The sequence below is a fragment of the uncultured Turicibacter sp. genome (assembly GCF_938044715.1).
GTDB classification, from domain to species: Bacteria; Bacillota_I; Bacilli_A; order MOL361; family Turicibacteraceae; genus Turicibacter; species Turicibacter sanguinis.
Map to the genome: position 1 here is coordinate 1 of NZ_CALIOS010000023.1, position 41749 is coordinate 41749.

Here is a 41749-nt window from a genome sequence, read left to right on the forward strand (position 1 = left end):
AAGCTCTAATAAGGATGATTGTTGAAGCTTTAAATGAAATTCGTTTAAAGTGGATTACTACTGAAAATATGAATGAAAAAATTTCTTTAGTACGACAAGCTAAAACCTTGCTGCCAGAAGGATTCTTACAAACAAAAATAATTGTTTTAACTTATGCAGAATTAAGAGCTATTTATCAACATTATTGCAAACACCAATCAACGTCTGAATGGGAGAAGGTGCTTACCTGGATAGAAACTCTTCCTTGTGCTGAAGACTTAATTATATTTGACGAATCGTCAACAAATAGAAACACTTGCTCCTGAAATAAAGGGAATGAAGCTTTTTAACCTAAGGCTCTGTTTTACAAAAATATTGATGTTTAAGAAAAAATAAAAGTCTCCCATGAGTGAGAGACTTTTATTTTAATTTATCTGCTAAAAATTGTGTGCATGTTATAATAGTTGAAATGGTTGTAGAAAACCCAAGAATTTGCAATGCATCTTCCCAAACAATTGTTGTTACCTGTGTGTTAGTTAATAATGATGCCCCAAAAAACAAAACAAAAGAAACTACTAATACAATGATTATCCAACTAATTACATAATGAACAATTGATTTATTTTCCTTCTCTTGCACAACTTATCACCTACCAATATTTTTAATATTAATCATATCATTATAGGGTGATTAATTCAACGTTATAAAAATGATATGATTAGCAATAGAACTCCGAAATTCATTTGATAAAGATAAATTAAAATACCGTTATATGGTATAATAGATATAATAAATTATAGTCACTAATAGAAACTTATGGGGGAGGATGGACTATGTTTGATCAAAAGGAACAAGAGTTTTATGCTGATGGAAAAAGAGTTTATAAAAAAATAGGGAAAACTATTTTATATACAATTTTAGTATTTATAGTTTTTGGTATTGGTTTAAATAATTTAATACAAACATTATTGCCTAATCTGAGCGTTGAGTCATCTAATACATGGAGTGTTATTTGTTGTTCTGTAGGGATCATCTTTACAATTTTTTATTGCACATTTACTCTATTAGAGAAACTGGAAAAATTAATAAGCAAAAGCTGTAGTAGATAATATTATTGTTAAATTGAATAGAACTACGTGAATAGAGGGAACCAGTGAGTATTGACAGTTTGCTCTTAATCTGATAAACTGGAGATACTTTCCCATCTTAGTCATGGGATTATCACCTCCAATTTGGAGGTTTTCTTAAAGTTATGTATATAAAAAATCCTACGGATACATTTATTCGTAGGATTTTTTTATGGTAAATAATAATCATTAATTATTATCAATAGTTTGTGTTACTTCTGTTGCGTCTAACTTTATTTGATAATTTTGTTTATCTCCATTTGTTTTAGTAATAGTCACTGCAATATAAAAATTATTTTTAATATTATCTTCAATATTAGTTGTGAATATTTTCTCACTTGTTACGCCTGGTACTATTAAGTTCTCTCTTGTCAACCCTTCATTCCTTTCAGTAATATCACCTGTTCCATAAGTGAATAAACTCTCTTTTCCTTTATCAGATAAAATGAAAAACTCCACTGAATAATTCAAAACATCTGATACGTCTTCCTGATTGTTTTGTAATTCGCCTCCATAAAGAATTTGCTGTGTTGGTGATAGAACGATTACTCCATTATCTAAACTAAGATTTTCATTTTCCCCTGTAAAAGAATAAACTACTGTTTGTTCCTCATTTTTCACTTCATGTTGTTCTTCATTTTGGAATTCAAGTTTCTCAATATCTTTTGCTGTACTACAGCCAACTAAAGATAACATCATTAATATCATTCCAATTTTTTGAATCATCCAACTCCCCCCCTTATATTATTTTTACAATTCAATTGTACTCAAAAAAAGGAGGGGGTAGAAGTGAAATGCAAATTAGTCTTCACATTTTTACAACACAGGTAAAGAATGATAGTTTCTTTTTCTTTGGGTCTGGTTTAAAAGAGTGTTGATATAAATAAAAATTTTCTAAAAGTAAAAGCGACCGTTATATTTTATCGGCCGCTTTTTGTTATGATGTCATTCTTTCATTAAATTATTCCCTCTTATATAAGTTGGTTGGACAATTAATTATGAGTCGTATTGTTGGGGGATGTAAATGCCGATGCAGGCTCCCTTTAAGAAAAAATAGAAACAAATCCTATAAAAAGTGCTACTATAAATAATAGGATACTACCTATTTTGTTCTTGTGATAACTTTCCCATGCAGTTACAACATTTACTATAGCTAACATAAAAAGCATAATAGGCATACTTTTACTATATCCCATGAATACTGATATTGCTGCAAGAATTACTAAAGCAGATAATAATAATTTTATATATTTCAATTGACTCCTCTCCCTTCACTCTGTTGCTAATCACATTATATATCTTTTACAAAAAATTAACAATTTATTGTTATACAGAATGTTCAGTTGAGGCGATTAGAACGAGACTTTCTGCTTTCGTATAATATTCGTCTAAGAATAACATTAATTGTGTAAAGGATATCTTAAATGTAGATTGTCAATAAACATAACAAACAAAATAAATTGACTAATAAAATAAATATTTGGTACAATTAGGAAAATTATATTTGAGGGGGGAACGATAATGAAGAAAATGATACTATTCATGGTAAGTGCATTTGTTTTAATCGGAACGGCAGAAAAGGGAAGTGATTTGCTAATTGAAAAACAATTAAACAATGTAGAAAACTATCTTGTACAAAAGGGTTATGAAGTTGATGGCGTATCTTTTGACGATAATACATTTCGTGTCGTAGTAAAAGTGAACAGTTATGAAGATGAAATTGTTACTGATGCTTCTAAGAAAAATGAGTTAATGTCTGAGATTCAAGAAGGATCTATTTATTTTAATAGCGCAATGACACTTTCATTTGTTATTTCTTAATATTAATTATCAAACAGGAAAAGCTTAGTTTTTAATGAGCTAAGCTTTTCTTTTTTATTTGATATAGAGAAAATTATGAAAATACCAACTATAGTTTAAAAAAGAAACGCTGTGTTTTAGCATCAGTTTTAGTTTTGGGATGCAAAAAGCTAAATTGCATTGTTTTTTACAATATAAAATACAAAGTTATTATCGTCTAAAAAAATTAGCATTTTAAACGTAAAAAAACAAACATTTTTAAATAGGCTCGTTTTAACTCCTTATTATTTAAACGACTGCATGATAAACGGGTCGTTTAAATGCTTTTAATCATCAATATTTATGTAAAACAGAGCCAATAAAAAAAGAGAAGTAATCTTAACTTAGATATTACTTCTTTTTCCATTTGATTATATTTTTATTTCACCTTTATCCCTTTAGTTGAAAGAAATTCTTCAAATCTTTCGGATGAACCCGTAGTGAATTTATCCTTATCAATTGCCAAAGCAAATTCTTTTTCATAAATTAATACAAATAGGTTCTTTGTTTTACGTACCGAAGTAATGCGATGATGAGGTAACTTAGCATCAAGATTATCTTTATTAATCAGCAGATCATTTTTATTAGCTTCAGAAAAATCGCCACTCAGTTCAAGATAATCTTCAAAAACAGTTATATTAATGATGGGGTCTTCATCACCAAATAGAACTTTTTGTTGCTTATAAGCTTTTGCCCCATTCGACCGATAAATGTGAATGGGAGTCATTAACATAACAGGTACTAAGAATAAACAAACCATAACCAGTATATAATCTTCAAACAAATAGCCGTATATTGCAAGGCATATGTATACAAATGTCGCAATAAAAAGCATAGGTCGAATAAAGGGGTTAAGCGTTACCTTGCAGACATCTACATTAACTAATTTATTTAATATAGTTTCATTTTCGAATAAAATCTTCATGTTTACCTCCTATTCCTCTCTAACACATTTTTTAGATATTCATATTATAACCTTTTTTTACCATATGCTCAATAATATATCTTTATAATAGGCTCTGTTTTAGATAAATGTTGATGCTTAAAAACATTGATACGACTTATTTTATTTTGAAACGATTGAACGATAATTAAAACAAAAGAGTCCGTTTTAAAGAAATATCAACACTCTTTTAAAACACAGCCAAAGATGAAAAGGAAATATTAAAGATTCAGAAAGCTTACGTTCAATCACAAGCAAGCTACTCCGTCATATCAAATGAGAAAATTCGTGACAGAACACCTACCTTTATCTGATAGCTAATTTTATTTAATAATCGTAATATATCCTTGTGATGAATATAATCATTGATTATATGGTAAAAAAAGGTTATAATAAAGCGAAGATTGACTAAGGATGAAAAAGGAGGGTACTAATTGGAAGTTTTATTCGAAAATCATGTTGCATTAACAAAAGAAGCTGCTATAGAGATAAGCAAAGTAGCAACCAGAAAACAAAGGTTTTTCTTGTTGTCGGTGTCGATTATATATTTTTTAATACCTATTATTGTCTTTATGTTATCTGGATTTGATGGCGGGCTGCTCGTTATGTGTGTAGTATTCGTAATAGCTTTTTTAATCTTGCGTAATCGAATACCTAAAAAAGTAGGAGCGCAATTATATAAACAACAACTCATCTTAAACAATAATGAGCCTCTAATTAAAACTACATCCGTTTTTGAGAATCACATGGAGCACTATTTAGGAAATGGTTCTCAATTAACCGTTTATTATGACCGTATTACTTCGATTAAAAAAACTGCTCATTTCATGGTGCTGATTTATGAAAAAGTGGTAATGGTTCCTATTGGCATATCTGGATTTACAAAAGGAACACATGAAGCATTTGAAGCATTTCTTTTGGAAAAAGGGGTAAAAGTGAAATAAAAATATAATCAAATAGAAAGAGAAGTAATCTGATATAGTACCTCTATAGTAGACAAAAAAATAAAAGCGACACGATCAATTACGATAAAATCGCTTTAGAGTCTACGATGGAGGTACTTTTCTTATGCAATCAAAAAAGATCAATCGCAACTTTACTTATTCACCAGAATTAAAACTTCAAGCTGTTAAACTTTATTTAAATGGTCAGTCTTGCTCATCTATTTGTGAACAGCTTAAAATTCAAGATTCAAACCGTATTTATGTTTGGACGAAAGCCTATCAAGCTAACGGTGAATCAGCTTTTATTGACGGACGAGGTAAGCAAGCAACAGGACGTCCTAAAACAAAATTTATGAGCCTCGAAGAAGAAGTGGAATATTTACGTGCTCAAAATTTATTACTAAAAAAGTCAATCGAGAGAAAAAGGGGGTGCTAACCAAGCAGGCTGAATTTGAATTTATTCGGGAATATTCAACAGAGTTTTCTTTGTCTATCTTATTTAAACTAACTTCTGTTTCACGAGCTGGATACTATAAGTGGAAGAAAAGTCACTCTAAGAATCAAGTTAATCGTGATGAAGAGCTTTACCGCTTGATGTTAGAGGTATTTAATGAATCAAAGGGAACCTATGGTGTTAAACGAATAAAACAAGCTTTACTTAATCAATATGGATGGATTGTGAATCATAAGTGCATTTGTCGTATCATGCACAAATACCACTTAGTTTGTGTGCTTCCTAAACCAAAGTTCAAACGTCGTCCGCAACCTCATGGAAATATTTCTAATGTTTTAAATCGTGAGTTTCACGCCACAAAACCACTTCAAAAATTATGCCTGGATATCACCTATATCAAAATTAAAGCGCCCTATCCTAAATGGGCTTATTTGTGTGCGGTGAAAGATTTATACAATCATGAAATTGTCGCTTATGATGTTAGTCCAACACAAAATATGATGCAAGTTTTTCGTGTCCTTAATCAACTATCAAAATTACCTTTAGCAGAACAAGCCATTTTACATACCGATCAAGGATTTCAATTTACAAATAAATATTACATGAAACGAGTGGCTGATATGGGGCTTATTCAGTCCATGTCTCGCCGAGGAAATTGTTGGGATAATGCCTGCATTGAAAACTTCTTCCGTCATCTAAAGGCAGAAATGCCTCACTTTGGGACATCTGAAACATTAGAAGAAGTGTCAATGACAATCACTGAATATATTCATTACTATAATCATAAACGAATTCAAACAAAATACGGCATGAGTCCAATTGAATTCAGACTACATGCCGTATAAATTCTCTTTTTATTAATTGTCTACTTGACAGGTACTACTCCAATTAACGCTTGTTTTTTTTATGTTTTTTTGATTGAGCCATTTATTTCAGTATAGATTATCAACATTTATCTAAAACAGAGCCAAAATAAAAAACAATGATTAAATTCATTGTTTTTTTATTTCTTGAGGAGATAATTTAGCTTTTCTATTCAATTGAATATTAATACTTAGTAATATTAATAAGACAAGAACAATCATAATTACTATCCTTATTATTTGAGAGTTTTCGAATTTTTTAAACTGAGCAAAAACAATAGGAAGAATAAAGGGAAGGTTAAGTGCTCTAATGTCTCTAGTACTAAATCTATTTTAAGATGAGCTCTCAGTTGATAAGCAATTACTTCATTCGTAGCGGCATCGAGAATTGTTGAAAGATAGGCTGTTTGAGTCTTTCCATATTGTAAGTAGGTAATGTCAGTTAGTAAAACGTTGCCTGGGTTATTAATTTTAAACTGGCGTTTGACACGATTAGGGTGGATGCGATCTTCTATTATTTTTCGATAAGGATTAGCACGACGTACAGAGCTTAATAGCCCATATTTACGCATGATACGATTGACTGATTCGTGATTGTATTGATAGTCTAAAGTCCGATGTAAAACCATGGTTAATTGGTGGACTCCTTTGTTTTTACGTCCTTTAAATGCAATCTCTTTCAGAATGCCATTAACACCTTCTTCCTCTTGAGAATGTGATGCTCTTGGAGAGCTAATTTTGCGCTCGCTGAAAAATAGTGATAATATCCCGATCTAGAAACACTGCAACTATCATATAAATGAGATAATAAATTTTTAAATGAATACTTCGTGATGATTTCATGAATCAATTTAAACTTTTGACTAGGACTTACTACTTGGTCATGATCCTCAGTTGCTTCAACTTTTTAATAATTTATCCCAGTTTTTGTAATTTCTAATTCAGCTGTTGTACGAATCAATTCTTCTTCGAGAGTCAAATCACGTTTTCTAGGACAACCGGATGATTAAGTACGATGTAAGAAATCCTTGCTTTTGATACGCAGCGCGTCAATTTCAGGTGTATATAATTTATTGCTTACTTTAAACTTCTCCAAACAACAATTCATAAATTAATTATAACAAAAAGCTTTATAGGGTACGTTTTAGAGCTGTCCAGTTCTTTTTTTAAATTCTGGATAGCTAAGGTAGGTTGTTTTAGGTAGTGATAAACTTAAATTGTCAAAAGGCAAGAACAGCCTTGATTCTTGCGAAAGTTACGATGATACTTTGAATCATTTACATATTTTTGCATCTTTCGCAACTTTATTTATGGTAGAAAGCGGGGGTTAGCTATGAATGATTACTAAGAGAACAAGGATATCGATAGGTTCGATAATTAGTTTTGAAAAGTCTTTCAAACAAATATTATTTTAATGAAGAGCTAAGAGTAAGTTCTTCATTAATGCTTATTCAAGGAGGGTATTGAAATGAAAATATCGAATTCGATGAAGGCAGCAGCTTATTGTCGATTTAGTAGTAGTAATCAACGAGAGGAATCCATTGACGCACAATTAAGAGCTATTTATAAATATATGGATGAACATGAGTATACTCCTGTTGGTGATTATATTGATATGGCATTGACAGGTACAAATACAGATCGTCCAAACTTCCAACGAATGATAGAAGATGCTAAGAAAGGTTTATTTGATGTGGTAATTGTTCATAAAATGGACCGTTTCTCGCGAAATGTTCGTGATACTTTGAATATTGAAAGTGAGTTAGCTTTATATGGAGTCAAGGTGATTAGTGTCATTGAACAGTTTTCAGATACACCAGAAGGTCAATTACAACAGATTATTCAATTGGGTGTTGGACAGTATTACTCTCAAAACTTAGCAAGGGAAGTGATGAAAGGATTAAAAGAGAATGCTTTTAAAGCTATTCACAATGGAGGAATAGCCCCCCTAGGTTATGATGTTGATCCTGAAACAAAGAAGTATATTATCAATGAACATGAAGCAAGTGGAATTAGAATTATGTTTGAAAAAATCATTCAAGGATGGAGTTATCGTGAACTGGCAGAGTATCTCAATTTATTAGGTTATCGGACTAAAATAGGAAATAAATTTAGTGCAACTTCATCCTTTTATGACTTACTTACAAATCCTAAGTACAAGGGCGAGTATGTATTTAATAGGAGCGTATCGAAACCAAAGCAAATCGGTATGAAGAGATCGCATCGTAAGAATAAGAATGAAGAAGAAATTATTCGTATTCCTAATGGAGTACCTGCTATTGTTGATGAAGAAACATTTGAATTAGTTCAAAAGTTATTGAAACAACGACGTCGATCTAAAGGGCAACATAAGGCAAAAGAAGTCTATTTGTTAACAGGATTAGTTGAATGTGCTGAATGTGGATCAGCCTATCACGGAAGTAGTAGGATAGGAGGAAGAAACAAAAGTAAATATGTGTCTTACCGTTGCAGTAAAAGAAAGAAACTTGAAAATCCTTGTAAATGTAAGGAGATAAATAAAACCCTATTAGATGAGTTTGTAGTTAATCAACTGTATACGACTTTACTAAATCCAACGAATCTTCAACAATTACATGAAGAAATAAATATAAAGTTAAAACAGAAATACGAGGATATGGATCAAGACTTACCACAATTACAGAAGCAGTTAGATGAAGTGAACCAAAAGATATCTAATCTTGTTCAAGCGATTGCAATGGGAGGGCTAGGTAGCCTAGATACTATCACCCAGGAAATACAACGATTAGAACATGATAAAGTTAAGCTAACAGAACTCGTTCAAGAAAACCAAGTTAAGAAAGAATCATTAACATTAACATTGGATCAACTGAAACAAGTCTTAGATGAATCAAAGGAATACATGTTATCCAAGCATGATGATATGGTGAAATATATTCTATCACGCTTTATTCATAAAATAATTGTAGGAAATGAGACCGTCATAGTTCATTACAACTATGGCGGTTTTTATTATGACTTTAAAAGTATTGTATTACTTGAATCGGTTACTTATCAAAGAGATGACATGTATATGAATTCAGCTTTAAAGGAGGTGATATAGATTGAATGAAGTTAATTAGAAAGGAGGGAAATCTATTCATAAGGAAATTATTTTATATGAACGGGTACAGGCAGAATATGATTGTTTTATAGAGGAGCTACTGGCATTGAATCAAGAACAACAAAGTTCTAGGATTCATGAGTTAAGGATCAAGACAGTAGTATTAGAGTTGATTGTTAATGAAATGTACACAGATAGTGAATTAGAGTATCTTCTGTTACAAGATGAACCATTAAGGGTACTGTATGAAATGTTTATAAAATTTATTTAAAAAAAGCAAGATCTACACGTTAGGGCGTAAATCTTGCTTTTTATTTATCTTCAAGTGTAATGATGTCTCGAATATCTTCAATATTTAAAGCATCAGCAATTTTCTCAATGTGACTAAAATTAATGTTTTGCCGTTTTTGATTGGCCAGTTCACTTAAAGCCGCATGACGAATATCTGTTAATCTCGATAATTCACGTAAGGATATGTCCTGTTGCTGGAGTAATTCATTAATTTTTACAATGACTTTTTTAGACATTTCTTGAAATACCTACCTTTAATGGAATTGACTACTTCAAGAAAAATATCATATAATGGAAAATAAAGTGGTACGCTAAAGCGTAACAAAGAGGGTGATGAATTTTTTAAAAATATATTAAATAAATATTAAACCGTCAAAAAATGTCGGAATTAGAAACTATAATAAATGGTAAGGTATTATTTAAACCTAGTTATACCATGAACAAGGAGAGAAAAGATGAGTGTAGTTTTATTTATTTTATCTTTAGTAGTAGGGTGGATTGTTTTTCAAAAGTATCGTTCAATGTTCGGAGTTATTTACTTCGGTCACAAAAGAATGTTTTTTGATTATGTTATTGCGTGTTTTATCGTTTATTTAATCTTAGCCTTATTATTTGCCTTATTAGTAGTGGTTTTAAAATCTTTACTGATTGGGGCAGTTATAGCAGGAATTGTATTTCTAGTTATTTTTATTTTAGAGAAATTATTAGGAGATAAAATGCCATTCGGCATCAAAGATAGAGCCGTTCATTTTGGATTAATAGGGGTCTGTATCCTATCTGCTATAGGTTACGGAGTTTATTTCTTCACTAATGACGATGAAGAGATTAACCAATCTGTTACTACGGAAGTGGAAACACAAGATTCTGGATCAGATATTATTACTATAGGTTCCAATAATTATTTTGATGAAGTTAAAGAATCAGATGAACAAGATACTAGTTTAGGGAAGTATACGGGGGTTGAATTTGTCACCCAGTACAATGACGTGACCGAGATTAATGTGATGACAGAAAATCGTTTATTAGTTAAAGTCGGAGATACCTATTCAATCTATGATGGGGATTTTAATGAACTCCAATCAGTAGGTGATATAGCAATTGAAGAGATGACGAATGAATATATTTTTTATTCACAACAATTATTTCAAGATGGTAGCTTTATAAAAGGTTATGGAATATTGAATCAAGATGGAGATGTGGTTGAAGCACCTGTACCGGGGAATGAATATTCAGAAATAAAAGCGAAGTATCAGACATTTACTCAAAATAGTTCTAATGGTGCTTCAAGTGTAGATACTTTATATGATCCCAATACAGGTCTAGTTGGATTACAACTAACTCATAAAAGTGAAGATGGGTATATAATCGAACAGGAACTGCTTGTTCAGCCGGTATATTCAGCGATTCAAATAAATAATTCAATACAACAAGAATATGCCTTTAAAAGTACAGATGGAAAATGGGGGATTCTAAATGCCAAAGGAGACATTATTTTAGAACCTAAGTATAGTTCCATTGAATACAACAGTGCCATTTGGGACTCTAGTGATCCATATTTCATTATTTATAATGATAAAGGAGAGAAGGGAATCTTCACTCATAACGGATGGTTATTTGAACCACAAATTCCATATGAAAATCAAATGCAAACTTTAAATGAATATGTAATGGTTGCGGATGGATTTAATACAACTGTTTATAATGAAGTAGGAGCAGTGGTTAAGAAATTAGATGGTGTGTACCAATTTACAGAAGTAAAACCTTTAGGAGAAGGAGCATTAGCCAACTTCTATGTCGTTTGTGATACCTTTGGGGAATGTGGAATTATGGACATGGAATTTGAATGGATATTTGAATCTGCTACAGGTAGCAATGTATACGTCTTAGAAAATGGAATTTTTGTTTCTATATCAAATTCAATTCATGAGAAAAAGCTTAGGTTTCTTAATGAAGATGGAAGTTTGATTGAAGAATTATCAATTGTGATTAGTCCATCTATTAGTGATGGATTCTTTGGCGTTAGCCAAGGAGGAGAGGTTTTTATTTTCGGAAATACAGTGTATAAATTCAAATTAAATCCTAATTATGAGGGGGATAGTAGATTAGTTAAGAAAGAAGAACCAGCTAATATGGCGATAGAAGAAGAATTTACATTTGATACTGCTATCGATTATGCGAAGAAGCAGTATGGTGAGGATGAGGATACAATCTACTCAATAGAGGATGGAATATTCTATGATGAAAATAATGGATTAGGCTATTGTGTGATTTCATTACATTCGAAATCAATGCAAGAAGCAGGAGGATCTGGGTTCTTATTACGAGTAACAGTTTATGAAGATGGAAGAGTAGTGGAGTAAAGGTAGTGTTTAAATGAAAAGAATTATAATATGTGTATTAATCATATTAATAGGCGTTGTAGGATGTGATGGGGCTACAACTACAACGACGGCTATCCAAGAAAAGTATGAAGTTAATGTTCAACTTAATCGAGAAGCTGCATGGGGTGGAGCTTTTTTAGATTATAACGTTTTTATTAATGATCAAAAGGTAGGACAGATTTCAAATTCAGATACAGTTAATTATCGAATGACTGTTCCAGAAGGAGAATATACGATTTATGTTAAATACGGCTTGCGTAGCAAGAAATTAAAGTTCTATGTGGATGAAAATAATACTTATTTTAAGTTTGCATGTAAAACAAAGAGCAGTTTAGGGATCGATCTTTGGGAAGATTATTCATATTAAATTAAATAGAAAAAAAGCTATAGGGAATATATCTTATAGCTTTTTTTCTATTATAAGGGTTAAATGCTAAAATATTGTATTTATTGTCGAAATAAATTACTATTATAAGTGAATTATCGTTAGATGAGAATTTGCTTTAGGGGTAAAACAGATTCTTTAGATAGGAAAGAGAAGTGAAGTATTATTTATGTATGATAAAAACACTAGGGTATTATATATGTTCCAACAATTATTACAAGATAATAAGCTTTATAAAGAGGAAATTCGAAAATTGTTTCAAATTGATAACAGAACATTTGAACGTGATATTGCAACATTACGAACATTCTTAAGTCAGCGTATAGACTATTCGCATCATCTAATGATTGAATATGATCATCAACAGAAATATTATTATTTATTAAATTACGAGTCTGCTCAATTATCTGCAAGGGAAGTTTTAACATTAATTAAACTCTTATTAGGTAATAGAGCTTTGTGCTTAGAAGAATTAGATCAAATAATCAAAAGTTTGACAACTCAATTAGTAGTAGATGAAAAGAAACTGGTAGAAACGTTTATTAAAAACGAAAGACATCATTACACACCACTAAAGCATGGTACTTCCTTAATGGATTCAATTTGGGATTTTAGTCAAGCCATTGATGAAACAAAGATGATTAAAATGAAGTATAAGAAAGCAAATAATACAATTGATATCTATACGGTGTATCCAGTTGGACTAGTATTTTCAGATTTTTATTTTTATGCAGTTAGTTATGTTAAGGATAAAGACATTCCTTATCCTATTTCATTTCGTTTAGATCGAATTCAGTCATATGAATTATTGAATGAAAAGTTTAAAATTCCTTATTCACAACGCTTTGAATCAGGGGATTTTAGAAATAAGATTAATATGATGTATCAAGGTGAACTGATTAAGTTTACTTTTAGATTTACAGGTCATTCTGTTGAAGCAGTACTAGATAAGTTCCCAGTATCAAGAGTCGTAGAAGAGGGAGATAGTTATTGTATTATTGAAGCTATCTCTTATGAACAAGGACTATTAATGTGGATATTGAGTCAAGGCGAATGGATCAAGCTTTTAACGCCTCATGATTTAGTCGAAAAAATGAAAATAAAGTTAGGTAAGATGATAGAGTTGTACTAATAATATCTTAAAATATCAATAAAAATAACTCCTCCGTCAATTTTTGTCGGATATTATAAATTATAATTAATGAGAATAGTAAAAATTACAATATTCATATATGATTAATTATTGCTTATTTCACAGAAATTATTTATTGATGGAGGATAGAGAATGAGTAGTGATGATTTAAAAAAAGAATTATTGGGACAAGTTATGAAAAATACCGGTGTAAGAGAGAAAGTTTGTATTAAGTATTTAGAAGATAATAATTATGACTTAGAAAAAACACTGAAGGAGATTCGTGAGAGAATCAATAATGGTTCTATAGAAGTTACGGGAAGTATTTCTTCGGGAATTGTATATGGAAATATAAGTAATGCGAGTAGTATATATGGAACAGATAAATTCAATACTCCTCGTGGGCATGGATTCGCTGCTGAATATGCTAATCATCTTCATGATAAAATTAAACATGGAGATTTTTTAGGGAAGGAGAAGGTTAAATTAGTTGGAGATGAGATTGATCCTAAAACAGGCCGAATTGTTAAAAATGGTGCTGATCGAGTAGTGGATGGGATTAAGATTCAAACTAAATATTGTGCAAGTGGTTCTAAATGTATTGCGGAATGTTTTGAAAATGGAAGTCTAAAATATCAAAACCTAGATGGAACACCTATGCAGATAGAAGTTCCATCTGATATGTATGATTCAGCAGTAAAAGCAATGGAAAATAGAATTAAAAATGGTGAAGTTCCTGGTGTAAATGATCCAACAAAAGCGAAGGATATTGTTAAAAAAGGAAGTTTTACTTATCAGCAGGCTAAAAATATTGCTAGATTTGGAACAGTAGAATCTATTACATTTGATGCAGTTAATGGTGCAATCATAGCGACGAGTGCCATGGGACTTAGTGCAACATTGACATTTGCAACAGCTATCTGGAATGGAGAAGACTTTGATATAGCGTTAAAAAATGCGTCATACGCTGGATTAAGAGTAGGTGGAACTACGTTTGTAACAGCAGTATTAGCAGGTCAATTATCAAAAGCCGGTCTAAATAGTGCTCTTGTAGGAAGTTCTGAGGCAGTTATATCGTTAATGGGACCAAAAGCTTCTGCAATGTTAGTTAATGCTTTTAGAAGTGGTGGAAATATCTATGGAGCAGCAGCAATGAAAAGTGCGGCTAAGATGTTAAGAGGAAATGCTATAACAGGTGCGGTTTCCGTGGTAGTGTTATCAAGCTTTGATGTTGCAAATATCTTTAGAGGAAGAATTTCAGGAGCACAATTATTTAAAAATGTTGCAAATACAGCACCTACAACACCACCTATTCCTGTTGTTGGAACAGCAATAGGTGGTGTTGTAGGTGCTGTAGGTGGTATATTAGGTTCTTTTGCGGGGGGAGCAGCAGCTGGAAAGGTTTCAGGAGCTGTGTTAGACGAATTTATTGAAGATGATGCTAACAAAATGGTTAAAGTTATAGAAGAAGCATTTACTCAACTAGCAGAAGACTATCTTTTAACTAAACAAGAAGCAGAAAAGATAGTAGATAAGTTAAAGGAAAAATTAACTGGGAAGACACTTAAAGATATGTTTGCAAGCTCACAAAGAATGAAATTTGCTAGAAATTTGATTGAACCAGTAGTAGAACAAGAAGTTAAGAAGAGAAAAAAAATAAAAATCCCTACAGATGTAGATATGTCTAGAGGATTACGAGTAGTATTAGAAGAATTATCAGATCAGGCAGGTTAATATAATAAAAACAGATTAATTGAAAATGATATAATTAATCTGTTGCTTAATTGTGCAAGGATTTAAGAAAATCTAGTTAATTAACATCTCAGTATAAAAAAACCATTATCTCAAATCAGATTTAATCTGAACTCAGATAATGGTTTTTGTTTTGTTCAATTTCCTGTAACAGTTGCGGACGTGGATATTATGGTGGAGATGGGGGGAGTCGAACCCCCGTCCGAAAACACCGACCACTTAACTTTCTACAAGCTTAGTCTCCTATTGAATTTAACGGGTGACTGGTTAGGCGACAGACCTGTCAGACCGCGAGTTTGATAATCTCTTCTAGGCTATTCAAACGGCACAGACTAGCGTATCCCACTAATAGTGAGCCTAAACATTCAACATGGGCGATTGAGTGAGTAGGCAGCTACGTTATATTAAGCAGCTAATTGTAAGTTTGTTTTTCCGGTTATTATAAACCTCGACCTTTTAACGTGGGCGAACACGGCTTGCTTATTAAGCTCAAATGCCCCCGTCGAATCCGTAACATCCCCAGGTTAATTTATCACTTAACTTACAGAATTAATTATACTCGATTTTTAAATCTTTCGCAAGTTTTCAATTAGATTAGTGAAATTCAAAACACTAATTATTGTGTGAAAACGACAAAAAAATATTCAGAATTTAAAAATAAAAAAATAAAAGCGTGTTTAAAATAAAAAAATCGGTTCATACTATACCTGTGATTTCTGTTATTAAATCCAAATCGAGGTGAAATATGCTGACAGTTATAACAAATTTAATTTTAACCGTAATATTCACTTTTTCATCGGTTAGAATGCCCGTTACTAATGAAAAGCAAAATATTCAAAGCTCAACAGTTATGACAACGATGGAAAATAAAACAGAAAACAGTACTTTAAAAACCGTATCAAATTCAAATGTTTTGCAAAAACAGGAGTCACAAACAGGAGAAACTCAAACTACTTCTAAACAATTAAATAAGTCAAATTCAGAAATGATTACTTCTGATGACATAAAAAAGCAAGTGGCCAATGAAAAATTATTTTCTGCATTATCAGAGGCAGTAGAGCAGTCTGAAAATGAGGTGCTTGTGAATGAGGAAGTGGAATCTGATGAGGGAACACAGCAGGTTGCTAAATTAAACTCAGGTGAAGAAAGTGATATTGCACCAATCGCAATGACACATGATTCAGAACCAGATGCAGGTATAGAAGAAACTGAATCAGTTTATAAAGATTATAGACAAACCTTTTACAGTGTTCAGTCTGGTGAAGTTAAAGTCGGTTATGGTTTATCTTATAATGATACAGAAATTCGTAATATTAATAATGTGATGCATTTTTATGATGATGAATACCAAGAATGGTTACCGATTGTTGCAGTAAATATTAATGAAGTATTAGAAGTCGGACTTAATGAACGTGGAGTTCCTAATTATTATGGAACTATCTTAGAAATCACTTATCCATCAGGTGATGCGCAAAAAGCAATCGTATTAGATGCCTGTGGCGCTTGTAGTCGAGATAATCGTATTGATTTATGGGTATATGAAAAAGACTATAATCATGATGTGAAAGGAATTGAGTATCGAGTTATAAGGGAAGGATTTAAAGATGAAGACGAGCAATGAAGTTGAAAATCTTGAAATTTTATTAATTCAAATGATAGAAGATCAAACCTTGAGTGAGGATGATTATAACCTCATTCATAAATATTTAGTCAAAGTTAAAAATGATTTGCAATAAAAAGGCATGAAGCGCGCTTCATGCCTTTTTATTTCAATAATTCATGTTTCGTTTGAGCAATAATGAAGTTTTTAAATGCCATTAGAGTTGGACTAATAGATTTATTCCGAACACTGGCTAAATAAATATAGCGAGTGGGATTAGGATTTGAAATCTTAATTACTTTTACATCGAATTGATTTAGTATAGTAACTCGAGGTAAAATCGCAATTCCATAATTAAAAGCGACTAATCCAGCAACCACGCTATCTTCTTCGACTTCACAAATGATATTTGGTTTTGTATTTGATTTTAAGAATAAATCATCAATCGTATGTCGAAGTTCGGTTTCTTTATTAAAAGATATAAATGGATAGTCTACTGTATCTACTAAATCAATCTCATCTTGATGAGCAAGAGGGTGATTCTTTGGTACAATGAGAACCAACTCTTGTTCAGTAATGGGAACAAACTCAATGTCAGGTTCATTGTCAACATATGAACAAAGTATTAAGTCATACTTTTCATCTTTTAACCCTTGCAATAACTGATTGGATTCTCCTTGTGCGAAAGAAAAATGGACATTCTGATAATCATCTTGCTGTAAAAATTGATTGATGAGTGTTGGGACAAATAACCCTTCAAGTGTGCAAATAAATCCTAATTCAATGGAACCCTGTGTATTACTTGCTAGTTCACGTAGTTTCTTTTCCCCAAGTTCTAATTCATTTAACGCTGTTTCAACATAAGTTAAGAAAAATCGTCCGTATTTGGTGAGGCGAACGTTACGTCCCTGTTTTTCAAATAAATAAACTCCTAATTCTTTCTCAAGTGATGAAATAGCATGACTCAAACTTGGTTGAGTAATTGATAGTTGTTCAGCAGCCTGTGTATAATGCTCAAGTTTAGCTAAAACTCGAAAATATTGTAGATGGTTCAAGTTCATGAATCTTCACCTCTTAATAATAGATTAAAATGCCTATATTATATCATATTTAGAGTTATTCTATCTTCAAACAGAATTATTTTTTTGCTTAGCAGTCTCAGTCTGTTTTAAATTTATATGTGTTAGATAGGGATAATAAAGGACAGAATTAAGGAAATTCCTTTATTTATTTTCTTAGTATTTGAAATCTAGCTTCTACTTCAGAGTCTGAATTTTTTATTTTCATTGATAAAATCTATGCATGACTTAGTGCTTCCAACCTTTAATCTCCATAAAATATTCGGTAACGGTTTTAATACTTCAAAAAACTTAACAAAAATGAGTATAATGGATATAAAGGGGAGGAAAAATATGTTAACAATTTTGCTCATAATTATTTATATTGCTTTTATTAGTCTTGGTTTACCAGACGCCATTCTAGGTTCAGCATGGCCATTGATGCATACTGATTTAAATGTTCCTATTTCTTATGCCGGAATCGCGACCATGATTGTCAGTGGAGGAACCATTATCTCAAGTTTTTTCAGCGAAAAAATGATTCGAAAATTTGGAACAGGAAAAGTCACCACCATCAGTGTACTCTTAACAGCCACTGGCTTACTCGGGATTTATTTTGCGCCAAGCTTTATTTGGATCTGTCTTCTTGGAATTCCACTAGGAATCGGAGCTGGAGCAGTGGATGCTGCCTTAAATAACTTTGTCGCTCTTCATTATGAAGCGAAACACATGAACTGGCTTCACTGTTTTTGGGGAATTGGCGCGACCTCAGGACCATTCATCATGTCTTTATTTCTACTCAATCAAAATGGATGGCGAATCGGATACGCAACCATCGGAATCATTCAAGCGATACTCGTTATTTGTTTGTTTATTTCGTTACCATTATGGCGTCAATTTGAAACGACTCAGAAAGTGGAGGAGGAAGACGATAATGGTATCAAAATAAAATCATTATTGAAAATTCCAGGAGCAAAACCGACACTTATCGCCTTTTTCTGTTATTGTGCAGTGGAACTTACCACCGGATTATGGGCCAGTTCTTACTTAGTTGTAAACGATGGACTAGCTGTTGAATTGGCCGCTAAATGGGCTTCATTTTACTACTTAGGGATTACAGTCGGAAGATTCATTGCTGGATTTTTAACAATGAAATTAACGAATACACAAATGATCCGAATCGGACAAACAATTTGTATCATAGGAGCTATTCTTTTAGTCTTACCCATCACTAGTGTGTTTAAATTAATAGGACTCATCTTCATTGGATTAGGATGTGCACCAATTTATCCTGCAATGCTTCACGAAACGCCGAATCGATTTGGAAAAGAATTATCTCAGCGTTTAATGGGGATTCAAATGGCAACAGCCTATGTGGGAAGCACCTTAATTCCACCACTATTTGGCGCTCTATCAAAAGTTCTAGGATTACAAATGTTACCTTACTTTTTATTAATCTTCTTAATCATTATGCTGGTTTCTTCAGAGAAAGCAGCCTATAAAAAAACAAACTAAAACTGACAAAAGGAGCCAAACATTGGCTCCTTTAAATATGTTTAGGAAAAAAATAGATAAATTTTTTGAGTCTTATTTTAGAAATTTGCTTTTTAAAAAAATGATTGATGATAGTCAAAACTTTAGTTCCCAATTCTAGGCCTTTGCATATTTTATAGGTAAAGGAGGAAATAAGATGATCAGAAAAGAAATAGGTTTTTTAAAATTAGGAACAATCTTTTTACAAATTGTTTTTATGTTACTCTTAATCCCAGCCACTCAGTTATGGACGAGTCGATTACTTGGTGGTTTTATTATTAATTCATTTAGTTTAGTCGTTTTATTATTACTTCATGCTTATACATATCGTGAATGCAGTCGAAGTCGGATGCCGAAAATTGGGCATTTAGTAGGAATAATAGCTACTGCGATACAAGTTAGCTTCCCCCTATATCTTATCGCGACACTAATTTTAGGATTTGAATCTTATGTTGTCTTAGCCAATCGATTGCCTTGGAAATTAGATCAATTAAGTAAGCCGAAAAAAGTGAAATCAAATTAAGATGAGCTAATGTCCGACTTAGCTCTCTTTTTTTATCCTTAAGTGTCAGAAAAGGTCGTATGATAGTTGACGATATGAACACTTCATATGATAATTAACATAAGTACCTAAAATTGGGAGATACTTATGTAGGAGTAAGGAGGAAAGCATGATGTTTGATCATTCAAATTGTGGGATTGGGGCCATCGCTAATCTTGACGGAACTTATAGCCATGAAATTATTCAACAGGGGATGACCCTCTTAAAAGCACTCAGCCATCGCGGGGGAAAAGCGAAGGATGGGACAGGTGATGGATGTGGGATTTTAATGCAAATTCCCCATCATTATTATGAAAAAAAATATGACATCAAAGGTTCATTTGCCCTTATGATGACTTTCTTACCAAAAGATTTAGTTGAAAGAAAAAAAGCATTAGATATTATACATGATGCAATGAAATCAAATCATGTTGAGGTCATGAAAGAAATCGTGGTGCCTGTTGATTCAACTCTTTTAAAACCAAAGGCACGTGCAACAGAACCATTTATTATGCAATTTATTTTAGATTGTGAAGACCAAGTGACATTATATAAGGTGCGTCGTCGCATTGAGCAACAATGGAAGTTTGCTAATTTAGCTGATCGTACGTGTTATATATCATCATGCTCAGCAAAAACAGTTGTTTATAAGGGATTATTGACACCTGAAGAATTACCGAATTATTACTTAGATTTACAAGATGAAGCGTTCCATTCAAACTTCTGTATCGTACATCAACGTTTCTCAACCAATACCAATCCATCTTGGAATTTAGCACAGCCATTCCGATATTTAGCACACAACGGAGAAATCAATACGGTGTCAGGTAATATTGAATGGTCAAATTCACGCGTTGGACTTGCGACTCATAAAGACGTTTATCCAATTTGTAATGAGCGCCATTCAGACAGTGCAAATCTTGATCGAACGCTTGAGTCTTGGATTTATGAAGGATTTGACCTTGAAAATATCGTGACGCGTTTATTACCTAAAGCATACGAAAAAGATGCGGGTGTGAGTGAGGAACTTAAAGCGTATTATGAATATAGTAATTTAAAACAAGAACCATGGGATGGGCCAGCTGGGGTTATTATTTGTGATGGGCATAAATTAATTGCTACTCTTGACCGCAATGGATTACGTCCATTCCGCTACGTTCAAACAGACAAACAAGTCGTTTTAGCCTCAGAAATTGGGGTCCTAAATACACCGCTTGAAAACATCAAAATGGCAAGCCGAATTCAAGCAAGCGAGCTACTTTGTATCGATTTAGACAACCAAATCATCACAAAAGACGAAGAAGTCAAAGCTATGTTAGCCGCGCAACATCCATATCATGAGTGGTTGACAAAAAAAATAATCAAACCAGCTGCAAAGTATGACTTTAACGCAGAAGTAGCAGATTACACACAAAAATTTGCCTACACTAAAGCCGAATACATGCAAGAGTTAAAATCATTAGTGGAGACGGGAAAGGAAGCCATTGGATCTTTTCCATATACGGCACAGTTGAATATTTTAAAGTCTAGTCCACAACTATTCTTCGATTACTTCAAACAAAATTTTGCACAGGTAACCAACCCACCACTGGATTCAATCCGTGAAAAAAGAGTCTTCTCATTAAAGACTTCTTTAACACCGGTTGTCTCATTAAAAGATGAGCCATTAACTTACCCAGTGTATCAATTAGAATCACCTATTTTAATGCAAAATCAATATGAAACTTTACTAAAGGAAACCACATTCAAACACATTCACCTATCGTTAAAAATTGACACCACCTTACGTGATGCTGTTGCGAAGTTCAGACAAAGCGTCATTGAGGCAACAAATGAAGGTGTTCATATCATTATTTTAGACGATGAATGTGAAGGAAAAGTCATTCCATCTTTAATGGCGACAAGTATTGCGCATGAAGTATTAGTTAAAATGGGGAAACGTCTAGAAGTTCGACTCATCTTAAAATGTGGTGATGCCCGTTTACCGATTCATTTTGCAATGTTACTTGCTTATGGAGGTGACTTCATCTATCCATATTTCTGCTATCACGTCATTACAAAAAATGTAGAAGATAAAGAAACAGTGCTTAAAAATTATTTAAATGGATGTAAAGCCGCTTTATTAAAACAAATGGCTAAAATGGGAATCTCAACGATTTCTTCGTACCGTGGATCAAAAGTGTTTGAAGTTGTTGGTCTAAATGATGAGGTGACCTCTTTATTTACAAGTAAATCATCATTATTTGGTGGGAAATCCTACGAAGACATTGAAGCGGGATTACTAGGAGAAGGGCTAGATTTAGCAAAAGTCAATGAATATCAAAACATGGACTCAATCTTCATGAATCACGCATACTCAAAAAAATTCATCAAAGACATTAAAGCTGTCGTATCCGCTAATGATTATGATGGATTCAAACGCTTAACTGAAGAAGAAAGAAATCGCCAAATTAACCTTCGTGATTGCTTAAGCTTAAACAGAACTCAATCGATAGCAATCGAAGACGTTCAACCAGTCGAAGAGATTATTCGTCATTTTGTTGCATCAGCGATGTCATACGGTGCTTTATCTATTGAAGCTCATGAAACGATTGCCCGTGCTTTTAATGAACTTGGAGCATCTTCAAATAGCGGTGAAGGTGGGGAACTTGTTGAACGTTTTGGAACGATGACCGCTTCAAAAGTGAAGCAAGTTGCTTCAGGCCGTTTTGGTGTTACCTATGAGTATTTACGTAGCGCTGAAGAAATTCAAATCAAGATGGCACAAGGTGCAAAACCTGGAGAAGGTGGACATTTACCAAAATCAAAAGTTGATGAAAATATTGCCCGCGTTCGCTATGCCAAACAAGGTGTAGATTTAATTTCACCACCCCCTCACCACGATATTTATTCCATTGAAGATTTAGCGCAGTTAATTCATGATTTACAAACAACAAATCCATCTGCTCTGATCAGTGTTAAATTAGCATCACTTGCAAACGTTGGAACGATTGCAAATGGAGTGGTTAAAGCAGGAGCTGCTAAAGTGGTTATTTCAGGATTTAATGGAGGAACAGGTGCTTCACCAAAATCTTCACTAAAATACACGGGACTTCCTTGGGAATATGGGCTATATCAAGCGCACAAATCATTACTAGAAAATGATGTACGTCATGAAACGTTTATCCAAGTTGATGGACAAATTAAATCAGGGTATGACGTGGTCATGGGAGCAATCCTTGGAGCCGATGAATTCGGAATCGGAACCATGTGCCTTGTCATGGTAGACTGCATCGGATGTAAACAATGTCATACAGGTAAATGTCCCGCTGGAATTACCACTCAAGATGAAACATTGCGTGCTCGCCTCAAACAAGATCCGACGTTATTAAAAACTTATTTAACTTATGTGGCGCGCCAAACACGTGAAATTATGTCTTACCTTGGAGTGAAATCACTTGAAGAACTTCGTGGACGCACAGACCTTTTAGTTGTGCCAAATCATTTAAAATTAGATTGGTTACAACCATTGCCTGTGACTCAAGATATGAATGTGAGAAAACAGCAGATACCAGTGCCAAAGTTAGTGGCAAACGAAGTAAATACTATTGATTCTTCTTTAAGAACACTTGGGGTGCAACTCGTAAGTGATCAAATGCGTACATTTGAAACTTATGGTTATGCTGGACAAAGTTTTGGAGCCTTCATGAATGAAAGTGTTGAACTTATTCATACTGGATATGCCAATGACTATGTTGGTAAAGGATTAAGTGGCGGACGTATTACCGTTAAAGTTAATGAGACGATTCGCCAATTAGAAGAAGAAAACCCTGAATATATCAATCATCACTTAATTGCTGGAAATACGATTCTTTACGGTGCGACTTCAGGAACATGTTATCTTGAAGGGCGAGTTGGAGAACGTTTTGCCGTCCGTAACTCAGGTGCAACGGCAATCAATCACGGAATGGGAGTTCATGCCTGTGAATACATGACAGGTGGAGTTGTTATTTCCTTAGGAGATGTGGACGCGAATATTGGTGCCGGTATGACAGGTGGATTGTTATTCATTTATAAACCATCGGATCTCAACCTAAAACTTAATACGGCCTACGTCAATGTCTTTGAAATGAAAGAAGAACATCGACAAATTCTAAGTGCTGTGTTACAAGATTACGTTATCAAAACAAATAACACACTTGCCTCAAAAATTTTAGTTAACTTCGAAGAAGAGGCATTGAACTTTACACTCATTACATCATCAGATTACTATGAATTAGAACTATAACCAAAAGTGCTATCCTTGAGATAGCACTTTTTTAATACAATGATAAATAAATATTGTTAAAAAATGGTATAATCGTTTTAGTAGTAAGGGGAATAGGATGTTAAAGAAAAGGATAACCATGATTGCAATGAGGGGGAAAAATATAAGATGCGAGATATAAAGGGACATGATGTCTTGTAGGAGCTGATATTATGAAATTTAATAGCGCTTAAATGTGATGAATTAAAGGGGGGAATGAAATGTTAAAAAAAATCATGATCATGATGTTACTGTTCATCGTAGCAGGGTGTCAAAGACAAGAGAATCTACAGGAAACACCGATTCATACATCCATTCAATTATTTTCAACTTTAACAGGAAATTTAGTTCAAACAGACGACGAGTCTTATAAAGAATATGTTGAATTATTTCATGATCTATTCAAAGAAAAGGCAACGTATGAAAAGTTTCTAGGATTAAAAAATATGACAGGCTCAACAGGAGTGAGTTATTCAAACTTCGTCATGATGCAGTTAGATAATGGGGAAATGATACTTGTCTCCTTTGTTCCATGGCCAGAAGAAGACCGATATGAAATTTACGATATTTATCTTGTACCAGATTCAGTGAAGTATTATTTTGAAGATATTCAAAACTAAGCGCCAGCCATGATAAAATACTTGAAGAAGGGTTCACAGATGACGAGTAAAGCGTTTAGATATTCCATTGAAATTAAATAGGCCGCTAATGATTAGCGGCCTATTTAATTATTTGAGGTTCTGATTCGTTTATTAAAATTGATTACAATTTAAGAGAATCAGTCCATTTTCTTTGAGGTAAAAAAGGACTGATATTAAATGTCATTAATGTTTTTGTTCTTTTTTCTTAGTTGTCACTCCAGTTCCTGGAACAGGTTCACCTGCTTCATAAACTTTACCAGGTTGTTTAACTTTTTTTTCATTATATTTATGCATTTTTCCTGACATCATTTGTCACCTCCTTCATCGTTATGATTTACCAAAAAAATTAAAGTAATTCTCAATTATGACATAAAAAAGATAATTTTTTATTGAGGAAGCGTTCGATAAAATGCTATTAAAGTTAAATGGGTGACAATCTTGACACCTAGATTCTGCTTTACATTCATTGGGAATTTCTAGTATGATGGGAATGCGTAAAAGTTGTAGAAATCGCATGGAAAAATGTATAAATCCTAAATTTTATAGGCAAATTTGGAGAAATCCAAAGACGCAAAGCTAAAGGGGCTAAGGTCAATCGAGACTATGCTAGCCAGTTGCCGAAGAAAATCTATTCTTTGTTCGTCATAAATTGATTAAAACTAACATGATGTTGATTAGTTATGAACTTTTTGTGGTGCTTAAATTAGATGGTAACTACCCTTTAGGGTAGTTTTTTGTTTTCTTAGGCAGGAATAGTTTTCTTAGTCACATAAGAGGCGAATATTCCATTATTTTATTGAATAATCCTTAAAAATTTTCCAAGGGGGACGAAGTATGAAAAAACAACTATCAGCTATTTTAGCAGTATCATTGATAGCATCTAACTTTTCACCAATGATCGACATTTATGCTAGTGAATTAGCAAAAGAAACGGTAGTCGATTTAAATGAATCAAAAAGTATGCAAAGTGTTACAGCAACAATTACGCCATTTACCTTAACAAATTATCGTAACTTTGAATCGTATAATGAACAATTTAAAATAGCAACTAGTCAAATTAAATCGATTACGAATAACGGGGGACAGTATTCATCAAGTTCAATTGATAAAGCAATTGATGGAAATTTATCAACTCATTGGGAAACCGGAAAGCAGAATAATTCTTCCTTTAAAAATGAAGTTGTCTTTGAATTTGAAGAAGTTGAATCCATTAACCGTTTAATCTATGCGACTCGACAAGATTCAGCAAAAGGTAAAGGATTTCCAACTGAATTCGAAATTTATGGTTCTTTAAGTGGAAGCGATGAAGATTATCAATTATTAGTAACGGGAGAACATAAAACAACAGGAGATCTTTTAGAATTTAAATTTCCAACGATGACAGTAAAAAAAATTAAATTTGTTTTTAAAGAAGCTAATCAAAATTGGGCGAGTGCTTCAGAATTTTGGTTCTATAAAGAAGATGCTATTCTTGAACAAATGAATGAAATGTTTACGAATGAATCAAAAAATGAATTAAGTTCCCATGTTGATACACTTGAAAAATTAAATGAATTCGAAGCCACAGTGATGAATCATCCTTTATACGATGAGTATAAAGAAGATTTTAATAATGCACGAGTTTTACTTGAGAGTATGGAAGTTGTTTATATGAATGCGATTGTATCTAAATTCACTTCATTAGCGGATGAACGATTAGAGGCATATGACGAGTTATATAAAATTCCTTCTGAAAAAATTACAAGTATTACAACAAATGGTGGGCAATACGCATCGAATGATATTACTAAAGCAATTGATGGTAACTTCAATACTAACTGGCATTCAGGAAAACAAAATACATCAACTCATACAAATGAAGTGATTGTGACCTTGGATGAATTAACAACAGTTAACCGAATCATGTATACCAATAATCGTTCACGCGGTTTTGCTCAAGAATTTGAAATTTATATTTCAAAAACTAGCCAGGGAGAAACGTTTGAAAAGGTAACCAGTGGACAAATGTCAATTGATACGAATCATACGATGGAAATATTATTTAATCCAACAGAAGCACGTCGAATTAAATTTGTGTTTACTAAGGGATATGAAGATTGGGCAGTTGCCTCTGAGTTTGGAATTTATAAACAAGATAGCTTATCAGAAATGATGAATCGATTATTCGTTGATCCTTCAATGAGTGAAATCACTCCTGAATTTGGAACTCTTGGTGCACTTAATTCCTTGATCGAATTATCAAAAAATCATCCATTTGCGGACGAATATCTTGAAAAATTAAATTTAGCAAAAGAATTAATAGAATTTGGTGTTATTCAATCCGGAACATCAAACGTGTCAAAGTTTACACCTTTCTATACGGATTATATCAATCAGTATGATGAGCAATTTCGTGTAAACATTTCTAATATTAGTAATAATGGTGGAAGTTATGGTGGAGCAGCAATAAATTATGCGATTGATGAAGATGTAACAACTCACTGGGAGACAGGAACCCCTAATAGTGAAACATTTAAGAATGAAGTCGTATTAACTTTAGATAAAGCAACCGAAATCGATCGTTTAACCTATAAGGCGAGAACAATTAATAAAGGATTTCCAACCAAGTTTAGTATTTATATTTCACCGGTCGGATCAGGGGATAATTTCCAAAAAGTTTCAGAAGGTGGTTATACTGTTACAAATGATATGTTAGAAATCAAGTTTGATTCGACCAAAGCAAAACGTATTAAATTTGTCTTTGAAGAGGCTTATCAAGATAGACCATCTATTGGAGATATTCGCGTTTACAAAGAAGATACTGTCTTAAATCAAATGAAAAACTTATTTACGGATGGATTAATGGATACCGTATCTGAAGCGTATAATACGATTGAAAAATTAGCAGTGTTAGAAGCAGAGGTTGAAGGACATCCGTTAGCAACTGTTTACTTAGAAGAGATTCAAATTGCAAAAGATATTTTGAACGGGGAGTTACAAACTATTAAAACAGTTGTTGCCGAACAGCATGGGGATCGTAATGCTCACGCCAGTCAAAATTTAAAATTTGGATTCGGGGATAACTTCCAATCAACAGGAATTGTTGCTTTAGCAGGTAAAGAAATTACAGTTTATGTGGATGCAGAGCCTGGACAACCGCTACCACAATTAGTTTTTTCACAGCAAGAAGGAAGTTTTGCAAATTGGGGAAGAACAGTTAGCTTACATATTGGGAAAAATGTTATTACAGTACCGACAGTTTCACAAAATGATGGATGGTATAATCATAGTGTGACCCCTGGTGGTGCCGTTTATATTTTAAATCCATATACAGAGGAACAACAATCTAAAGCTCCTATTATCCGATTCGCTGAGGGGGTTGAAAAATTCCCAATGATGGATGCTAATACAAATGAACAAGAATTTTTAGACTTACTAAAAGATTATAAAACTCGTCTAGATGCAGATAAGGCCGCTAATCCAGATGTAATGGATCGTCAAATGATTGATGTCGTTGAAGTTGTTTCTGATCACCTAGTATTCACTGGGACAGCAACGGGGGCTTATACAGCGTATATCGAGCAAGAATTTGGCCCAATGAATACCGTTAATATGTACAATGATCATATGGACATGGTATTTGATTACTTAGGGTTAGACGGAAGTAGCCTGCAACATGATGTGAAGTATACACGTGAAAATATCCGTTTAGCACAACCATTTGGATATATGTATGCAGCAGGAAATCATATCGGTGTTCAAAGCGATGTGATGGTTTCAATGCTAACGAGCATTGGTGGATGGGGTGTTGACCATGAAATGGGGCACCGTTTAGATATTGGCGTTCGAACAATTGGAGAAGTGACGAATAACATGATTCCTCAGTTCTCATCATATTATTACAATAAACCAAATAAACGAATTCCATTTGAAAGCCACGTTTATAAAAATGTAATTGCAACAGATAATAACGCCTATTATGCAGGTGGATATTTTGAACAATTAGCAGTATTTTGGCAACTTGAAATGATCTATCCAGGTTATTGGGGGAAATTAAATAGCCTGTATCGTGAAAATAATGTCGTGTTAGATTCGAGTAATACAGCTAATGATAAATTAAATCAATTAGCTAAATATTCTAGTATTGCTTTAGAGTTGGACTTAACGGAACATTTTGAACGCCATGGATTCTTCGTGTCAGATGAAACAAAAGAATTCACTAGACAATATGAAAAACCAAATGTGAAGACTTGGTACGCTAATTATGATTACATCGAATACGAGGGAACGGGATTTGATGATAATGTCACCACAGCACTCAATCTATCGACATTATCAGATCAAATTAAACTCACATTCCATGTTAATCAAAGTGCCTCAAATGATGTCATGGGATATGAAATCTTTAAAAGTGGCGAATTAATCGGATTTACCTCAACTAATAGCTTTATTGATACCGAGGCCGTTATTGGCGAACAAGTTGAGTATACGGTTGTTGCTTATGATAAAACATTACACACAGCAACCCCTGTTAGCATTCAATCGCTATCACCATCGCTTCATGTACAGCAAGAGACATATACCATTAAACTTCACGAATCATTCAATCCAATGGACTTAGTGAAGGCAACAAACTATCTTGGAGAGGATATGACGGATTCAATTGTTGTCAGTGGAGCCGTTAATACGGAAGAAAAAGGAACTTACTCAGTTGAGTATACAGTCGAAGATCACGGAGTAACTGCAACTAAAACGATTCTTGTAATCGTTGTAAGTGACTATGATTACTTATCAGATTTACAGTGGTCAGACTCTAAGTTAGGTTATGGAACAATTCGTAAAACAGATATTAAAGGTCGTGTGAATGGAGACATTAAAAACTTTGAAAATGGACTTCGAATTCATGCAACATCTAGTGTTACCTATGATTTATCAGACTTAGACTATGACTATTTTGAAGCCTTAGTCGGTGTGGATATGACCATCGTTGAACAAACCAATTCAAGTATTAAATTTGTGATTAAAGCCGATGGAGAAGTTGTAGCGACAACGAATACATTACGTCATGCTGATAATATGGTGGCGATTAAAGTTCCAGTTCAAGGTGTAAATGAATTAGTAATTGAAGTCAATGATGCCGGAAATGGAAATACAAGTGATCATGGGGTGATTGCTCATCCTATTTTAACAACAAACAATGCTAAACCAAGCTTAACGGTGATGGATCAAACCTATTACTTAGGAGAAGCGGTTGATTTTAGGGCAGGATTAAATGCCACTGACGCAGAAGATGGAGATTTAACAGAGGAAATTGAAATCATTTCAAATAACTTTGAAGAAAATAAAGTGGGACGCTTTGAAGTGACTTACCGAGTTAGTGACAGCGATGGTAATAAGGTGGAAAAAACGGCTTATGTTGTTGTGTATGAAGATTTTACAGTAATAAAATCAAAATACGGTCAATTTAGTCAATTAGCAGCGTATAACGAAATGTTTAAAATTCCAGTCGCATCAGTTTCTAATAATGCCGGACATTATGGAAGTAGTGTGATTGCAAATGCAATAACATCAGATTTAAATGCGCATTGGGAAACAAATTCACCAAACAGTCCAACCTTTAAAAATGAAGTCGTGTTCGATTTAGGAACAAATTCGGATGTCGCAACGATGACGTATGCGGGGCGTCGTGGTGGAAAAGGATTTGCAACAAAATTTGAAGTTTATGTTTCAAGTGAAGCAACAGGAAATGACTTTATCTATGCCGGAGCAGGAACCTATACAGGAAATACCAATGATGTCATTCAATTCACTTTAAATCGTCAAGACGTTCGTCGTGTCAAATTTGTCTTCGTTGAAGCGAATCAAGGGTGGGCATCAATAGGAAATGTTTCATTCTATAAACAAGATGAGATTGCGACAAAACTTCAAACTCAATTATTTACAGATGAAACACAAACAGAAGTGGCTGAAGCTTATAATACGTTTGAAAAGCTAAATGCTTTCAAAGAAGAAATTCAAGCAAGTTATCCAGCCTATGAACTATTTGAAGCCCACTTTGTCAAAGCAGAACAAGTGTTACAAGCGAAACTTCCTGTTTTAACTGTTGAAAAAGATATAGCGGTTAAAGTTGGGGAAACATTAGAAAATATAGCAGGTATTTATCAAGCCATCGATCAAGAAGATGGTGATATAACACCGTCTGTCATCGTGAGTGGATTAGAAGGCATCAACTTTAATCAACCAGGAGTGTATAGCATTCATTATAAAGTTGCAGACTCTGATGGTAATACAGTTGAAAAAACGCGCCATATTTCGGTTGTCAACTTAGAAGACTTCGACTACTTAACAGATTATGATTGGACTTCAGCTAAACAAAGCTATGGAAGTACAAAAAAAGATCAATCGGCAAGCTCAAATACATTACGCTTAACAAACGAAGATGGAACGGTTGCAACTTACGAACGAGGAATTGGAGCCCACTCAACGGCAACAATTATGTATGACTTAAGTGACAAAAACTACGATATTTTCTCAGCATATGTCGGGGTAGATCGTGCCATGCATGGAAGTGTTGGAAGTGTACAATTTGAAGTCTTTGTTGATAATGAATTAGCCTTTGATAGTGGGGTCATGAATTCACGTGATGCTAAAAAATATGTTGAAGTTAGCATCGCTGGAGCAAAACAACTTAAACTAGTCGTTAAAGATGGTGGAAATGGTGATGGATCAGATCACGCCACTTGGGGAGATACAAAACTACATTTTGCCAACAGTGAAAGTGTGGGAATTGATCGAACACAACTCGATGATTTACTAACAAGCATCAGTGAGTTAAATGCAAACCATTATACAGAAGCATCTTGGAGTGAATTAATCTCGGTTGTCACAAGGGTTAATGAACAATTAGCAGCGGGTTATACGCAAGAAATTATCAATGAATTAACAAATCAATTGGCACAAGCTTTAGAACAATTAATTGTGGCAACAAATTACGAATTATTAATTGAGTTAGTAGAGCAGGCGAACCTGATTGATTTAGAAGGTTATACAGAAGAAAGTATTGCCCTTTTACAAACGACTATTAATCAAGCAATGGAGATGCTTAAGGCGAATGATAGTCAACAAGCAGACGTCGATCAAATGATTGAAAAACTGCAATCCGCAATAAATGGATTAGAAGAAATAATCGATTTAACTCAAGTTATTGAGTTTGAAGATTCAATTTTAAAATCAGCTATCATTAGCCAATTAAATTTAGCAACAACAGAGATTACACTAGGGGATTTATTAAAATTAACTGAATTAAATGTGAGCTCTTCTCGTATTTCTAGCCTAAAAGGATTAGAGTATGCAAACAATCTAGAGACATTAGATATTTCATATAATGAAATTAAAGATTTGTCTCCATTATCTTCATTAACAAAATTGGTAAATGTTAAAATAGAATACCAAATCATCGAGGGTGGAATGTTAACCCCGCAAGATGGAAAAATTCAATTTAAATTCGATGTGATTAATCGAAAAGGTGAAAACCTATTGCCAATTTTATCTTTAAGAAATAATCGAACCTTCGAGGAGACGACACTTGAAACGATGATTGATGAGAATGGATTTATTACCATTGATGTTAACACATTAGAATCTGGTGTTTATACACTTTATGTTGGCTTCATTGATCACTTTGATGATTTACAACTTCAAGTTCTTTATATGTTCGAAAAGTAAAATCTAACAAATAACAAAAAAGAATCCAACTATTGGATTCTTTTTTGTTATCACTAAAGTAAATTGGATGAAATAAAAAGACAATTTAGATTTTATTTATCTTCGATTAAATGGTAAAATTGGTTTAATATTTTACGTTAGAAAAGAGGAATCACATGTTTGCACATCTAAAAAACAATAAAAAACTCCTATACAGCATCATGGCCTTTACCGTTGGATTAGCTTTGATTCTTGCCTTCAATCTCATTCAAAATCTTCAATTGATCATCGCAGCTATCAAAGAATTCATGGCTGTCATCACCCCTGTTATCATTGCATTTGCGATTGCCTACATCTTATGGAAACCAACCGTATTCGTCGAAAAAAATCTCCAAAAAATGACTAAAAAACTTATGAAAAGGGACCTTTCATCAGGTGCTTCACGAGGAATCAGTCTTTTAATTGTTGTCTCTCTCGTTGTAATGCTAATTTTATTATTATTTAATACGATTATTCCGCCTATTATCACCAACCTAAAACTACTAGTCGACTCAATTCCAGCTCTGCATCAGACCTTCAACAAATATATAGATGACATTAGTCCATATATTCAATCTTTTATAACAGAAGAACAAATTAATGAAATCACACGTGCCATTACCAACTTATTAAACTATATCGCAACCCAAATCCTTCAATTTGGAACCGGCATGATTACAAATATGACAGGATTTATTATTAGTGTCTTAACAACCATTATCCTATCCATTTACTTCCTTAAAGATAAAGAAACACTAACAAGATCAGTCTACAAAGCCGGACAAACCTTACTCACACCAAATGGACTCAAAAGAAGCCAACAATTCCTAAAAGATTTAGATGCCGTCTTTGGTGGCTTCTTAATTGCCCAGCTTATTGCTGCCATTTTGGCAGGGATCTTCTCATCCCTTATTTTAATTGCCATCGGTCATCCCTTTGCACTACTCGTTGGACTCGTTACCGGTGTTGCTAACGTTATTCCCTATGTTGGACCAATACTTGGTGCCGTACTAGGAGGTCTTCTTGGGCTCTTCTCAAGCCTTAAGATGGCCATATTATCTCTCGTCTTACTAACTATCTACCAACAACTTGATGCCAACGTCATCCAACCTAAACTTCTAAGCAATAGCGTTGGACTCAACCCAGTCTGGGTTCTTATCGCCATCTTAATAGGTGGACACTATCTTGGAATGCTTGGAATGATCGTTTCGATTCCATCAGCCGCCCTTTTTCAAATTTATATGACACGTCGCTATAACCGCCTAAAAGCGGCCAATCGAATCTAAAAAAAGAGGATGTATCCCTAATGGATACATCTTTTTTATTAAATTGATAAAAACAAGCATCTTCCAACTAAAAAAACAAATACTTTACAAAAATCGATAAATACTAAGCATTAGGAGGTGAAGTATCTTGTTTATTCCAAAAAAAGTTTACATCGAAAAAGAAGCATTAGACTATAAACTAGGAAAAGAATTGCAAAGACAGTTCTTAGAACATGGAGTTCCAGTTGAAATATTAGAAAATAATCGGGTCAATTTTTTAAGGGGGAAAACTCCACAAGAAAAATACGAAACCGGAAAACGAGTTCTCGTCGTTGGTGTCAGACGAACACTCGAATTCCAATCATGTAAACCATCTGCTCACTATCAACTTCCACTCGTTACCGGATGCATTGGAAAATGTGAGTACTGCTATTTAAATACTAATCTAAAAGATAAGCCATTTACTCGTATTTATGTCAATGAAGAAGATATTCTCAAAAAAGCTAAACGCTATATCCAAACTGGGAAGTTTAACCCAACTATTTTTGAAGGATCTGCAACCTCAGACCCTGTTCCAGTCGAACCTTATACCCATGCTTTAGAAAGAGCCATCGAATTCTTTGCCAAAGAACCAAATGCCAGATTCCGATTCGTCACCAAATTTACCGACATCGATAACTTGCTCTTCCTAAAACATAATGGCCACACCGAAATGAGATTCTCAATTAACACGGATACGGTAATCGAAAGCTTTGAACACTCTACACCGCGTGCAAAACAAAGAATTGAAGCTGCTAGAAAAGCCATTAAAGCCGGATATCCAGTCGGTTTCTTAATCGCACCCGTTTTTATCTATCCGCACTGGAAAGAAGACTACTTAATGCTCATCAAGATGCTAAAAGACTATCTCCCAAAAGAAGAACTAAAAACCCCCATCACTTTTGAAATCATCTCCCATCGCTACACCCCAACAGCCAAAAACCACATCATGCAAATTTTTGAAGAAACGAAACTACCAATGGATGATGAAAAAAGAACCTATAAATACGGACAATTTGGATATGGAAAATACGTCTATTCAAAAGAAACCATGGCTGAAATCAAAGAACTCTTCGAATTCGGACTTAGCCATCTAGAAATTCCTTACGAAATCAAATACATCATTTAACAATAAAAGAGACTATCTCGCTTGAGTAGTCTCTTTTACTTATTTACTTTACCTTGAATGAAATTCATCTTGAACGCTTCATCTACATAATCACTTGACTTGTGATGAGTCGCTTCCTTCGTCACGCCGACCCATTTCATATATGCCCATTGAACGAGTAGGAGAGGGATTGCAACCATTGAAATCGCCAGAAGAAAATACATAGAAATTCCTCCTTCATCATTTGGCTTAAAGATATTATAGTATGATTATCTTCCAGCGTATATTCAAAAGATTCGACAAAAAAAGCGATCTCATAAGAGACCGCCACTTTTATTTGATACCCGTATTATTAATAATTTTCTGATTATAAGTTGCAACCGTACTAGATGGTTGATAGTCAGACATTTCATAGACAATATCATGCCATTCAATAACATTGTCGCTTAATGTACGAGGAACTAAATAATAAAGACCATCATTTAAAATTCCACCATAACTTAACTCCGTACTTGGAAGTTGTAATTGTTCAACATCTGTAACGCCACTCATTAAGAATTGAGTTCCAAGAGAAATAATCTCATTTGTTGTTAAATTTGTTTGAATATATGGTAAGAAATCATCCACTAAACCGAGTAGTTTAACTTTATTATAACTCATTAACTTTTGCATCGTTAACGTAATGACATGTCGTTGACGCTCCATACGTTCATAATCTCCGTTACCCACCTTACGGATACGCATATACGCAACAGCTTGACGACCATTTAATGTCTGCACTCCAGTTCCATCAATTAAGTCTGCTGGCTCACCACTAACTTCAACATTCATTTCTGCAATGACACGATTTAATTCAGTCAACTCATAATCTTGGATATCAACCTCAATCCCGCCTAATTTATTGATAATATGCTCAACGGCATTAAAGTTAACCGTCACATACTTTTGAATATCTAGGTCAAAGTTTTGATTAATCGCCTGAACAGCAAGAGTTGCCCCACCATAAGCATAAGCATGTGTTAATTTTTCAAAACCATGTTGTTCATTAATATAAGCATAAGTATCGCGAACTAATGATGTAATATAAGCTTTATTTGTTTTGTTATTAAAGGATAAAACCATCATCGCATCCGAACGCGTATTTTCATAAGCATCCTCGCGTGAATCCACTCCAAATAATGCGATATTAGTTACCCCAGAACCTTTTTTGTTACTTAAAACCTCTTCAGAAATTGTTAAGTCATTTAGTTGTTGACGATCAAGCTTCGATAACATAAAATGTGCCCCGACATAACCGGCCCCAGCTAAAATTAATAATACTAATACCATTATAAGAAAGCTTTTTAAACAACCGTACTTCTTAGCACGAGCATCTTTTGCCTTACCCATTTTCTTCACCTAGTTTCTATAGTTTATATAAGTAGTCTCAGAATAACTACATAATTTTATAATAGACGACAGTAGAATACAATTAATAGTATATTAATTTTTACAAAATTTATATAAGTAGATCCTAACTTTAACTAAAAATCTATTAACAGGTCATTGGTAACTAAAACTGAATTATGTTACAATGAATGAAAATAAAAGTTGAAAAATGGAGCGGATCATATGTCTACAATTGAATTATTAGCACCAGTGGGTCACCGCGAAGGATTACTAGCCGCCGTTTCAAATGGTGCAGATGCCATCTATGTGGGAGGATCTGCATTTGGCGCGAGGAAAGAAGCAGCCTTTTCAAACGAAGAACTAATTGAAACAATCAAATACAGTCACCTACATGGTGTCAAAGTTTACGTTACTGTGAATACGACAATTTTTGATGCAGAACTCGAAGCCTTACAAGAATATATTCACTTTTTATACCTAAACGACGTTGATGCGATCATCGTTCAAGATATCGGAGTCGCTCATCTAGTCAAAGAACTATATCCAGACTTCGAATTACACTTCAGTACCCAAATGACACTTCATAATACAAAAGGAGTAGAATTTGCAAAATCATTCGGAGCAGACCGAGTTGTCGTTGCCCGTGAAAATACACTAGAAGAAATCAAAGCGATGAAACAAGCCGTTGATATCGATTTAGAAGTCTTCGTACACGGTGCCCTTTGTGTTTGTTACTCAGGACAATGTTTAATGAGTAGTATGATAGGAGCACGCAGTGGAAATCGTGGTGCCTGTGCCCAAACATGTCGTCTGCCATACGAACTAGTAGACCTTAAAAGTGGTGAAACACTGGATTCAAACGTTGGAGACTTCATCTTAAGCCCACGCGATTTAAAAACAGTTGACCATATTGGAGAACTAATTGAAGCGGGAGTAACCTCATTTAAAATTGAAGGTCGCCTCAAAAAGCCAGAATATGTTGCAACAGTTGTCAAAGCCTACCGAGAGGCGATTGACCAATACCTAGAAAACAAAAAAGTCAAACTATCAAAACAAACCCATGCCGACATGGACCAAATCTTCAGTCGCGGATTCACAAAAGGATTCCTGTTTGGTGAAAAAGGTCTCAACTGGATGAGTGCTGACCGTCCAAACCATAAAGGAATCAAAATTGGAGAAGTGGCAAACGTCAAAGGAAAACGCGTAACCCTCAAACTCACGTCAGCCTTAGAAGTAGGAGATGGACTACGATTCGTCGGACAAAAAGATCAAGGACTTCAAGTACAAAAAATGTTTGTTAAAGGCCAAGACGTCAAACTTGCCAATCCAGGTCTCGTTGATTTAGACTGCCCATTCCCTGTAACTAAAGGCATGCCAGTCTACAAAACGACATCCGTTTCCCTAGCAAAACGTGTGGAAGTCACTGAGAAAACAGTTCCTAAAATCGACATCTATGGAGAAGTTAGTGCTAAACTTGGAGAACCACTGCGTATCATGGTTTGGGATGACGCTTCAAACATGGTAACCGTTGAAACGGAAGAACTTTTCGAAGCTGCAAGTAACACCCCGCTTTCAAAAGAACGACTCAAACAACAGCTTGAAAAAACAGGTAGCACGCCATTTAAGTTTGGTTACTTGAGCGTGAATATGGATGAATCTGTGACCATGCCGATTTCTGTGATTAATAAAATCCGTCGCGAGGTGCTTGGGCAACTAGAATTAAAACGTAGTCGCCACTTTGAAACACGTGAAAAAACACACGTCACTCTCACGAATCCACAACCTGCAAAACATTCAGAAACGACAACACTTAGCGTTAGTGTAAGAAACCTAAAACAGTTAAAAACAATCCTTGAACGCCAAGACATCGAAACCATTTATTATAAAGAAATTAAAACATTAAAAAAGGCAGTGGAATTAGCACAACAATACAATAAAACCATCATTCCGCAACTTCCACGCATCATTAACGATGAAGAAATTAAAGAAACAGTTGAGATTCTGGAATCATTACCATTACAAACCGTTATGTTAGGTGAATACGGAATGCTAGAGGCACTAAAGGATTCAGGATACAACCTAATGAGTGATTTTGCTTTCAATAATAATAATGTGCAAAGTATCGAAGCTTTAAAACAATTGGGAATCACTCAAACGACTTTATCTTATGAAATCAACCAAAAACAAATACGTACACTGTTAAAATACGCCTCTTTACCAGTAGAAGCAATAGTCTTTGCACGAATTCCGATGATGATTACTAAACATTGTCCTGTGAAGCTTTTAAACCAGCCAAACCAAGAATTCTGTCGCTTATGTCTAACCACACCATTTGGGCTACGCGATCGCAAAAACAAAATTCTTCCACTGCTTCGCACAGGAAACTGTATCACAGAAATTTTTAATTCACAGCACTTAATCCTCATCGAATTCTTACAAGAGCTTCAAAAAATGGGAGTCTCTAAATTCCGTTTAGAATTCACAAATGAAACAGAAGCAGAAATGCATCAGGCGATTACTGCTTATCAAACAGCCTTACAAACAAAGAATATTGATGTTGACTGGCTAGAACAGTATAAACAAACACAAGATTATACAAAAGGACACTACCATCGAGGAGTAGAATAATATACAAAAAAACAGCATGATTTTTATGCTGTTTTTTTGTATATTATAAAGAATTTAATGCCAAAATAATAATTATAAGAAAAAGTATAGAATGAGGTTGTTTTAGATGATGGAAGTTTTAGCTTCAATATTGTTAGCAGCATTTTTTTATGTTGTCATCTTAGTTTGCTATAAAATAATGGGTAAAAGAGAACTAAACCAACTAGGTGCGGTCGATGTTGTTATTAATATCTTAATTGCTAATATAGCAGCTTCGGGTATCGTTGAAGAATCTTTTTGGGTTGATTCCTTTGGCGGCGTTGTCATGATTGTAACACTCCAAGTTCTAATGTCAAAAATTCAGTTACATAAAACAAAGGTACGTGACATTGTAGATGGAGAACCCTCACTTATTATAAAAAACGGTAGAATCGATTACTCTGAGCTTGGGAAAATACGCATTGATTTAGATGACTTTATCATGCTACTTCGCACTCAAGGTGTAGTTAATCCAGAAGATGTTCAGTATGCCATTATTGAAAAGAATGGTAAACTCATTGTGTTTGAAAAAAAATTACCAACAAAAGTTTTCCCTCTTCCCCTTATTGTATCAGGCTCAATTAAAGAAAAAGCCCTTCAAAGTTTTGGACAATCAAAACAATGGTTAAAAGATACATTGCGTAAACATGAAGTAACCAATCTAAATGAAATTGATTATTTATTTTATGAAGAACATAAGTTTATCATTTATACTCGTCAGGGAATGAATAAAATAAAAATCAATGAGCTATAAAAAAAGTGCAGTGATATTCACTGCACTTTTAAGCTTCTTTATCAGAAATGTCATCAAATAATGAAACACGATCTCCATTTGATAAAGCATTTAACATATTTTGTTTTGCCATTGGATAATCACGATACAATTTCTTTAACAACTGTTTAACATCCTCGCGCTTCGTATGCTTATCCATAGGACAAGTACTCGGCACAATCGGAACATGACGATTTGCCGCAGAAATAATATCATCCTCATAACAATAAACTAATGGACGAATAAAAGTAACATCAGTACGATCTAAATACATTTTTGGCTTAAATGTTGCCATGTATCCATTATACATCGTATTCATCACTAATGTTTCAACTGCATCATCAGCATGATGCGCCATTGAAATCTTATTACATCCAAGTTCAACACCTTTCTTAATTAAAATAGCTTTCTTGAACTTAGAACATAAAGAACATGGAATTTTTCCATTTTCGTCTGCATTTAATTGTAATATCTCATAAACTTGTGTATCTACTAAATGATATTCAATACCGTGTTCTTTACAGAATTCGACAACAGGATTGAAATCCATTCCTGGAAATCCAAGCTTTAATGTAATTCCTACTAATTCAAACTTCACAGGAGCAAATTTTTGATATAAATGAAGAGCATATAATAATGCCATACTATCTTTTCCACCACTAACACCGACAGCGACTCTGTCACCTTCTTGTATTAATGAAAAGTCTTGATCTGCTTTACGAATGCATCCTAGTACTTTTTTCATACGGGCTCACCAACCTTTTTAGCATACTCGGATGTCATTATATCGAATAAAAAATAAAAATACAATCATTTAAGCTCTAACATTTACATGACAATCGTCCGTTATTGGTAATAATATGATAAAATAGAAATATTAACAATTAAAAAGGGAGAATAATAATGAATAAAAAAATAATTATGGGTATTATCATTTTCATTCTTTTATTAACCCCCGTTGGATACTTCATTACGAAAACGGGATGGTATGAAAACTATCGACAGGCTCAATTCTTAGCAGCTGTTATTAATAATACTAAGAATCTGGAAACGTATCATGTTAGTTTGAATGTTAATTACGATATATTAGGATATCAAATGGAATTAAGCAGTGAAGGAGATGTTTCACAATCTGATTCAACGGTGTCGCATCTTAATTATTTGATTAGAATGAATGGCTATGGGGTTTCACCAATGACGGTTGAATTAGAGCAATATGCACAATGGTCGGCCCAGAATAAAATTTTATATATGAATTTAAATAGAGGGCAATGGTTTAAAGAAATAGATCCAACTTCAGATAAATATTATCAATATTTTGTTGATTTTAATAATCTTGATTATTTAAATCAAATTTATAAAGAAACAGTGAAAAATGAAAATGCAAATGATTTTGTGATATTAGAAGATAATAATGAACAACAAGTTATTTCAGTTTATGTTGATTTTTTTAAGGCTGATCAAATGATTCAAATTCTAATTGGGGAATTATTAAATGTATCACCTGATATTGATATTAACGCTATTTATCAATTAGCACCAAAGGTAAATTATATTTTTACAATCGATAAAGAAACAGAACGAGTTTTAGAGTATGAGCTATCTTATAAAGATGGAATTCAAGAAATCATTAAGCAACTTCAAACAGCATATTCTTCTTTTTTTGCAACAATCAGTGAAGATCGATTAGCAACTATGTATTTTGATTTGAAAGTTAAAATTAGTGACGGAAATAAAGGAAATAAAATTGAAATTCCATCTAATGTGGTTAATTCAGCTATATCAGTTTCAGATATAAGATAATCAATTTAAACTGCCGACTTAATAATCGGTAGTTTTTTTTATAAAAAAAACGTAAATGAATGTATTAATTTGTCGAAACGACACATATTAAGATTGTCAGGAGGTGAATGACATGCCAAATCAAACAAATAAATTAGTAGTACCTGGAGCACAAGCTGCAATTGATAACATGAAA

35 protein-coding genes, 1 other RNA gene, 1 pseudogene and 1 riboswitch are annotated in these 41749 nt (G+C 33.6%); of the genes and pseudogenes, 25 read left to right on the forward strand and 12 right to left on the reverse strand.

The window, feature by feature from the left end:
• On the forward strand, positions 1-305 hold a 305-nt coding region (locus tag QWC74_RS02255), incomplete at its 5' end, for a hypothetical protein (RefSeq protein WP_288993879.1).
• Positions 306-399: 94 nt separating this feature from the next.
• Here QWC74_RS02255 and QWC74_RS02260 read toward each other — a convergent pair.
• A complete protein-coding gene (locus QWC74_RS02260; RefSeq protein ID WP_155222920.1) occupies positions 400-618 on the reverse strand; it encodes a hypothetical protein in 219 nt (72 codons plus the stop codon).
• Positions 619-812: 194 nt separating this feature from the next.
• Here QWC74_RS02260 and QWC74_RS02265 point away from each other — a divergent pair, with 194 nt between their 5' ends.
• Complete coding sequence (locus tag QWC74_RS02265) at positions 813-1088, forward strand: hypothetical protein (protein ID WP_155222919.1); 276 nt, start codon at positions 813-815, stop codon at positions 1086-1088.
• Between the two features lie 207 nt (positions 1089-1295).
• Here QWC74_RS02265 and QWC74_RS02270 read toward each other — a convergent pair whose 3' ends face one another.
• Together QWC74_RS02270 and QWC74_RS02275 are read right to left on the reverse strand one after the other, a co-directional pair.
• Positions 1296-1832, reverse strand: coding sequence for a hypothetical protein (locus QWC74_RS02270; RefSeq protein WP_155222918.1), 537 nt, complete (start codon positions 1830-1832; stop codon positions 1296-1298).
• Positions 1833-2149: 317 nt separating this feature from the next.
• Positions 2150-2362, reverse strand: a complete 213-nt coding sequence (locus QWC74_RS02275; protein WP_155222917.1) for a hypothetical protein — start codon at positions 2360-2362, stop codon at positions 2150-2152.
• Between the two features lie 265 nt (positions 2363-2627).
• Here QWC74_RS02275 and QWC74_RS02280 point away from each other — a divergent pair, with 265 nt between their 5' ends.
• A complete protein-coding gene (locus tag QWC74_RS02280; protein WP_155222916.1) occupies positions 2628-2927 on the forward strand; it encodes a hypothetical protein in 300 nt (99 codons plus the stop codon).
• A gap of 397 nt (positions 2928-3324) precedes the next feature.
• On the opposite strand, the gene QWC74_RS02285 is transcribed toward QWC74_RS02280, so the two are convergent.
• Positions 3325-3870, reverse strand: coding sequence for a YcxB family protein (locus QWC74_RS02285; protein WP_155222915.1), 546 nt, complete (start codon positions 3868-3870; stop codon positions 3325-3327).
• A 221-nt stretch (positions 3871-4091) separates the two neighbouring features.
• On the opposite strand from QWC74_RS02285, the pseudogene QWC74_RS02290 reads away from it, so the two are divergent.
• The 4 genes and pseudogenes from QWC74_RS02290 to QWC74_RS02305 form a co-directional block, all read left to right on the forward strand.
• Positions 4092-4202, forward strand: a pseudogene (locus QWC74_RS02290) (IS1595 family transposase); the annotation flags it as partial.
• A 120-nt stretch (positions 4203-4322) separates the two neighbouring features.
• Positions 4323-4832, forward strand: a complete 510-nt coding sequence (locus tag QWC74_RS02295) for a hypothetical protein (RefSeq protein WP_155222914.1) — start codon at positions 4323-4325, stop codon at positions 4830-4832.
• A gap of 124 nt (positions 4833-4956) precedes the next feature.
• Positions 4957-5268 (forward strand): helix-turn-helix domain-containing protein, encoded by a 312-nt coding sequence (locus QWC74_RS02300; RefSeq protein WP_155222913.1) that lies wholly within the window; start codon positions 4957-4959, stop codon positions 5266-5268.
• Entirely contained in the window at positions 5262-6131 is an 870-nt protein-coding gene (locus QWC74_RS02305) for an IS3 family transposase (protein WP_155222912.1), read from the forward strand. The genes QWC74_RS02300 and QWC74_RS02305 overlap by 7 nt, the downstream gene beginning before the upstream one ends.
• Positions 6132-6385: 254 nt before the next feature.
• On the opposite strand, the gene QWC74_RS02310 is transcribed toward QWC74_RS02305, so the two are convergent.
• Entirely contained in the window at positions 6386-6922 is a 537-nt protein-coding gene (locus QWC74_RS02310) for an IS3 family transposase (protein ID WP_195932398.1), read from the reverse strand.
• 695 nt (positions 6923-7617) lie between these two features.
• On the opposite strand from QWC74_RS02310, the gene QWC74_RS02315 reads away from it, so the two are divergent.
• Together QWC74_RS02315 and QWC74_RS14775 are read left to right on the forward strand one after the other, a co-directional pair.
• Positions 7618-9231 (forward strand): recombinase family protein, encoded by a 1614-nt coding sequence (locus tag QWC74_RS02315; RefSeq protein WP_155222910.1) that lies wholly within the window; start codon positions 7618-7620, stop codon positions 9229-9231.
• 49 nt (positions 9232-9280) lie between these two features.
• A complete protein-coding gene (locus QWC74_RS14775; protein WP_353888893.1) occupies positions 9281-9502 on the forward strand; it encodes a DUF3848 domain-containing protein in 222 nt (73 codons plus the stop codon).
• A gap of 40 nt (positions 9503-9542) precedes the next feature.
• Here QWC74_RS14775 and QWC74_RS02320 read toward each other — a convergent pair whose 3' ends face one another.
• On the reverse strand, positions 9543-9758 hold the full coding sequence (locus QWC74_RS02320) for a helix-turn-helix transcriptional regulator (RefSeq protein WP_155222909.1): 216 nt from the start codon (positions 9756-9758) through the stop codon (positions 9543-9545).
• A gap of 219 nt (positions 9759-9977) precedes the next feature.
• Between QWC74_RS02320 and QWC74_RS02325 the strand changes: the two genes are divergently transcribed.
• The 4 genes from QWC74_RS02325 (at position 9978) to QWC74_RS02340 (ending at position 15154) form a co-directional block, all read left to right on the forward strand.
• On the forward strand, positions 9978-11882 hold the full coding sequence (locus QWC74_RS02325; RefSeq protein ID WP_155222908.1) for a hypothetical protein: 1905 nt from the start codon (positions 9978-9980) through the stop codon (positions 11880-11882).
• 13 nt (positions 11883-11895) lie between these two features.
• Complete coding sequence (locus tag QWC74_RS02330; protein WP_155222907.1) at positions 11896-12270, forward strand: hypothetical protein; 375 nt, start codon at positions 11896-11898, stop codon at positions 12268-12270.
• A gap of 217 nt (positions 12271-12487) precedes the next feature.
• Positions 12488-13420: a YafY family protein gene (locus QWC74_RS02335; protein WP_195932331.1), complete on the forward strand. Its 933-nt coding sequence runs from the start codon at positions 12488-12490 to the stop codon at positions 13418-13420.
• A 153-nt stretch (positions 13421-13573) separates the two neighbouring features.
• A complete protein-coding gene (locus QWC74_RS02340) occupies positions 13574-15154 on the forward strand; it encodes a hypothetical protein (protein ID WP_288993885.1) in 1581 nt (526 codons plus the stop codon).
• Positions 15155-15344: 190 nt separating this feature from the next.
• On the opposite strand, the gene ssrA is transcribed toward QWC74_RS02340, so the two are convergent.
• Positions 15345-15693: a transfer-messenger RNA gene (gene ssrA, locus QWC74_RS02345) on the reverse strand.
• A gap of 224 nt (positions 15694-15917) precedes the next feature.
• Here ssrA and QWC74_RS02350 point away from each other — a divergent pair.
• Entirely contained in the window at positions 15918-16793 is an 876-nt protein-coding gene (locus QWC74_RS02350) for a hypothetical protein (RefSeq protein ID WP_229059776.1), read from the forward strand.
• On the forward strand, positions 16777-16908 hold the full coding sequence (locus QWC74_RS02355) for a hypothetical protein (protein WP_009607026.1): 132 nt from the start codon (positions 16777-16779) through the stop codon (positions 16906-16908). Before QWC74_RS02350 ends, QWC74_RS02355 begins: the two co-directional genes overlap by 17 nt.
• Before the next feature lie 28 nt (positions 16909-16936).
• Here the strand turns inward: QWC74_RS02355 and QWC74_RS02360 are convergent, their stop codons facing one another.
• Positions 16937-17833 (reverse strand): LysR family transcriptional regulator, encoded by an 897-nt coding sequence (locus QWC74_RS02360; RefSeq protein ID WP_006784114.1) that lies wholly within the window; start codon positions 17831-17833, stop codon positions 16937-16939.
• A gap of 351 nt (positions 17834-18184) precedes the next feature.
• On the opposite strand from QWC74_RS02360, the gene QWC74_RS02365 reads away from it, so the two are divergent.
• From QWC74_RS02365 to QWC74_RS02380, 4 genes are all read left to right on the forward strand, one after another.
• Entirely contained in the window at positions 18185-19345 is a 1161-nt protein-coding gene (locus QWC74_RS02365; RefSeq protein ID WP_006784113.1) for a sugar MFS transporter, read from the forward strand.
• Positions 19346-19520: 175 nt separating this feature from the next.
• Positions 19521-19886: a hypothetical protein gene (locus QWC74_RS02370; RefSeq protein ID WP_006784111.1), complete on the forward strand. Its 366-nt coding sequence runs from the start codon at positions 19521-19523 to the stop codon at positions 19884-19886.
• A 148-nt stretch (positions 19887-20034) separates the two neighbouring features.
• Complete coding sequence (gene gltB, locus QWC74_RS02375) at positions 20035-24171, forward strand: glutamate synthase large subunit (RefSeq protein WP_155222905.1); 4137 nt, start codon at positions 20035-20037, stop codon at positions 24169-24171.
• Positions 24172-24410: 239 nt separating this feature from the next.
• Positions 24411-24809, forward strand: coding sequence for a hypothetical protein (locus QWC74_RS02380; RefSeq protein ID WP_006784109.1), 399 nt, complete (start codon positions 24411-24413; stop codon positions 24807-24809).
• A 204-nt stretch (positions 24810-25013) separates the two neighbouring features.
• On the opposite strand, the gene QWC74_RS02385 is transcribed toward QWC74_RS02380, so the two are convergent.
• Positions 25014-25139 carry a hypothetical protein gene (locus tag QWC74_RS02385; protein ID WP_006784108.1) on the reverse strand — a complete coding sequence of 42 codons (126 nt, stop codon included), beginning with the start codon at positions 25137-25139 and terminating at the stop codon, positions 25014-25016.
• A 226-nt stretch (positions 25140-25365) separates the two neighbouring features.
• Positions 25366-25452: riboswitch (cyclic di-GMP riboswitch) on the forward strand.
• A 212-nt stretch (positions 25453-25664) separates the two neighbouring features.
• Between QWC74_RS02385 and QWC74_RS02390 the strand changes: the two genes are divergently transcribed.
• The 3 genes from QWC74_RS02390 to splB all read left to right on the forward strand — a co-directional run bounded on the left by QWC74_RS02390 (position 25665) and on the right by splB (position 34985).
• Positions 25665-32534 carry an NPCBM/NEW2 domain-containing protein gene (locus QWC74_RS02390; RefSeq protein ID WP_006784107.1) on the forward strand — a complete coding sequence of 2290 codons (6870 nt, stop codon included), beginning with the start codon at positions 25665-25667 and terminating at the stop codon, positions 32532-32534.
• Positions 32535-32689: 155 nt separating this feature from the next.
• A complete protein-coding gene (locus tag QWC74_RS02395) occupies positions 32690-33838 on the forward strand; it encodes an AI-2E family transporter (protein ID WP_006785020.1) in 1149 nt (382 codons plus the stop codon).
• A 127-nt stretch (positions 33839-33965) separates the two neighbouring features.
• Complete coding sequence (splB, locus tag QWC74_RS02400; RefSeq protein ID WP_006785019.1) at positions 33966-34985, forward strand: spore photoproduct lyase; 1020 nt, start codon at positions 33966-33968, stop codon at positions 34983-34985.
• A gap of 35 nt (positions 34986-35020) precedes the next feature.
• Here the strand turns inward: splB and QWC74_RS02405 are convergent, their stop codons facing one another.
• A complete protein-coding gene (locus QWC74_RS02405; protein ID WP_006785018.1) occupies positions 35021-35188 on the reverse strand; it encodes a hypothetical protein in 168 nt (55 codons plus the stop codon).
• Between the two features lie 109 nt (positions 35189-35297).
• On the reverse strand, positions 35298-36353 hold the full coding sequence (locus QWC74_RS02410; protein WP_006785017.1) for an LCP family protein: 1056 nt from the start codon (positions 36351-36353) through the stop codon (positions 35298-35300).
• A 222-nt stretch (positions 36354-36575) separates the two neighbouring features.
• Here QWC74_RS02410 and QWC74_RS02415 point away from each other — a divergent pair, with 222 nt between their 5' ends.
• Together QWC74_RS02415 and QWC74_RS02420 are read left to right on the forward strand one after the other, a co-directional pair.
• Complete coding sequence (locus QWC74_RS02415) at positions 36576-38981, forward strand: DUF3656 domain-containing protein (RefSeq protein ID WP_006785016.1); 2406 nt, start codon at positions 36576-36578, stop codon at positions 38979-38981.
• A gap of 106 nt (positions 38982-39087) precedes the next feature.
• Positions 39088-39753, forward strand: coding sequence for a DUF421 domain-containing protein (locus tag QWC74_RS02420; RefSeq protein ID WP_006785015.1), 666 nt, complete (start codon positions 39088-39090; stop codon positions 39751-39753).
• Between the two features lie 28 nt (positions 39754-39781).
• Here the strand turns inward: QWC74_RS02420 and QWC74_RS02425 are convergent, their stop codons facing one another.
• A complete protein-coding gene (locus QWC74_RS02425; RefSeq protein ID WP_006785014.1) occupies positions 39782-40516 on the reverse strand; it encodes a tRNA 2-thiocytidine(32) synthetase TtcA in 735 nt (244 codons plus the stop codon).
• 158 nt (positions 40517-40674) lie between these two features.
• Here QWC74_RS02425 and QWC74_RS02430 point away from each other — a divergent pair, with 158 nt between their 5' ends.
• On the forward strand, positions 40675-41574 hold the full coding sequence (locus tag QWC74_RS02430) for a hypothetical protein (RefSeq protein ID WP_288993888.1): 900 nt from the start codon (positions 40675-40677) through the stop codon (positions 41572-41574).
• Positions 41575-41749: the final 175 nt, after the last annotated feature.

Coding starts and splice junctions, on each gene's coding strand:
- QWC74_RS02270 (WP_155222918.1), bottom strand. CDS start 1,832: ATGATTCAAAAAATTGGAATGATATTAATGATGTTATCTTTAGTTGGC.
- QWC74_RS02360 (WP_006784114.1), bottom strand. CDS start 17,833: ATGAACTTGAACCATCTACAATATTTTCGAGTTTTAGCTAAACTTGAG.
- QWC74_RS02350 (WP_229059776.1), top strand. CDS start 15,918: ATGCTGACAGTTATAACAAATTTAATTTTAACCGTAATATTCACTTTT.
- gltB (WP_155222905.1), top strand. CDS start 20,035: ATGATGTTTGATCATTCAAATTGTGGGATTGGGGCCATCGCTAATCTT.
- QWC74_RS02410 (WP_006785017.1), bottom strand. CDS start 36,353: ATGGGTAAGGCAAAAGATGCTCGTGCTAAGAAGTACGGTTGTTTAAAA.
- QWC74_RS02365 (WP_006784113.1), top strand. CDS start 18,185: ATGTTAACAATTTTGCTCATAATTATTTATATTGCTTTTATTAGTCTT.
- QWC74_RS02285 (WP_155222915.1), bottom strand. CDS start 3,870: ATGAAGATTTTATTCGAAAATGAAACTATATTAAATAAATTAGTTAAT.
- QWC74_RS02320 (WP_155222909.1), bottom strand. CDS start 9,758: ATGTCTAAAAAAGTCATTGTAAAAATTAATGAATTACTCCAGCAACAG.
- QWC74_RS02395 (WP_006785020.1), top strand. CDS start 32,690: ATGTTTGCACATCTAAAAAACAATAAAAAACTCCTATACAGCATCATG.
- QWC74_RS02425 (WP_006785014.1), bottom strand. CDS start 40,516: ATGAAAAAAGTACTAGGATGCATTCGTAAAGCAGATCAAGACTTTTCA.
- QWC74_RS02280 (WP_155222916.1), top strand. CDS start 2,628: ATGAAGAAAATGATACTATTCATGGTAAGTGCATTTGTTTTAATCGGA.
- QWC74_RS02380 (WP_006784109.1), top strand. CDS start 24,411: ATGTTAAAAAAAATCATGATCATGATGTTACTGTTCATCGTAGCAGGG.
- QWC74_RS02330 (WP_155222907.1), top strand. CDS start 11,896: ATGAAAAGAATTATAATATGTGTATTAATCATATTAATAGGCGTTGTA.
- QWC74_RS02390 (WP_006784107.1), top strand. CDS start 25,665: ATGAAAAAACAACTATCAGCTATTTTAGCAGTATCATTGATAGCATCT.
- QWC74_RS02430 (WP_288993888.1), top strand. CDS start 40,675: ATGAATAAAAAAATAATTATGGGTATTATCATTTTCATTCTTTTATTA.
- QWC74_RS02420 (WP_006785015.1), top strand. CDS start 39,088: ATGATGGAAGTTTTAGCTTCAATATTGTTAGCAGCATTTTTTTATGTT.
- QWC74_RS02335 (WP_195932331.1), top strand. CDS start 12,488: ATGTTCCAACAATTATTACAAGATAATAAGCTTTATAAAGAGGAAATT.
- QWC74_RS02325 (WP_155222908.1), top strand. CDS start 9,978: ATGAGTGTAGTTTTATTTATTTTATCTTTAGTAGTAGGGTGGATTGTT.
- QWC74_RS02370 (WP_006784111.1), top strand. CDS start 19,521: ATGATCAGAAAAGAAATAGGTTTTTTAAAATTAGGAACAATCTTTTTA.
- QWC74_RS02265 (WP_155222919.1), top strand. CDS start 813: ATGTTTGATCAAAAGGAACAAGAGTTTTATGCTGATGGAAAAAGAGTT.
- QWC74_RS02355 (WP_009607026.1), top strand. CDS start 16,777: ATGAAGACGAGCAATGAAGTTGAAAATCTTGAAATTTTATTAATTCAA.
- QWC74_RS02300 (WP_155222913.1), top strand. CDS start 4,957: ATGCAATCAAAAAAGATCAATCGCAACTTTACTTATTCACCAGAATTA.
- QWC74_RS02340 (WP_288993885.1), top strand. CDS start 13,574: ATGAGTAGTGATGATTTAAAAAAAGAATTATTGGGACAAGTTATGAAA.
- QWC74_RS02415 (WP_006785016.1), top strand. CDS start 36,576: ATGTCTACAATTGAATTATTAGCACCAGTGGGTCACCGCGAAGGATTA.
- QWC74_RS02315 (WP_155222910.1), top strand. CDS start 7,618: ATGAAAATATCGAATTCGATGAAGGCAGCAGCTTATTGTCGATTTAGT.
- QWC74_RS02405 (WP_006785018.1), bottom strand. CDS start 35,188: ATGTATTTTCTTCTGGCGATTTCAATGGTTGCAATCCCTCTCCTACTC.
- QWC74_RS02385 (WP_006784108.1), bottom strand. CDS start 25,139: ATGATGTCAGGAAAAATGCATAAATATAATGAAAAAAAAGTTAAACAA.